This window comes from Paraburkholderia sp. RCC_158, assembly GCF_041355255.1.
Classification (GTDB): Bacteria; Pseudomonadota; Gammaproteobacteria; order Burkholderiales; family Burkholderiaceae; genus Paraburkholderia; species Paraburkholderia graminis.
The window spans coordinates 1-56,523 of the sequence record NZ_JBFUPM010000029.1 but is presented as its reverse complement, the minus strand read 5'-3'; the positions used below and the strand labels follow the sequence as shown (position 1 = coordinate 56,523).

Sequence of the window (56,523 nt, the reverse complement as noted above, 5' to 3'; positions counted from 1 at the left end):
CCGAGCTTGCCCAGCGTGCCGACTTCCCGCGCGACCCGGGTCACTTCCGATGCGAAGGAGCTAAGCTGGTCCACCATCGTATTGATGGTGTTCTTCAGTTCGAGGATTTCGCCCTTGACGTCCACCGTGATCTTTTTCGAAAGGTCGCCCGCCGCCACGGCTTTCGTCACGTCCGCGATGTTGCGGACCTGACTGGTCAGATTGCCGGCCATGAAGTTCACGTTATCGGTCAGGTCCTTCCACGTGCCGGCCACACCTTGCACATCCGCTTGGCCGCCCAGCTTGCCTTCGGTACCGACCTCACGTGCCACCCGCGTGACTTCAGACGCGAAGGAGCGCAACTGGTCCACCATCGTGTTGATGGTGTTCTTCAGTTCCAGAATTTCGCCCTTGACGTCGACGGTAATCTTCTTTGAGAGATCGCCCGCCGCCACCGCAGTCGTCACGTCCGCGATATTGCGGACCTGAACCGTGAGGTTACTGCCCATCGAATTGACCGAATCGGTCAGATCCTTCCAAGTCCCAGCGACACCTTGCACATCCGCCTGACCGCCAAGCTTGCCCTCGGTACCCACTTCGCGCGCAACGCGGGTGACCTCCGATGCGAAAGAACTAAGCTGGTCCACCATTGTATTGATGGTGTTTTTGAGTTCCAGAATCTCGCCCTTTACGTCCACCGTGATCTTCTTCGACAGGTCACCTGCGGCGACCGCCGTCGTTACCTCGGCAATGTTGCGCACCTGGGCGGTCAGGTTACTCCCCATCGAGTTGACCGAATCCGTGAGGTCCTTCCAGGTGCCGGCGACACCCTGCACATCGGCCTGGCCCCCAAGTTTCCCTTCAGTACCGACTTCCCGCGCGACCCGCGTCACTTCGGAAGCGAAGGAGCGCAACTGGTCCACCATCGTGTTGATGGTGTTCTTCAGTTCGAGAATTTCGCCCTTGACGTCGACCGTGATCTTCTTCGAAAGATCGCCTGCCGCCACCGCCGTGGTCACGTCTGCAATGTTGCGCACCTGCGCCGTCAGGTTGCCGCCCATCGAGTTCACGGAGTCGGTCAGATCCTTCCATGTGCCGGCCACGCCTTGCACGTCCGCCTGGCCGCCAAGCTTGCCTTCCGTACCGACTTCCCGCGCGACGCGTGTAACTTCGGATGCGAACGAGCGCAACTGATCCACCATGGTGTTAATGGTGTTCTTCAGTTCGAGGATCTCACCTTTGACGTCTACGGTGATTTTCTTGGAGAGGTCACCAGCCGCGACCGCCTTGGTCACCTCCGCGATGTTGCGCACCTGACTGGTCAGGTTGCCGGCCATGAAGTTGACGTTATCGGTCAGGTCTTTCCATGTGCCCGCCACTCCCTGCACATCAGCCTGGCCGCCAAGCTTGCCCTCTGTGCCGACCTCGCGTGCCACCCGTGTGACTTCAGATGCAAACGAGCGCAACTGGTCCACCATCGTGTTGATGGTGTTCTTCAGTTCAAGAATTTCGCCCTTGACGTCGACCGTGATTTTCTTGGAGAGGTCACCGGCCGCAACCGCTTTGGTCACCTCCGCGATGTTGCGCACCTGGCTGGTCAGATTGCCCGCCATTGAATTAACAGAGTCGGTCAGGTCTTTCCAGGTTCCCGCGACGCCTTGCACGTCGGCCTGCCCGCCGAGCTTCCCTTCAGTGCCGACCTCGCGTGCGACGCGCGTGACTTCCGCGGCAAAGGTGCCGAGTTGCTCGACCATCGTATTGATGGTCTTCGCAGTTCGAAGGAACTCTCCCTGCAGCGCCCTGCCCTCTGCCTCGAGCGCCATGCTCTTCGAAAGATCGCCCTGTGCGACTGCGCCGATCACGCGCGCGACTTCACTCGTCGGGTGGACCAGGTCTGCAATCAGGGAATTGATCGCCTCTATCGAGTCCCCCCAGAATCCGCGGGCGTAGGGAAGTGCCGCACGCTCCTTCAGGCGTCCTTCCTTGCCGACCACCCTGCTAAGGCGGCCGAGTTCTTCCGACATCCTGACGTTCTGCTCAACGACATCGTTGAATACATGAGAGACCTTGCCATGCATGCCGGTCCAGTCGGGCGGCAACGCCGCCACCTCGCCTTTCTGCAATGCGGTCAGCCCGGCCAGGATGGCCTTTGTGCATTCGTGTCCGGTTTTCGCACTCTCGAAAAGCGTGTTGACATGAGTCGCACTGTCAAGCCACGCGCCTGCGAGCGATTCACAGTTGACGGCTGCGCCCTGAGCGTCCGCCCCGAGGCCGGGCAAACGCTGCGCCATCCGCCCGAGGTCCTGCGACATATGTGCCGTCTGTACCGCCAGCGTGTTGAATTCGGACGCGACCTTCCCCTGTTCACCCTGCCAGCTGTCAGGTAGACGAAAGGACGTGTCGCCTCGGCGCAGCGCGCTAAGGGCGCTCGCGATAAGCGTATATTGGTCATGGGATTGTTGCGATGATCCGACCGCGAACGTGTCCATGCATTCCTCAACTGTCGTTATATAAGCAAATTTATTATTGGTACGCCTTGTCGAACTCGCGAGCTTCGACTGCGTTGAGCCTCGCAAGCTCGTCGTAGCTGCTGCGTCAGCGCATCGCTAATCCAACTTCGTTGTCGAGTCTCCGCGAGTGTTTGCATCAATCCGGCGGTTGCCAGGTTGGCCTGTCCGTGCTCGTCAACCATGGTCTAGCGACGGCCCGCTCTCGTACGCGCCGCTTCTCAGAAACATAGCGACGGCAGCTCGGTACCTGCAGGCCTCCGTAGACGCCGAGTGCGAAGGTCTTGGTAAGCGTTATCTGATTGAGATCGATAACGCCGACGCCCTTCGTCTCGCTCGTCACGTTAGCGGTCGGCGCCGCAGCCAGCGCCAGACTCCGCCAAGCGTCGTTACCGATGCGAGCGCCAAATGCGCCGCCGCTCTATCAGCGTGCGGCGTTGGCGTCGTCGGCGAGACGATCGACCAGCGCCTTGACGCCGCGACGCCACGACAAATCCGTGTTACCGCGAATATCCATAGAACGCTGGAACACGGCGATCCCGGTCGTGACATCCTCCACGCGCAGGTTGATGTTGATGATCAGGTTGCTGACCTTTTGCACCCAGCACACGCCGATGCGCTCAACACCCAGTTTGCGGCCGACCTGCAGTTCGCAACCGTTACAGCTGTTCATGTCTTGCGTCGCCGTGAGCTGCGCGATCATGCTGCTCGCCGGCGCGTTGTCTGCCACATGAAACAACTGGCGGTCGCGCAACTGGGCACGCAGATCGTCGCTGATCATGCCGATGCGAGTTTGCTGGGTACGGTTGGTATCGGCGTCGTTGTAGGAAGCGTTATCGTCGATTAGGGTGCAGTCCATGATGGCAATAGATCGCGCCGCGACTACCTGCGAACTGACAGTGGCAACTACCAGACACAGCACAAGATCGAAAAGAAGACGCGATGAGCGCCCCGCCCGGGCGTGAGGCAAAACCCTTCGTAACTGCAGCATGACTGAATATCTCCCATGAGCCGATTGTCCCGCGGTGAATATGGATCTGCAGGGCATGGTGGTCGAACGCAGGCAAGGACCACGCCCGGAATGGGGATAGGCTGAAGGCCGGCTACGCAAGTTCGGGCGCTATTTCACCGCTGCGACGGGTTCAGTCTGGATCGATAGATTTTCCCCTCACGCGCGTCCTGCCGTTCAAGCTGCCGCACGCTCCAGCCACCCCAAAGGGCTTCCGTTTCGTAAAACGCCCGTTCTTCAGCTGAGCGCGTCCGCCGCATGAGCCTCACGTAATGCGTCCACGGCAGCGGAAACCGTTCGGCCAGTTGTCGTAGAGCGAAGCGGGTAAGGACGCGCCGTTACCGGCGCGTCCTCCCCTAAGAACTGTACGTGCGAGTTTCCCCGCATACAGCTCAAGCCCCCGCGAAACTGCACAGGCGTGCAGCCGGTCCGCTCAGCTTCAAACGAACCTACGCTTCGTTCAAAGTCGTTGTTCCGCGCAAAAGCGCAGAGGGCGCAGACACCGTAGCCGGTGCTCTCTCATGCTCTCCCTCAATGGACTCAGATCATGACTCTGCGTCCAGGGACCGAGCGGAAGTCTGCTCGCTTTCGCGCGAGGCAATGTTGCAGCCTCTATCCGTGCCATTACAGTACGGCCTTCGCTTTTTCCGCCTTCTCATACCCGCACGACCAACAGCGTCCCTTGCGGTTCGCCTGCCACGAGGGCAGTCGTTCGGGCTTCCACGTTCCCATTCCATCACACGACCGGTTCAGGGTTCGCCTTTTCGCCGGTGGACACATGCGACGACGTGCTCTGAATTACTAGCAGGGCAACCGTCCACCTACCTTTTGGTCAATGCCTATCAGCAGCTTTGGCATCTCTGACATGACGACGTTTATCAGCGATTCACTACGTTACCCATGCCGGCCAGCCTAGCGTCTCAGCCCCATCGCTGCCCGGAGCGTCTATGCCACGTCTCGCGAAGGGGCACACTTTCGGACTACGTTGTCGGAAGGGCTTCAACCAACGTCGTTACCAACGATGATTGCCTTCCTAGGCTACCGCTGGTCGTACAGCGGGTTCACTGTCATGCAAATCCTCCTGCATGATCGAACAATGATGCAATGATGCAATGAGCATGCACTGCGCTCGGCGACGCCGAGCCTCATGCTTCGTGTCGCACAGTAAAGTTGTCACCGGAAACGAAGTAATGTTGTCAACATCTGCCTTTTTGCGTATTTTCCCACGGGCTCAAGGTTCAGGGCGATCTGGTTTTCGACGATCGCGTGTAGTGCAGCGTGTGCCGTGACGTTGGGAAGCTTGATCCGGGCGACCCGGTGATACGTTTCGACGAGAGCAATTCGCTCCTGTTCGTCGAGTTCGAGCCATGATTCAGGTTCGGGCGCACACCCGGGGTTGTACTCTTCCATGACGCAAGTCCTGTGCTGACTTCTGCCTGTCGTAAAACTCCCATTTCGAGCCACTTTGCGCTTGAGTCCAGTCATCGGCGGCAAAACGGGCGCCCGTCCCACACGACCGGGAGGGACCCGTTGATGACAACACGCCGGGGCTCGGGCCGTGCAAAAACCGTCCATCCCGTAACAGGGATGCATCGAGACGTTATGCGACCCAGTGATGCGCCAGCACCGTGGCGACGAACGAATGCCCCGGAATGGCCGCAAACTGCTCAAGCAGACGCCTGTTGAGCTGGTCACGTTCCATGCCGGAAGCAAGGGCCGCATCCGCCAGCGCGCCGTAGGCATCCAGCACATCGCTCCTCGTGATTTCGTAACCGAAGCCTGCGGCCATCCAGTGCAGCGCTGCCGTGCCACACGCCACCGCGAATTCAGGCTTGCGCTGCGCGAAATCGCGTGCGGCCCGCGTCAGGGTTCGCGGGTCGGTGGGGCCGCGCATCGCAAGCGACGCCGCCAGATCGAGCAGGCCGGCGTCCTTCGCGGCCGCGAACCATTTCCCCTCGGCGCCCGGACTGCTCGCGACGAGATCGTGGAGGATGTTGTCGGAACTCCTGTCCGGGTATTTTTTCGCGATGGCACGGAATGTTGCGAGATGCGTGGTGGCCTGATTGGCCTCGATCGCGTAGCGCCGATAGGCCTCGTCCATCATGCCCGACGACAGGAGGATCGCTTCGCATTTGCGGGCAATGGCGACAGTGGGCGCATTCAGCCCCCTCGACGCTTCCGCGTAACGCAGTGCTTCAGCCGAACGATTTAATGCGATCAGCGCATCCACCCCGTACTGGCGATACCCCCACCAGTTCAGGCGCGCGCCATTCAAGAGAGCGAGCAGTTCCTCATGGCGCCGTGCGGCATTGAGCGCACTCAGGCAGGCGGTGGCACCTGCGAAATGCTCTCCCAGCCCTTCAGCGCCCATCACGCGCGCTGTAATCGGCAACAACCTGTCTGCCCATAAGGACGCGATGTCGGGCGACGTGCACAGGTCACCCCAGCGATCGCCCAGCTGTTCGATATACGGCATCGGGTCATCCTGGAGCGCGTCAAACAGGCGTTCCAGCCAACGCATCCGGACAGAAGCAGGCACGTCCACCCCGGCGATGACCGGCACAAGCGCATCGATTGCGCGATTCACGGCAGTGCCCATCGCGCCGGAAGAACTGTCCACGTGCTCAAGCGCCGGCGAGAGCTTTTCGAGCAAAGCGACCGCGCCGTCCGCGGCGAGAACAGGATCGGCACGGGCGATCTGCCGGATCTCCACCAGCGCTTCTTTCAGACGCTGGATCGGCAACGCGGATTTCCAGCCGAAGGCGCCACGTCGGAACCGTGCGGCGAAAGCCCATCTGTGAGAGGTTGTGCGTGTCATGCTCCGGGGCACCTTCTCAGCGTAAATTGCCTGTCGTGCTCGTCGACTGACCCGACGATTGCGCGCCGACCGCTCGGGTCGGTGCCGCGGTGCGCGCGCGTCATCAGTGGTCGTGTTCCGCCGGATCGGCGAAAGACGGTTCCCAGGCCTGTCCGCCGTAGAACACGCCAACGATTGACACCACCTCGGGATCCACAAGGTAGGCAATGACTGCGCGCTGCCGGTAGTGGGTCACGCGCAGGCCAGGCAACAGATCATCGCGCGGGACGCCGCGCTCAGGGAACGTCTGCAGGCGCAGGCAGAAACTAATGATGGCGTCGACGTATTGGGCCGCCGTGACCGGCGAACCCGCTTCACTGATGAACCGTTCGATGTCCTCCAGCTGGTCCCGCGCTTCCGGGGCAAACTGCACCCGATGGTTCATGCGGCGCTCGAGCGCTTCTTCGCCAGGTGAGCGCGCACCTGCTCGGGCGTGAGCGCGCGCGCGGGCTCCGTGCGCAACGCTTCGGCCGCAGGCACCACCTCGTCACGCAGCCAGGCCTCGATGGCCCTGTCCCGGGCAGCGAGGGTGCGTAGCCCGTCGCGGATCACCTCGCTTTCAGAAGCATATTCGCCGCTGGCGACCTTGGTGCGGATGAGCTCGGCCATCTCGTTGGGCAGGGTAATGCTGAACTGCTGTGTGGTACGCATGGCGCTCTCCAGGCTGACAGGATTTAATCCTACTCCCTCGACGGGGGGCTGGCAAGGCGCGCCAGCCTTGCACCGATGACGATAGCAGCTGCGCGGGACGGGACGGGACGGGACGGGACGGGACGGGACGGGACGGCGCACAGCTTGACGGATCTTCCTGCGGCGAATCATTTCGATGGAAAAGCTGGATGCGTCTGTCAGGGGCGCGCTTAATATCCGCCCGCCGGCGCCAGCATCGAACCGGTACACCGCTTCGCGCCACAGCGGCATGCATAGTCGGCGGCCAGTTCGGGAGTCATCGCCTCACCGGTAGTGAGTCCATAGGTGATGAAAAGCTCATCGCCGGGCTTTAAGTCCCTGACGGTCTCGATAAAAATCCGCCCGCGCTCATCCTCGATCGCCTCACAGTTCGGCTGGCACGAGTGGTTCAGCCAGCGGGCGCTGTTGCCGCCGACGCTTCCGTCGATCACGCGCCCGTCAGCCAGCCCGAAAATAAATGTATGGCCGGGCACGCCGGAGCGCCAGTACCGGGCAGACGCCCGCCGCCACGACGTCACCTCACCGCGGTATTCGAGGATCCGCTGGCCGGCAGGAATCGCCTGCAGCGCGAACACGCCTCGCCCGTGAACCGATGATTTTCTGACCGTGACGCGCCGCACTCCACCACTCCTGATTCGTTAAGGGTGGGAGCATAGCGAGCGGCGCGTTGCGCGGCAACCCGTCCCTTCAGAACAACGGGATCTGTCGGGGATCGCGCGCCGGGGGTCGCGATACATCGGTCCGGCGGGTACGCCGGTTCCCACCCTTCCTGCTTCCAAGCCGCTGTAGCCGCGCCAGCATCAGCCATTCGCCTGCGCCATCGTGGAAGCGCAACTCGAACACGCCGGTTTCACCGGACAGACATGGCGCCGTTGCGCGAAACGACAGGCGCAAACCTCGTAGTTTCCCGCGGCCAATCATCTGCGCGCGGCTCATGCCTGGCCAGCAATCCGACATGAAGCGCGTCACGGTCCCGGGCAGGGATTCATGTGCGACGCCTTGTGGAAGCGTCAGTCCCGTGAGCAGGTAGATATCAGCCATGCAGCCCATTTCCCTGGTCGCAAGTACCTTGACGTTTATACCGCTTTTTTGCAACGCGTTCCTGGTATGGCGGTCGGCTCGGCGCGGGAAGAACGGGTAGAACGCGATGTCTTCCGGACTGCAGCGGGGGCACCCGACTGCCTCGCGTCCCGCGCGCGCGTCGTTGTCGAACTGAAAACGACGCCGTTCAAACCGGAGTACGCAGGCCAGCTGAACTTCTACCTTTCGGCGATCGACGCGCAGGTGAAGGCAAAAGAGGACCAGCCGACCATCGGTCTGCTGCAGTGCAAGGAAAAGAACCGGCTCGTGGCGGAATATGCGTTGCGCGGCGTAGCGAAGCCAATGGGTGTCGCTGAATACCAGTTTATGCGCGAAGTACCGGAATCACTGGAGACCGATCCACCCACCATTGACCAGATAGAGGCGGAATTACGCCCCGATTCCTGACCCAGGCACCTCGGATTTTTCAGCGCCCCCTCCTCTCGATCAACCGCGAGGCGACCGTCCGTTACTTGGCCATAAAGTCGTTCGCGCTCAGCCACAGCGGCTCATCAGGTCGCGCCAGTAATGTTCTTTGTGCAACTGCGACGATGCGCTTGCGACCGTTTTCAAATGCTCTGAGCGTATGCGCCGGGTCGACGCTACGCGGCAACCAGAAATGATCTTCGAGTGCGTCACGCGCAATCGCGCCTTCGACCTCACGGCCGCGATTCGACAGCATGAAAACCACGGCGCGTCCGTTCGGCGAGACGGCGGGCGCCCGATCTAGCACTTCCATGACGTACCTCGACTATATAATTCGCGGTCTTTTCATATGTATGGCGCCGCTCAGCAATCAACCTACCAGAAGTTGAAAGCAGCGCAATCGTCTATTTGGCAACGGTGCAGCCTAACGGTTACCCACCATCAGCTAAGCTGAGTGGCAACGTTCGTTTGGATAACTTTCGAAGCGCCCCGCGCTTCGAAGACGGCGGTGGGTTTGGGATGCGGTAACTGGTGCAGACGGAGTTGCACATTGGAGCCCGACCTTCTTTTCTATAGTGAGCTTTTTCGGGAACGAGCATATACCACAGCGTGACGGGCGTCCCGTTTTTGCAAATCCCTACTTTCGTGGCGTGTGCCTGCGTCGCTTCCGCAACGTAATCTGCGATCCTGAACGCTGTCCGGGACACGCGCCGTAAATGACACGCTGCGGAAACCGGCCCAGACAGGTGACGCACATCAACTCGGTGATGAGTTGTGCGTTAGCGTCAACGCGCCGACACGCAACCGGCGTAAGATGATTCGCGAGGGACTGTTCGCTTGCCGACGCCTGATTCATCGGCAACTGGGGCATCTCGGGAGCCGGCCTGCCGGCGCGGGCGGCGAACGTCGTACCTTGTCCATTGGCGGCACCGGAACATGCTGACAAGATGTGCGGCCCGTGGATGCGGCTCCATACTGGTTCGTCGAAGAACATCTCTCACGTGTCCCCACCAGTTGCAGAGCATGCGGTTTGATTGGCTACGGGGACTCGAAGCGAACTGACCGTTAGTTGCATTTGGAAAAAGGCTTCACCAAAAATTTGCCCTGCTCCACCGGCACGGTAAGCGACACGTGAGTATCATTGTCGGCAGCCTCCTCCGGTTCTCGGTGCGCTGAGTCCCAAGTTGGTCTCTCGCTGAAGCTGTGAACCGTCCAGGCACCTTGGGCATCATCCAAGCCGCCGTCCGGTTGCCGAATGCGTACAGCGCGAATTAGCTCTAGGAACCGGCGCTGCAGCCCCAAATGCTTGATAACGCGGTCGCGCAGTGCCCAAGCCCGAATGTCGCCGCTTTGAACGTAAAAAATACACTAAAAACGTATCAAACATTACAAGGAAGCGGCCGATGAGCTGGAAAAGCTGTAGCGCCGAGTATTTGCGCTAAAACTGCACGTCACCAGCTCCCAGACAGTCGATTTGCCGTGAAACATCGGATGAGCGAAGGTAAATAGTTCTGCCCGAACAGGGACTTGGCACCAAATCCAAGCACTTCCGCGTTGTTTCACGGGCGATTCCATTGTGATTCCCTTCATGACCTTTGATTAGTTGTCCTAGATAACTTCGGACGCGTCCGTTGCCCCTCGGCTTGACGGGCGCTCCAACCTGCCATCATTTCTTCTTGGCAGGGGTCAGCTCCGGCGCCAGCACGCGATCATTGTGGTGGCTGGGGCGCCACCGGCTCCCGTTTCTGACTGCAGCGATGTGACAGACCACCTCGGGACGCAACGAGCAACTGGATTTGATGCATTTCTATCGACGCCGGGCGGACCCCACGTGCCGAAGCCTTCGATGTGTCATCGGTGAGTGGGACGACGCGTCGAGGGTGCCAGCCGGGATGACTGTAGTGCGACCTTACAGCCCGGCAGTCGCCGTGCGGCAATCTGCGGGTGTGACAAACTCGGGAAGGTGCACGGCAGGCTAATCCGCGTCTCCGATGTTCCGCTGCCGCGTCGAATGAGTACGTCTAGTAGATGCTGCGGCGGCAAGCTTGAGGCCGGGCGACATTCGCAACACTGCCGTGGGAGAGCGGTAGGTTGGCGGCCCGTCGTTCGCCACTGCCCGGCGGGCCTCGCGACGGCACCACTGGTCGCTGTCTGCTGTGGCGTCAGCTAACGTGCCCGACGCGCCGCCGACGCCGCTAGCCAGGCGGATCGCTTTGCGGAGAAGACCTCAGTCATATCTTGACTGCGAAGCTTTGTGCCCAAGCCGCCAGCTTGCAGGCCGGTACGGTCCACCCTCCTGTTCTGCGCGGGGAGATCGGCACTGCGGTACTAGGTCCCGGCATATGTTAATTTCGATCGTCGGCGGGGGTAACACTAGCCGTTAGCTGGCGCGCCCACCTAGCGGGTCAGGAAGAGTCAAGCGTCGCACCCAACGCTCCTGCACGTCCAGCACAGACTACTCGCGATGTGTCGGTCGTCGCGACGTGGTTTCCAGCCTCCAGCCTTTCCGGCGCCGACGCGTACAGCAGTTGCAGTGGCCGTTGCGTGGGCCGCACTCCACCGCGTGGGACTGATACTGAACATTTAGGAAGTCAGCGCTATCGTTGCACTCAGGCAGAACGCTCCGGCATCCGACCGCTGCAACCCCAAGGGCGAGGAACCCAGTGTCCCGCTCGCGCGAACGCACTGCGGCTGGCTAGTAACTTCTTGAACACCGCCGCTTTCACGGGCGGTGCCGTCGAGCAGTACCCAGATGGAGGTCCGTTCTTGCTCAGAACCGTCGTACTGTTGCCCACGCCACAAAACCGACCAAGGCTGAGCTGACGCGCAGAAGCGCTGGTGACACTCGCCGTCGGCCAGAGACGGCCGCCTTAACAAAGCCCAGTACGGTTATCCGAGTCGATGCCGCGGCAATTACGCGTGCGCATACCACTGACGCGCTTTCGAGCGCAGTCGGTGGCGGTGGTAGCGGGAGCTTTCCCTCACGGCCAAGACCGTTCAACTCAACTTTAGCGTGGCCCGAACGCCGAGCCACCACGCGCGGACCTTGTCTCGGTGAAGGCACGGATCCGCAGGCGGAAAGCCGCGCGAATGAAAGTTCGTTGCGCGCCGCACTGCGCTGCCAAACGGGCTGCCCAATAGCGCGGTAGACAGAGGCGGAGGAAGGAAGCGGAGAGGGAAGGAGCCGAACTTGCGGTGACGTCGGACCGGTCTGGATAGGTAATACACGACGACCAGGAGCGCGCGAATCGAAAGACGGATCCTGCGCCGGGAGGTCAGTTTCTTTCGCTAAGCGGCGCGCTGCCGCAGCTAGCGGTGCCAACGCTTGCACCGTCCGCACTTTCTGTCGGGGATAAAAACATGTGAAGGCATCTGTTACGAAACAGGCGGCCTGCCTGCGATACGGCGGACGCCGCATTTGTGAGGAGGATTTGCCTGAGCACCAACGGGAACGAGCCGCCTCTGACGCGAGTCCACAGAGATCTTCAAGCCAATCAGCGGCGAAGCCGTGTCCCCACTGGGGACACGAGCGCCTTTCTTTGCGACAACGCCGGCCTGCGTCGCAGGTCATGCAAATGAGGTGCCGCGCGACGGGTCGACAGCAACTGCCCTGCAAAAAGATGTCAACCGATGGCGACAGCCGGGCAAGCTTTCTGGTCGCTAGTTAGCTGGCTTACATCGGGGCGACGTGTCCCCACTGGGGACACGTCTGTGAGCATTAGGCTCCGCGCGGCGCGGCAGACGGAGCCTTCGCGCGCTCAATACCTCTAGCGGACACAGGGAGAGTCACTCAAGACCGCCTTGGGCATTCGAGAAAAGTTCCGAGATAAGCGCTCGGATCCTTTGCTCCTTGTCGGTCGACATCATGCCCGCCTTGATCTTTACGGTAAACCCGAGCGCATCTTTGGTAATGGACCCCGCTTGATTCTTGCCTGAAAAAATCTTTTCGATCGTTCTGTCAGTCACTCCAACGGCCGACCTACTGTCCCCGTCTATTTGTGCTTTGATTGACCGTGCAAGCTTGGTTTGGTCGAGCTCGCCGTTGACAACCTTTTTCCAAAGGGTCCGCGCGATCTCGAATGCCCGTGCGTTTTTGTTACGCAGTGCCGATACGACGCCTTCGGCTGCATGCGCGCCCATCAGCCGCGGCTGAACGTCTAGATCCTGCGTGATGAAATCCGGTAACTCGCCGAACGCAAGGAACCGATACAACTCAGATCGAGACATCCCCAACGCCTCCGCCATACGCTTCCGGTTTGGAAACTCGGTCTCCGCGCGCCGGATCGAACGCGCGACTTCGTAGTCGGACAAATCCTCTCGGGCGACATTCTCGACCAGAGCCAACATCGCCATCTCTTCGTCGGAGAGTTCGATGATGACAACCTTGATCGACTCCTTGCCGATCATTTTGTGCGCCCGCCAGCGCCGCTCGCCAGCCACGATCTGATAGCCGTTCGTAGCCCGTCGGACCACAATGGGCTGGACAAGCCCTGCCTCACGTATGGATTCCGCAAGCTGCGTAAGTTTTGCTTCGTTGAAGACCTGCCTAGGCTGCCAAGGGTTGGGCACAATGTCGCCAACCGGGAGCTCAGAAGCCGCACCTGATTTCTCTAGTTCGACGATGCGCTGCTGTGCGGCGGCTAACGCGCCAGCCATTCCCGGCGCCGTGCGGGGGCTAGACGGCTTGTCCTGTTGCACAATCTTTATGTCTTTCGCTGCTCGGACCTCAGCCGTCTTGCTCATCATGCGGTCGCGTAAGTTACTCATTGCCCAGCCCTCCATTGCGCAACGTATTGGTCGTCGATCCATTTGCAGTACTCCATCAACGGTGACTTAACACGCGCCAAAGTCTTGGCAACCGAATCGGCTCGCGACAAGTCGAACACGGTGGAAAACGCGAGCGCACCGTTACTCATCACCGAACTAGCCGGAACCTCCGTAGTGTGTAGCCAATCGCCGTATGCACGTTGCGCCCACGAGCGCACCACCGGCGCAGAGGACGTCGTTCCATAATCCACACGCGATAGAAGCACCGAAATGAAGTCATATGTCTTGTCGACCTCATGCTCAACAAAGCCGTTTGCGACCTCGGCAAACAGTGACCAAAAAGATACTGACGAAATAAAGTCCAAGCTTTCTGGCACCAAAGGCATCACCATCGAATCCGCCGCCATTAAGCCATTGAGCGTCATGTACGAAAGAGAGGGCGCCGTGTCCAAAATGATGTAGTCGTACTGGGACCGCAGAGGCTCGATACCCTTGCGAAGCACAGACCAGAATTCGAAACCCGGACTAGTCTTTTGTGCCGTGGGAAGATGGAACTCCGCGTCGTGCAAATAGTTATGCGCCGGGATAACGTCGAGTCCGTCCCAATAGGTGCGTTGGACCTTGGCACCGAGCCCGCCTTCGATATTCGGGTCATAGATGTATGGAAGCACAGTGTCTTCCCAAGTCACATCTTTTTCCGCGTATAGACCACACAGCTCTGAAAGCGACGCCTGTGGGTCCAGGTCGATCACCAGTACTTTCCGACCACGCAGACTGAGGCCCTGTCCGATACACATGGTCGTTGTTGTCTTACAGGAACCGCCCTTGAAGTTGGCCGTTATCAAAACCCGTCCTTGGTGCTCACGCGTGCCGGTAACCAAGGGAGTTTGGTAAATGTCAGATACCTGCTGAACCCATTTGCGTACGTCCTTCAGCGAAAATATTCGTGCTCGACCGGTCCCAGGCGTTTCGCCGGGCGGTAGATCGCCACCTTCTTTAGTCGCCAGATAGTTGATTTTTTGGCGATCGATCCCGCACAGTTCCGACAGCTCGCCGATGGTAAATGAGGGGGGTGTCTTTCGCGGACGCGGCGCTAGTATTTGATCGCGCAGTTCGTTCGTCATGACCGACAGGCGTTCAGCGAACTCTCCAAGGTGAGAGAGCTTGACGCTTCGGTCAATGCCAGGCAACTCGCTGAAGTTCATTAGCGTTTCCTTCTAAATTTGACGGTGAGGCGTTTTCTGCACGCTCACCGGATGTTTATACGGTTTGACATTCAAATAGCGCCGAACCGTAGAATACCTGCGGCACCGAAGAATAGCTACAGCAACGCCTTGCTGAGGCGGACCAGATGGGCAACCGCAACACCTTAACTTTCAGGTACTTAGCCCATATACCCGCGACAATCCCGACCATTGTCCGTCGGTGCGTTGCATTTCAGTCCATCAGCTATCACAAAAACCCTCACCTTACGGACGCCAAACCGGGCATAAGCGCGCGTCTTTTCAGCCCTTTGCACAAATCACCTCACCTTTCTTGAGCTGCTCGGGCAGGCTCTGTTGGCGTCTCGCTGTTTTTAAAGGGCCTCTGGGCGACTTTCAATCGTTGAGTAGAGCCACGGCTTGCTGCTAGGAAGTGATCTCGGACGCGACATCTTGATCACGTCGGATGTCGCGGTCATCCACATTCGGTTGTTTGTATTTTTAGGAAAAAGAAAACCAACCGACCACCAACAGGTAGCAGCGAAGGCTTAAGATTCAATGCCTTATCTTTCTGAGGTGAGGTGTTCTGTGCCGAAGGTGCTGTGGATTGAGCCGACAGGTGAGGTTAACTGGCGGGAAAGGTGAGACGGCGTGGGCGCGAAGGTGAGGTTTGCTAGCGCGGCAAGGTGAGGTGTTTTGAGCGCGGATTTTTTTAAGGTGAGGCTAATTGTGATTTCAGACGTCGCAAGGTGAGGTCATCTGTGTTGACACCCCACCTTGGTGTCGGTACGGTACGGTTCCGTGGCAACTAGAGAACAACGACCGGAGGCCGAATGGCGATAGCAGGGCAAGTGGCCACGTCTAGGCAACTAGCACTGGCCTTATTCGACGATGCAAGCGCTGAGGACTTGCCGCTCGACGCCGCCCGCTCAGACATTGGATTTGCTCGAAAGAACGTTCTCATACGCATCATCGATCTGGGGGTGGCTGCTCGGCGTTTAATTGACGCGGCCTACTTCATCGTCGCACAGGAAGAGCAGCCACGGGATCTGTATGACGTTGAATTGGACTACTTTAAGTGGCTTATGCGCTACTCAAGCCGTAACAACGCGCACCTTGAGCAAGTTATCACTGAAGCGCAAAGAGCTTTGATACAAGCCACCACTGCACCAGAAGCCGACGGAAGCAAGCCATTTGGCTCAGTGCAGTTAATCGGTCGAATCTCTTATCAGGGCGGACGCTTCCAGTTCAGAGTCCCGCCGGACCTCATAGGGATAATACGCGGTCCAGGGAAGTCGCACTGGCTAAGCCTACGTATCACATCGCTGTTCACGCTCAGCTACGCCCGAGTGATGTACGATCACCTGTTGCCATACGCGGACGATGGGATAACCGATTGGCTGGAGCTCGAGGAGCTTCGCTCTTGGCAGGGGGCAATGGGCGCCAAGGCGTACGAGTTCAAATATTTCAAGCGGGACTGGTTGGCGCCGGCCGTGGAGCAGATCAACGAAGTTTCGGATCTGAACATTTCCTATGAGACGCGCAATGAGCCCGGCTCCCGAAAGATCGGACGCCTGCGCTTTCGCATTGAGCGGAAGGAGTTGGCGGAGCGGGTCTTGCACACGCATGAACAGGCGCAAGCCCTATATAGGACGTTGAAGCAGGAACTAGGACTGTCGAGCGCCCAGCTGAATCAGATCGCGGCAGATCGGGACAAATACACCGACGAACGCCTGGAGCAGGCGATTGAGCGCACGCGTTTTAGCCTAAAGCTCGGCAACATCTCGAAGAGCCCCGCCGGGTTCTTCATGAAGGCTCTGAAAGAGCAGTGGATTGTTTCCGACGCTGAACGCCAGATGGTGCAAATCCAAGAGAATCTTGCACAGACAGAGAAACGCGAGTTGCAAGAGAAGCAGCAGGTCCAAACACGTATGGCTTTGCGGATCGCTGCGCAAGAAGTGCACGCACAAGACCGAATGGTCGAGGAGGTCCGCCTCGGTTGGGCAGCATACGAAGGCGCGACGATTAAGCAGCAGGAAGATTGGCGACGAACCTATAAAGGGACGCCGGCGGGAAAACTGACGTTGCGGCGGTTAGGCATCGATCCCAGTGCGGACTTGTCGGATGCAATGATAGCGAAATACCCGGATCTCAAGGACGGATTCGCCGGCTATGTATTCAATAGATCGCGGAACGGTAAGGGGCGCTAACCGGATCGTGGACCTGGTCTTGAGCCTGTCAGATTTAATGAGATGGTCACTCCCACCCTACATGCGAGTTACGCTGTAGGGTGCTTTGTTTCTGGAGACCCATCATGCAAAGTGTGACGTTGGTTGGAGTTGATCTGGGCAAACACTCGTTTCACCTCCACGGTCAGGATCAGCTCGGTCGAGCGGTGTCTCGCAAGAAGGTAAGCCGCAAGCAGCTCGTCGAGTTTTTCGCTCTTGCAACGCTGATGCTAACGGCGTTATGCGGAGGACGTCGTCCCGTGTTCAGAAAGGCGAAGATGTCCGCCGTCGTGCTTCCAGGCGGAAGACTTGCGGCGCGCTCCGAGATCAGCTTCTCTCCGACCTGCTGCATGAGAGCGTGGAGTGTGGCCACTTGTGCGGCAGACAACGGCTTGTCGGCGATTGCGTCCAACAGGACTTCGGGCAACCGCGCGACGGCCAACATCCGTGACGTGCGAGCCGTCGAAACGCCGAGTCCCGCGGCCAACTCCTTTTGCCTTACCCAGACCGCGCTCAATCATTGCCGAATAGAACCGACCCATAACCACCACGGGCGCCTTCGCGGCACCGGAGCCGGTTGTGCATTGAGACTGCGGTCAGCTAGTTGGGAATCTGACGCACACTAAAGTCGTACTGCATGTTCGGGGCCTCATCTATTCGTTCGAATCTTTACGTCCAGAGCTTATCGTGCCGATGGTGCTGTCAAGAAGGCAATCGCTTGCGAAGCTCGTTATGCAACGCGCTGAGCGGCTCCGCCGTCAACCGGCCACTCGGTGTCCTTGCGGGGATTTTACGGATACGAGGCAAATATCTAGCGTCAATGGATAACCTTGGTAGCGGCCATTGGCTTGATAACCAAGCGCCAAGCTCGCTTGGGGACGGAAACTGCTCTACTTTACGGCGCTGAACAGGGGGCGCCGACCGTAAAAGCTCCAATTATTTACCGTCATTCCGGGTTAAGGCCGTGAGCCGGCTCGTCCCAATCGCGGGACATCGGCCGTGTCTCCAATGCGGCTGCAAATCACACCTCTTTTGCATGACTAGCTTCCTGCTGGCGCTGATTCAATTGAGTCGGCACAAATGGACCGACCGTCATGCGTTTATTCCGCAGTAAAAAACAGGTAGCGCTCTCCACAGCGCCAGGTGGTTATTCGGAAGAGGACCCAGAAGGGCTCATCTTCGATATGGGTGCGCGTCTGCGCACGGAAGCAAATCACTGGAAGCTTTTCGCCTTCTTCCTGGCGTTCGTTGCGGGTGGGGCGGTGTACACGCGAAATCCACCGCCGTCGGTGGTCAAGGCTTACGGCGTCTCGTCCGACGCTAATGGCCATGCGGTTGTCCGACAGTTGACAGCCTACAAGCCAGACGATCAGGCGATTCGCACCGCACTGAAAGAAACAGTAGAGAGCTGGTTCACGATCGAGCCGGTCCTCACAGACGACATCCAGGCTTCGCGGATGGCGCGCAACATCAACGCCGTCAAGGCGATGATGGTCGGCAACGCACGTAACCAGTTCGCTGACTGGATCAAGGCCGACGCGCCGTTCCAGGCCATTACGCTCAATCCGAAGCTCGTGCGCGAGCCGCGCGTCTTCAACGTCGCATTGCTCGAAGACTCGACGGCTGTCGTTGAGTTCACAACCAGCACCACCCAGTCACCGACCGACAAGCCGGTCGTCCAGAAATACGCCCTGACTTTCCGCTACCAGGTCGTCCCTCCGACTGCCGAAGACGCGCTCGGCCGCAACCCGTTCGGGCTCTTCTATCCGTTGTTCTCCATGCAGAAGACCCAATGATGAATTCGAACCCTACGTTTGCCGCGTTGATGGTCGCCGTGTTGTGCGTCGGCGCGATGTGTCAGCCGGCCAGTGCCGCGAGAAAGCGCGAAGCGCCATCGGGCGCGTCGTTCGATATCGCGAGCGCCATGAGCGATCCAATGAGCCCGGTTAATCCCTACAACGCTGGCACCGATCCCGTCACGATGCCTGGCGACGCGCGGATGGCGGTGTTTCCGTACAGCCGCGACCAGATCTACCGGATCATGACCGCACCGTTGAAGAACACGACAATCGAGCTCGCGCCCGGCGAGCGGCTGACCACGGATCCAGCGATGGGCGACTCGGTGCAATGGATCGTGGACACCGACGGGGCTAACCATGTCTTCGTAAAGCCGATCAAGCCCGGACTCGTCAACACGTTGCATCTGACGACGAACCTGCGCGAATACGACATGACGCTCGTCTCTTCTCCGATGGGCGGACTGTTCTATCAAACCGTGCGCTTCAACTACCCCGGCTCGTTGATGGCAAAGGTGCGTGCACGCGAAGAGGCGGGCTACGATCCGCGCGACGGCCAGAGTTCGCCGAATGACTCGGGCCCCATTGGCGTGTCGCCGGACAAGCTGAACTTCGATTACACGGTTTCCGGCTCCGCGTCGTTCAAGCCTGAAACCGTGTTCGACGACGGCAAGTCCGTCTGGCTGCGGCTGCCGGCCGACGCTCCGTTCGCCGTTCCGATCGTGAAAGATCATGGCGACGTCGTGAGTCCAAACTTCATTCGCCGGGGGCAGTACATCGTCATCCAGGAGATGGCGAAGGAAATCGTCTTGCGTGCGCCGAATGAGGAAGTGACCGTCAGGCGCCGGCGTCCTGGCCTGTTCGGATTCTGAGTCGAACTATGGCTATGCAAAACGGACAACCTGACAGCGACCGGGCGACGATCGTCAAAGGCAAGTCGCCCCGCAATGTGCTGATCAGCGCAGGCGTGGTCGTCGCCGTCATTATTGGCGCGCTGGGCTTTTACTATCAGGTGAAGGAAGGCAACAAGGCCGAAGAAGAGGCGAAGCTCCAGAAGAAGGCGAAGCAGGCGGAGGTTGTCGACAAGTCGAACAATACCCAGGACCTGAACAAGACCATCGACGACCAGATGGCTGCGGCGCGGCGTCAGGCAGCTTCGGAAGCGCGTGCGGCGGCCGCGCCGGGCGCGCAGGCGGCTGCGGGGGCTAGCTCGACGCCTGCTTTGAATGCGGATAATTTTCTTGGGGACCAGCACACGCAGCAGATCAAGTCACAGGCAGATTCGGACGCAGTTTTCGCTTCGCCGATCTTCCGCGCTGGCCTGAAAGTGAAAGACACCGCCCCGCAGCAGGCAGGGCAAATCCCGGGCATTCTCACGCCCGCGCAGGTTGCCGCGCAACAGGCCGCCGCACAGCAGGCAGCAGGCGCGTCGGTGGGTGACCGCGTGGCCGCCGCCTTGTCGGCTGCCGGCGTCGGCGGACAGCAGGGGCCCCGGCCCTATTCAAGCCAGGACCACGATGGCGCCTTCATCAAGAACGTCGCGAATCAGTCTGGGAATGGCCAGGACTTCGCCCGTACGGGTTTTGTCGGGCAGGCGCGCGGCTGCGTCCTGTCGCCCCCGCATCACATTCCGGTGTTGTCGATCGAAGGTCTGAATTCAGACAGGCCAGGTACTGCTGCGCTGGTTGTCGAAAAGGACGTGTACGACAGCATCCGCGGCGACTGCCTGATGATTCCGAAGGGGAGCATGATCACCGCGCCCTACAGTTCGGACATTCAACCCGGTCAGGAAAGCATTCTCGTTGCAGCAACCGAGATGCGTCTGCCAAACGGCAAACACGTACCGCTATTCGGTGCGCAGGGCGCCGATGCCGATGGGAAGGCCGGGTTCTCCGGGGATGTCAACAATCACTTCCTGAAGATCTTCGGTACATCGTTTCTCGTTGCGGTTCTGCTTCGAAAGTTCGACGGTGGTGACACCTCGACAACGACCGGACCGCTTGGTGTCACGCAGGTCGGGAGTACGGCTGGACAGGTCGCGGCAACTACCGCGCAGTCCGTGCTCGACCGGTACAAAAACATTCCGCCGACTATCACGGACGAACCGGGCGAGCGTCGCTTCATGCTGAAAGTGAATCGCGACATCTACATGGAGCCGTACCGTGATCAGTAAGCGATTGCTCCCCGCCTTGCTGGTCGCTATGTTTGTGCCGGTGGCGCATGCCGCAACGATTGAAGAGGTCATCAGTCCGACAAGCGTCGTGCTAGCGCAAGGCACCGCGCGCACGATCGCAAAGATCGATGGAAAACCCGTGTTCTATTGCGGGCTTTCTGCCTTTGGATCGTGGGCCGCGCATCTGGTCGGCCAACCGGTAGGCAGCAACCCCGAGAGCGGGATCACCGTGGCTGTGGATGGGCGCGATGTTGCGCTGGCCGGGTTGCTCGTCAGTAAGGGCTGGCTCCAGCCCCCGATGCTTGACGACGAAGCACAGGCAGCTATCACGGAGAGACGCGGAGGCTGGGCTTGCGCGAGCGCGGTCACCCCTTTCGAGCTCATGCATAGCAGTGTCGATCCGAAGGTTCTGGCGGGCATTGCGCTGAACGAGTCAGGGCTCAATGGGCATGCGTGGCCATGGACGCTGAATATCGCGGGACAGGGCTATTTCTTCAAATCGCGCGAGGACGCCTATCGCGTTGTGCAGTCACTGATCGCGCGTGGTCGCAGCGACTTCGATGTCGGCATCATGCAGATCAACTGGGGGTACCACGCCCGCCGTTTTGCGTCGCCCTGGGATGCGCTCGCGCCCGCGACGAGCATCCGCGTTGCTGAAGACATTCTCAACGAGAACTACAGCAAGACCCATTCGGTTACAAAGGCGATCGCCTATTACCACAGCGCCAATCCGGTCCCGGGCCAGGCGTATCTCGCGCGCTTTGCGCGGCTCCTCAACCAGATCCAGGCCGGACTATGAAGCACACTGTTTCCCGCATCGCCGTCGCGTGCGCCATGCTCTTCGTGGCGATGGCGTCGCATGCTGCGAACACCGACCCGTTCGACTTCGATTACGAGATCGCGGGTGGGATCGCCGAGCGCCCGGCGCTCATCTTCAATGACGGCTCCAAAACATACATCCAGCCGCGCGCGGGGCAGGTCATCACAGCCGCTGGCGGTCATCAGGAAGGGCCCTACGTCGTTGTGGACGGCACGCCCGAGACGATCACCTACACGGTGGCCGGTCGCTCGGCCAGCGCGCGCTGGACGAGGGCCAATGCCTTTATAGGAGCCGGCGCGCGCGGTCCGCTCGCGTCGTTGCGCGACGACCAGCCGGCTGCATTCGACGGCTTCACGAACCGACTGGTGCTGATCGGCGCCCACGGGTCGCTCGAGCCCGTTCGTGTACTGAGCGGTTCAATGCCGGTGGCCGCCGTCGTGAAGGCGCTCGTCCCCCAAGGCTGGACGGGGTCCGCCCAGAAGGATGTGGACCTGACTGAAAACACCGGCTTCGCCACCCGCGCGGGCGAGAACTGGATGCAGGCGCTTGATCGCCTGATGACGCAAAGCGGTCTATACGCTGACGTGGATTTCACGTCACGTCACATCAGGGTGCATCGTGACGCGCCCAAGTCCGGCGCACTGAACTACGCTGCTGGCCAGAAGTCGCCCACCGATGCGATCACGCAGACGGTCGCAATGAAGGAGGGCGCAGCAGGCGGATCCGCCCCCGTGACGCCGCAAGCGTCGCTACTCGCGCAGTACTTTGGCGCTCAGGCGATCCGCGATGGCGACGACACACACACGCAGATCCGCTTCGCATCAAAGCCCGCAACGGAGCTGACGTTCAGGACGCCGGACGGTCGATCGCTGCACCCGAAGTGGGATAACGACACCGCTGTCATGACGGTTGAGCGTGCCGAACGCATGCTGGTTTCGGACGGAACGCGCACCGTTGAGCTGGGCCGCTCGGCAGGCACGGTGTACGACTTCGACGCGGGCAGCGCCGCGCATCTTGAGGCGGTGTTCGATCGGGATGGCCAGACCTTCTTCAAGTTCGCAGACTCTGTCGTGCAGGTCCATGTGAGCGACGTGAAACACCTGGGCTCCGGCGAGCAGAAGGGTCGCTACTACATGTTCAACGGCACGGCGGACCAGTTCATTGCGACAGCCGATGGCGCAACCGTGAATGTCACGCGCCGTCACGACGTGAAGTATTTCGAACGTCCTGCAGTGGCCACACCGGCTACGGCATCGACTGCATCCGGAGCGGCGAAATCATGAGGCGCGTGATTCCTGCTCTCATCGCTACGGTGCCTGCACTGTGCGGGCCGCTCGCGCACGCGGACTGTCTTGACGACGCTGCGGCGTTCCAGCACGTGAGTACGCAGCTTGTGCATGCGATAGCGCAACACGAATCCGGGATGCGTGCGAACGCCGTGAACCTGAACAGCAACGGCACCGAAGACATCGGTCTGATGCAGATCAATTCGTCGTGGCTGCCAAAGCTCGCGCGCTACGGCATCCGGCGTCAGGATCTTTTCAACCCATGTGTGAACGGCTACGTCGGCACATGGATTCTTGCGTCGAACATCCGGCAGTTCGGCCCGACGTGGAAGGCGGTCGGCGCCTATAACGCGGTCTCGACGCAGAAGCAGCTGATTTACGCAAACGCCATTTATCGCCGCCTGCAGCGGCTGGGGCAACAACAATGAATGTGACCATCGAACGTAACGACCGGGCGCGCGTGGTGGCGCGTGTTCTCGCCGTAATCCTGCTCATCGCCGGCCCCGCATGGACGCGCGCAGCGACCGATCCGGGCCCGTCGCGCATCGCCGCGCCGGCAGGCGACGGCTGGCAGGTTCTTTCAGGCGCGCCGGCCGGCAATGTGCCCGTCGAGCCGCCCGTTGCGGCTGTGAGTGGTCCGGCGTTGCCTCTCTCCACCGCCCCCGTTTCGATGACTGTGGCTCCGGTTGTTCTCCCAGCGACAACGGCACCTACTGCGGCTGCTGGCGGTGTACTCACGTTTTCGGTATCGCCATCGGACCGCAATCTGCGCAACGCACTCGACCGCTGGTTGCAGACCCAAGGGTGGCAACTCGCGTGGAAGGTCGACGATGACCTCCCACTTGAATTTAACGCGACCTTCACCGGCGACTTCACGTCCGTCCTTGTTCAGGTCATGAAAGCGACCAACCACATGCGCGTTCCAACCCGCGTCTGCCGCCATTCGAACAACGTCATCCGCGTGGTGGCACGCGCGGCCAACTGCCAGGAGTAACGATGCGCCACGCCCAGATTCTGAGGACTTCAATTGCTGCTGCGTGCCTGCTCGTCATCGCTGGCTGTGCCGTCACGCAAGGCGACGTGAATTCGGCCTACGACGCGGCCAATAGCAGCGCGAGCGCTGCCATGAACAATCTGCCGGGCTCAATGGCGCTCGTTGAAGATGTACCGACAGCGTTCCTCGGCGATCGCCTCGTGCCGGTCGCCTATGAGGCAACGCTGCCTGCGACGTTTCGCGAGAAGCGCATCACGATGCCGGCGAATCTCGATATCAACCAGATCGCGAACCTGGTGTCCGGCGCGACCGGCTACGCCGTTCATCTCAGCCCTGACGTGTTTGTGCCGCGCAGTTCGCTGGTGCCGCGCGAGGGCGCGTCGTCCGACGGCAAGTCGTCTGGAGCATCTGGCGGCGGCAACGCGAACAATTACGAAAAACCTCGCTATGCGCAGGTCTTTGACGGAACGGCGGGCGAGTACCTGACGCGCATGACGGAGGATCTGGGGCTCGACTGGTCTTTCGATGGTTCGACCATCAACATCACGCGCTTCGTGACCCGCATGTATCAGATCGCCGCCATCCCGGGCAAGGTCTCCATCAAGTCGACGATGTCCAAGGGTATGGACACGTCCACGGGCAATCAGGCGAACGGCAGCGGCGGGGGCAGCGGAGATACGGGTTCTTTCTCTGCGCAAACCTCGACCGGTCGTCAGGGCGAGTTCGACCAGATCCAGTCGATCACGGACGCACTGAACAAGCTTCGCTCGCCGATGGGGCGCGTTAATGTGAATCCCCAGAGCCGCCTTGTCATGGTCCATGACACGCGCGAGGCCGCCGATGCGATGGGCAAGCTGCTCGCCCAGGAAAACGCGGTATCGACGCGTCAGGTGGCAATCCGTGTACGCACGTTGCAGATTGCGTTGAACCGCGGCAGCCAGGCCGGCGTGAACGGGGATGTCGTGTTCAACGCGATTCAGGGCGGTCTCGCAAAGTACGCGATCAGCTTCGTGTCGCCCACGTCGCTGTCGTCCGGGGGCGGTACGCTCGGCCTGTCCGTGTTGCGCCCGAACACGCCTTTCTCGGGCACGAATGCGGTCATCAATGCGCTGAACCAGTTCGGTCGCACGGTGCAGGACAACACGCAGACCAAACTGACGCTCAACGGCCTGCCGGTGTCGATCGCTTCGTTCCAGAGCGACGATTACCTTAGATCGACGACTTCCTCGGCCGGCAGCCTCACGGCAACGTCAGGTGGTGTACCTGGGCTGAACCCGGGCACCGTGACGACCGGCGACTTCGTCAACATCCTGCCGTCGGTGAACGATCACAACCAGATCGTGCTGGCCTACTGGAGTGACAGTTCGAAGCTGAACGGCCCCTTCACCGAAAAGTCGGTCGGCTCCGGGCAGACGCAGCAGACGATCCAGCTGGCGCACACGGTCGGCAGCAAGGACGACCAGATCGTCGCGCTGTCCGACGGCCAGACGGTGGTGCTCTACGGCGAGATGACCGATCACGCTGACAGCACGACCAACGGCGGCATCGCCGGTATCACGGGCCTGTGGAACAAGGCGAGAACCTTCCAGGTCATCATGCTGACGGCTTCTGTCGTCCCGTCGATGTGAGCACGGCTATGCACATTACCGATCCGCTGCCGCGCGAGAAAAACGCGCGCCTTGTTTTCGGACTCGAGTGGCGCGCCTATCCGTCAAAGCAGATGCGGGCAGAGCGCCGTCGCTATGCCGACGATTTCGGCGCGACCCATTATGTCGAGTACAGGACCGGCAAGGATGTCATCGGTGGCTTCTGCGCGCCTGAAGTGGCCGAACTCAAGGGCTCAAAGCTTTACTCGGGAGCGGCTCGCATCGCCCAGCACGCCCGGGTCAAGGGCAAGGCGGCCGCGGTGATTCTCCTGCAGGACGATCAGCGCGTACACGTGGTCTTTGTTGTGCGCGGTGTTGTGCGCAGCGATGAGGTTCTCACGGTACCGCAGGCCCACGAGCGGAAGCTTGCGATCGAGCAGGAATGTCTGAAGCTGAACCTGCGGCTGACGACGCTTGGCTCCGGGCCGGCCGTCAGGGACGTAGACGAGAGCTTTGGCCCGGATGCACTGCTCGACGCGCGCAAGAGCGCCCGCGTGGCCAAGGTGCCCGCCGCTGTTCCATCCATCGTGCCCATCGTCGTGATAGGTGCCGCGCTGGTATTTGGCGGCATTGAACTGGCCGATATCCTTAATCCGCCGCCGCCCCCGGCGCCGCGCGAGCCATCGTTCGAACAGAAATACGCGCTGCAGGTGCGTCAGACGTTTGCCGCGAAGATGCCGCGGGCGAATCTGCTTGCGCCGGCACTGCTGGAACGCCTTGGCGACAGTGAAACCGTCGTTGCAGGTTTCGTCTTCGAGAAAGCGGTGTGTGGCACGCAGGGGTATTGCGCTGAGACTCTTCGCCGCCACGGCGGCAGCTTCGATGATCTTCGCCAGTTGGCCCCCGAGTCGATGCGACCGCTGCATTTCGATGCCGACGGTCTGCATGCGGGTGCGCGCGGACCGCAGGTACCCACGGTCGCCTTCGTGGCAGCGCGGGATCAGAAAGCCTGGCCCACGGAGCAGGGCCTGATCGACGCCTTGCAGACGCCGCCACAGAAGCTTTCGTCGAAGCCTTTTGATCTCGACAGCTACGGCTACACGGTCCATCTCGATCCCCCAAAGCCACTTCTCGCGATTCCAGTGGGCACCAACGATTCGCGACCCGCGCAGATGATCCGTGTGGGCGAGTGGACGATCAACGGCTATCGGTGGCAGTCGCCATTACTGGCGCGACTGCCGTCGAACATGACCCTGGACACGATCACCGTCGAACTGAAGCTGGGAGACCCCGGCGCCAGCAAAACGCAGGACGGTGGCGTGCAGGTCCAGAACGGTATCCATTTCACTGCGAGGGGCAAATACTATGTGCTCAACTAAAGTCCTGTCGGCGCTCGCGTGCGCGTTGATGATTGCTTCTGTCGCCGTCCACGCCCAGCCAAAGCCGCGAGCGTCGCATCCGCAAGCAGCCGGTTCACAGGTGCCATCGGCAGACCTCGACCTGACCACAGAATCGACGGCGGCCAGTGCGGCCGCCCATACAAGCGCGGCCTCACAGCCTGCTGTTGCCCAGTCCGCAGCCGCAACACCCGTGTCCATTGCGCCCGCGTCTGCACCCGTGCCGTCAGAGTCGCGCCTGTCCATCGAGGACGTGGACCGGATCGCCCGCTCGTCTATTGCGCGGCAACTGGCGGGCAATGGGAGCGGGTTGCCTACCGGTGTGGCTCTCAATGGAGTGGTTCCCGCGGCGCCCACCAACGCGCCTGCACCTCCCCCCAGCATCAAACCGGCGTCTGTCCGTTATCGCGCGGAGCCTGTGCGCTTCGTCGGTGCCTTCAGTGACGTGAGCGGACAGTCGGTCCTCTACGAATACCGCAATGCTTCGTACCCCGCGCATGTAGGCGCAAAACTGCTCAACGGATGGACCGTTAAGCGTGTCGACGGTTTCGTTGTCACCGTTGCAGAAGGGACGGGTAAGGGTGCGCGGACCTGGACAGAGACGATCAGCGGCGGCACGCCCGCGCAGGATAACCAGCAAACGGCAGCAACAAACCTGGCGGCTCGTGGTGTGCCGGATCTGTCCGGGCCGCTACCCCCTAACTTGCCTCTTTCCGCTGTCGGTCGGTAATAGTAAGGACGCTAACCATGAGCATGTTTTCTGGCATTGAGAAGAATGAGCCGTCCACTGGCGGCATCTTTGGGCGCCTGCGCGCGTTGCGCGCAGGCTTCTCGGAAGACTCACCTGCGTCGATGCCCATCGCCGGAACGGCCACGGGCAGTACCGAAGACCGCGAACCGCGCTTCAGGAAGAAAAGTACCAAGGTCAAAGCCGAGCCAGTTGAGGCGAAGCCCGGTCAGCCCATGACGTTGGGTATGCGACTGCGGATGGCCGACATCAGCGACGCAGACGTGCACGATGAGAGTGATTTTGATTTTCCGCGCTCCGCGGACTCACCGCCGTTCCTGCAGCATGTCGATGTGGCGCCGGAGGCACGAGGCGAGCCAGCAGCATATGACGGCAGCGCGCTGTTCCCGCCGACTGCGGCTGAACCCGCGACGGCAAGATCCACAGAGGGCAGCAAGGCCGCGGCCGAAGTCGTGGACGGGCAGACGCATGCTCCGGGGTATCCAGAGGCCGACAGCAATGCGAAGCGGGAACTACCGGCGACAAGCGATCACGATACGACGGCGCCCGTGCCGGACAACGTGCATGAAGTTCATGCGCATGCTGGGCCGGTTGTGCAGCCGGAGCCGGAACTGATCGCGGTCGGACTGCCACAACTTCCGTCGGCTGACGCGCTTTCATTCAAACGCATCCTGAGCGAGCGCGGTGCCGATGCAACGTTGCGCATCACTGATGCGGCTCGTCGTGAGTTCGTGGCGGTGGAGGTCCAGGCGGGCATGGCGATCGTCGTCACCACCCAATCGTTTCATGAATCTGCACTTTATCCGACGTACCTGAAGGATCTCGAACGCGCCGATATCAAGGTACATGAAGAGATGATTGCGGGCGAGGCGGTCATCGACGCGATCTACGCTCGTGAGCGTAACCGCTCTGCGGCAATCGTCCCGGAAACGTCGCGCGCGATTGGAACGTTTCGCGACGTGGCTGAAGCCGCTCACGAATACGGCGCCGGCGACGTCCATTACGAGTACCGCGACTTCAACGATGATGTCGAAGTGCGTTTCCGGGTAAACGGCGACCTTTACACCTATCGCAAGCTGTCCAAGTCGCTGGTGCGTCGCGCACTGTCCGCGTCCTATCAGGACCTGGTCGCACGCAACACAAACTCAGGCGAGACGTTCCAGCCGAGCGCGCCGCAGTCGGCCATGATCCCGCTCGTTGTGCACACGGACATTCTCAACATCCGCTGGCAGAGTTCGCCGCTCGTCGGCGGGTTCGATGTCGCGCTGCGTCTGCTCGACGGCAACTTCCGGAATCTGAAGTTACTGATGCCGGACCAGATGGGCCTCACACGCAGCCAGCTGAAAACACTCGGTTCACTGTGCAACGTCAGTGGCGGTGTTTCCATCTTTACGGGGGAAACCGGATCTGCCAAATCGACATTGCTGCGGGCGCTCTCCTACATGCTCTCTTCGCGCGACCTGCGCAAACAGTATGTGGTCAGCGAGCCGTCGGAGTTTCCGCATCCCTGGTTGTCGGAGATATCGATTCCCCGCCGTCCGGATGAGTCCGACGACGATGCGAGCCGCAAAGGCGCTGAGGTGATTCGCACACTGATGCGGATGGACCCGGATGATCTGACGGTCAACGAGATCCGCGACCGCGTGATGGCAGCCCTCGTTGCGGAACTGGCGCTGACCGGTCACCCGGTCAGAACAACCCTGCACGCGGACAGCGCGATTGGCGCGTTCATGCGGCTCGCAGGTGGCCGTCTGCAGTTGCCGATGGATGAGGTCTCGTCGGAGAAGTTTGTCAACGCTGTTGCCAACCAGAAGCTGATTCCGCTGCTGTGCCCGCATTGCAAGGTGCCGGCGCGCGACATTCTGAGCGCGGCACAGGTCCACACGCTGGAAAAGAAGTTCGGGCTCGATACGTCGACGATGGCATGCCGTGACGAAGCCGGTTGTGAGCACTGCCGTTTGAAGGGCCTCTTCACCCGCGCAGGCAAAGTAGCCGCCGGCACCAAGGGGCAGACGCTAGCGATGGAGATTTTCCGGCCGACGCTGGAATTTCTTGACTTCGTGGCGGTACGCGACTGGCGCAACGCGGAGAAGGTGTGGCGTTCGACACGCGTGTCCGGTTTTGACGATGACGATATGACGGGCAAAACGATCTACGAGCACGCCCTTTACAAGGCCTCGCAGGGCATCATCGACCCGCGCTTCATCGACACGGCGATGCGCCCCTTCGACGAGTACCGGATTTTTGCGGACCGTGACGGGAGGATGCCGTCGTGATCAGGGGACTCGTCTATGCGGTCTTCATGATGCTCCCGCAGAAAGAACGCATGCGCGTGGCGACGTGGCGCTTCAGCAAGCTGCGCGAGAACTTCTACCGTGAGACGCGGCTCGATGTCGCTGCGAAGGGCCTGCGCAACCGCGAGACGCTTCTTGAGCAGCTGACCACGCTCGAGAAGCGCCACCGCAGTCGAAAGGGACTGGCATGGCCCGTCTTCCAGGCTATCGCCAAACGAATGGTGGCGGGCGATAACTTTGCCAATGCGATCCGGCCGTACATCTCGAACGACGAGTACGCGCTTCTTGAGATCGCCGGCGCATCGACGCAACAGGACGCGGCGGTTCGCGGCCTCGAGCTCGCGGAGATGGCAGCGAATGCAAAAGGGATCCTCGCGACGACAACATCGTTGCAGATGGCGTATCCGGCTCTACTCATTGTCTATATGTACCTGTACGCGATGCTGTTCGGCGGCACGATCTTTCCCGCTGTCGCTGATACGAAGCCGGTCTCGGAATGGTCGCCATTCGCCCAGGCGCTGTATGCGTTCGACAGCTTCGCGTACCACTACTGGTGGATCAGCGGTTCCGTCGTCGGAGGTGTCGTCTTCGGGTACTTTCACACGCTCAAGCGCTGGAATGGTCATCTGCGCAACAAGGTCGATTCAATGCCACTGATGTGGCGCAACCGTCGTGATTTGCGCGCCGCTTTGCTCATCGTGTCGCTGGCGGGGCTCTTCGATTCGAATCTCACACTGCGCGCGTCGCTCGACCGGCTCACGAAGACAGCGGATCCGTGGCTCAAATGGCACTTGCAAAGGATGGGTCGCAGGCTCACCCAGCATCCGGACCAGACAATGCGCGCTCTGGACACCGGGATCTTTTCTGAAACGGTGATGGACACGATTGCGGATGCGGCTGGTCGCGACCAGTTCGTACAGGCCATCAAGTCGCTCGGGCGCAATTCGCTGGATCGCGTCGTGGCGACCGTCCGTCGGAATGCGCGAATCACGCACTACGTGCTGCTCGGATTCGCCGTCGCCCTATTTTTCGTTTTCGGCATCGGTTCGTACGTCGCGACCGGTGCTGTCAGCTTCGACTCGTCATCGACGGCTGGCGCCAATTACTGAGGACCAGAAATGACCAACAATACCTCGAACCTGAAGACCAATTCGCCGACGCCTGTAGCCGTGCCCGCACCGGCGGACCGTAAAACGTCGCTTCTCAGGATGGCACGGCGACGCAGGCAGTCGGGCGAGCTGTCACTCATCGAAGGAGCGGCGGTCATGGCCGGTGCAGCGCTGCTCGCACTCGTCGTGTATCAGGGCCGCAGCTTCGTCATGGATCGCATTCACGCGCACCAGTTCAAGAGCGAGGCGCAACTGTTTCGTAGCGGCATTCAGGACGCCACCTCGAGCGACGTCGACTTCTCCACCGAGACGCAGCAGACTCTCGCGAAGAACCACGCGTTTGATTCGGCGAATTCCCGCGTGAATACCTCCACCGGGGCGCTTACCGGCATTTTTGGCGGTGCGGTGACCGCGGTGCCGGGCACGATCGCGTCGACTGACGACGCCATGATCGTGACCTATCCGGTGCCGAGCACGGTTTGCTCCCTGTCGATCGGCGCGGTCGCCGGGGCTTATGCGAAGGTCACCGTCAACGGCACAACTGTGTACGACCCGAACACGCCGTTCAGCGGTGCAACCGCAGGTACGGCTTGCGCTTCGGCAGGTGCGACGGCCAGCATCGGCATGTACGCCACGCACAACAACTGAGGAAGCCGGGGCATGTTCAGCATCGTTGAGATGGTGGTTGTGCTGGTCGCTGCGGCATTGATGACGGTCGTCGGTATCAAGGAGGATGCAGCGAAGCGGCGCAACCAGGTGCTGACGGCTGAAGGACAGAACGAGGCCGTCATCAACGCCGCGCTCGGCAACTGGGTAACCAAGCATTACTCGACCCTCACACAGAACGGGCCGGTGGCTGTTCTGCCCGCGACTGACCTGCCCACGCTCAACGATCTGTTCACCGAGGGCAACCTGCAGCAGCCCCATGCAAATGGTCCGTTCTGGGGCGGGGCATACGTGATCAGCATGAGCGTCGGACCGTCGACATGTTCCGCGAGTGCAGGGGACTGTCACGTCACCTACGTGCTGTACCCGTCAAAGCCCGTAATGCGTGCTGGCAATCCGGATGTGATCGGCGCTTCCATCATCGCGCAGGCAGGCGGTAACGCGTTCGGTTTTTCGAAGACGCAGAACTCCGGGAGTATTACCGGCATCAACGGTGCCTGGAATGCGACGAATCCGTTATCAGGCAACCCGGCCGCGGCGGTTCTCGCCACGAACGGGCCGACGTCGGATGGTAACTCGGTGTACATCCGGCGAGACGGGGCACTGACGTGGACCGGTGACCAGAACGTCAATCACGTCAGCCTTCACAACGTGCATAACCTCGATGCTGAAGGTACGGTCAGTGCGGCCAACATAGGCGCAACTGGCGCGGTAGCTGCGAGCGGCGCGGTGTCCGCTGGCACGACCGTCTCTACGGGCAGTATCGGTTGGCCGCGAGTGGCGTGCACGAAGATCAACCAGATGACAGGTGCGAGCGACAACTCGGGCCTGATGCTCTCATGCCAGAAGGTGTCGGGTGTCCTGCAGTGGATGCCGATCGGCGGTCCGAAGCTCTGGTACGGCTACACAAACGTACCAAACGGCAACGGCACGTTCGTGCCGAATCCGAACTGTCCTGCGGGCGGCACCCCCCTACTGGTAGTGACGGGCCAGAGCATGTACACCGACCCGACTGCCGTCGTCAGTTACCCAACGGCCGGAACCGGGCCGTGGACGGTCTATATCACGGATGGCAGCGGAAACATCATACCCGGTAGTGCCGTCGCGACGAGCTTCTGTACATATTGAAAAGGATGGGAAATGAGTTTCACCAGGATTCTTACGCGGATAGCTGTGCTTACGGGGATGGTGACGGCCAGCAGCGCAACAATGGCAGGACCGGTTCGATGCTCCGTGAGCAACCAGGACTCCACTTGCGTCGGGCATCTGACGACTGCATGGCAGACGCCGCCAACGTGTCCTAATCAACCTGGATGGACGACGGCCGCACCGGCGCAGTGGATCGGGTCGCGATACTCCGCGCCGCAGTGCAACTATCAGGCGCCGCCGACCTGCCCGAATGGTTTCAACCAGACCTCTGCCCCGTCATGGAATGGCTCCAGCTGGGTCGGGCTGGGCTGCGCCGCATCGCCTCCTGCTCTACCCGGGACGGCACAGCTCGCATCGGTTTGTGAGTCAGCGATAGCAGCAGAGATGGCAAGAGCTGGGTTCAACGGAACAAATGGCACGTATCGCGGCGTCTGGGGGACTTTGCAGGGGCCATACACACTCGGAGGCGGCCAGGTATATCCGCCTGGAATGTTCGCTGGCATGGGAGGCAGCATGCGAGGTGGCCAAGGTCCGGGGGACTTTTACTATGTTCGTGACCTCGGTAACCCGTCCGCAGGCGGTGCCACCGGAGGCAACGGCATCGGGGTGTGCTGGTTTCAAAATGGCACTGCCAATCTTACCGGCTATGACTACTTAGAGGACTCGAGCTATGACGGTGGCTGATCCGCCTGTGACCTGAACAAAAAAAGCGCCCGCAGGGCGCTTTTATTATTCCGCGGATATGGCGTTACGCTCCAGTCGTATAAGCCCACGTCTTGCTGACCGGCTTCCCGTCACGCTGACCCGAGAAGGAAGCCGTGTAAGTGGTGTTAGCCGCGAGTGGAGAGAGGGGAAGGAACGCCACGACGCCGTTGTAAAGCGCATTATTCACATCGGCTATTGCACCCGTCGATCCTGTCATTGCCGCCGAGGGAACGATGATGCGGCCAGGCACCGACGATCCATCCGGGGCTTTCAGCGTAAAGCTCGAAACCGTAACCACATCGCCAGCACTAGAAACTGTCATGCGGGCAAATACCGGGCGGCCGGGCGACGCAAGATCAGGCGCGGGGTTCGGAGTTTCCGCAACCATCGCGCGTGCGACGTTCGTTTCGTTCGGGTATGGCGATACTGCAATCGCATCCGTTGCCATCTGCTGACCACCACCGGGATAGAACCCGTTGCCGATCGGCGTGCCCGTCACATTGGTCGTTTCACCGAAGTCCAGCACGCAACCATAGGTTCCTTGACCAGCGTTCGTCTCGAAGCCGACGCCGATTGTTTCCTGAATCAAGGTCGCGGCCACTGCGTGATAGAGAGTGTTGAGGTACTGACCGACGCAGCTTGCCGCGTTTGCGTCACCCGTCGCGAGGCTAAGACCGACCGCCGCGTTTTCGCCAACCCATTCCGTCGCCGGAGCGCCAGCCTTGCGGGCGCGGCTCAGTGGCGTTGCTTCGTAGTAGTTCGCAAACGTCGAGACTTCATTGTGCGTAACGCTTGTGATGTTGCTGTTCGCGAAATTGTTGACAAGATACAGCGCGTGAGCCGACGCCGAGGTATCGAGCACCGAATCCTGTTTCAGCGGACCGACGCCCATTGCCGAACGGTAGGCATTCAGCTGCGAAAAGATTGCGGCTTGAGCGGTGCTGCCCGCGTAGGTCGGTGCCGGTACCGACGTTTGCAGGTTGCCGGCGCCAGACGGTGTCGTCGCTGGTCCAGCCGCTCCCGAGCCACTACTTCCGCTACCGCCGCCGCATGCCGACAGCGCTACTGCCGCGGCGAACGAAAAGGCGGTGAGTGCCGAGATCTTCTTGTGATTCATTGTTCTGCTTCCTCGATTGTCATATGGCCGTGCCCCTTGCGCGACCTTGATTTCATCTTATGGAGCGGCAACGAAAGTCAAGTCGCCGCCGGTTGCGGTACCCAGTGGGCGGGTTAGCGCCGACGCCAAATTTCGGCCGTCATCCTTTGGGTTAACGGAAATTTTCTGCCAAGGTTGAGCCCAATGCGCCCAAACGAAAAAAAGCGCCTGCGGCGGGTTCTCAGTGACGCTTGCGCCGTCGGTGGAATATGCGAAGACCGACGAAGGCGACCACCAAGGCCAGGCCCGTAGCTTCGGGCATTGCCTTGGCGAACCCGGGTACCAGGCGGCAGCCCATGCACAAGCTGAACAGAGCGATGGCGACGCGACCGAACCATGGTGCGCTCAAAGCAGAGAGGAGTCGCGACGGCCGGGCTGCTGACCAATCGAGATACGCCTCATTGACCTTCTCGAGATCGAATTGGTCTGCCGTCTGATCCCACTCACTCCGATAGAACTGCTCGTAGCGGTCAAACCGACCGTCTCCGCGTCCATCAAGCCATGCCGCGTTACTTTCCCGCGCAAGGTAGTCAAAGTCTTGCATTTTCATTGGGCCCATCCTCTTCGCCTTAGTGCGAGATCACGGCATGCCACGCAACGGCGCCGACAGCGTTCACGATTACGTGTCCATCGTCTTCGGCGTGGAAAACTCCGGTCTCAGAATTTTGCCAACCGAACTGAGCCTTGCCGTCGGTACTGAAAATAACGAGCCCCGCAGGCAAATCGTTTAGAGCGGTGTCAGGCGTCATGGGCTTTGCGCCGCGCGGCGCGCCGTTTCATACCAAGCTGTTGCTGGCACGAGGGGCAACTGAACCGGTTATGCATTTCGATCTTCACGTCGTTATTCGAGACGACATAGTGTGTGCTGCACGTCCGGCAAGGCGCGATCGTGAGGCGCGTGTCGGCCGCCATTGACCGGATAAGGTTCCAGCCGCGATCCGCAGAGATCACGCGGTTACCATTAAACAGGCGATCGTAGACGTCATTAGTCGCGATCAAGGCTTCGGGCGGCAAGGCACCCATTGCAATCGCTGAACGATAGAGCCATGCATAGACCGTGGCATGCAGTCGGTGTTGCGGAGTTTCGACGAACCAAGGCAGGGAATTGGCTGTGTTGCCACAGGGTGAGCTTTTGCCATGGATCTTGAAATACAGCCCGCGCGTATGATTCTGCGTGAGGTTGAAGAGAGCGGTGGCCGTCGATGCGCGCAGTCCATGAGCGAGCAGGGCTCCCGCGAAAGCTTCGTTCTTTGCGCGGCCCAGTCGAAGCTCGCCCCATCGCGCGTCGCTTGGAAGTTCACCCACCCGCTCGGGCGAGGTGAACATGAGCTGATGCGCGATCATCTCGTCGGTCAACGTGCTTCCCACGAACTCATACCAGAACGACTGGCTATTAAAGCGCCAGCGGAACAAAGGCAGGCCGTTCATTCGCTGCAAGGCCAGATTCAGCCGATATGGCGGGACGTTGAGCAGATACTTCGCCACCTCACTCGTAATGCCGAGCATTGGCGCGGCCACGATGCTCATATTGAGAATCTGCGTCGCAAGCGAAAGGAACGCCACGTTCTGGTGCCCGACAGCATACGATGCCAAAGCATCAAGTTCCGGCGTCTTCCGTCGCAGAATGTCTACCGCCACAGTCGTCGCGGTATCGTCGACAAAGCAGCGCCAGTCCTCGACCGTTTGAAGAGTCGGTTCGACCATCAGGAACGGTGCACGCAACAAATTGCGCAGCGACAACTGATTCAACTGGAGCTGATCAAGGTCTTTTTGTTCGACGTTGAAGACTTCGCAGAAGCGGCTGTCCTGTTGCAGCAGCCACTTAATGTGATCAACCATGTTGAAGTTCGCCACCTGGATCTGTTCGGTGAGCCAATCCGGGACGTAAAGGCGGCCGATGGCACGATAATTTTCTTTATTTTCCATATCTACAACCTGTATCTCTCGTTGTTGGGCGGGCGGGGAATCACACGGCGTTGGCGGCGGTAAGTAACTCCTGGTGGAAGCTGCCGACATGATCTGCAAAGGCTGCGAAAAGATTGGCGAAGGGTGCGACCGAACCGCCGGCCGTGACGAGCAACTGGGCCGTCTTGTATTTCTGCATGAACGAACCAAACTCGTTCATGAGTTCCCGGATGTGTCGCTCGATAGCCTCTTTCGATTCGATCTCGGCCAGTTGCTGCTTGCGCCGTTCTTCCAGCAAAGCGACCTCGGCCTGTAGGTTTTCCATCTGCGAAGTTGCTTCCTTCACCTGTGCCATGAGGCCGTCCGCCGCTTCCTGCAGGTGCTTGATGTTCTCGGACGGTCCACTGACAATGACTTCCTTCGTCTGAACTCGGTTGACCGCCTCGGCAAGTTGACGGAGCAAGGTGTCGCGCTCCCGCTCAAGCCTGGATATCTCGGTGTGCATCGTGCTGACGGAACGATTCGCGCCGTCGAGATCGACCATCGTTTTTTTGTTCTTTTCCTTGTCCTGCTCGATCTGCAGACGCAGGTGCCTTGTTTCTTCGGTGAGGTACTGGTTTTCATTGCGAACGTCGTCGAGTTGGCCGACGATCTCGGACAATTGGCTTTTCACCACATCAAGGCTCGCGTCTTTCTCGGCGAGTTTGGCCCTGTAGCTCTCGATGATTTTCTTGACTTCGCGCTTAGACAGGTCAGGGTTCTCTTTCTTTGCCGCCAGCACCGCGTCGATTACTTCATCATCTTGGCTTACAAGCATCTGCATGTCAGTGATCGTCAGCATTTCGACGGCGCCGGCGTTAGTGCTGAAGCGTAGGTAGGAACGGATGTAGACCTTGACGGTGTCCTGTTTTTTCCGGAATGCCTTCTCTACGTAGCGGTAGAACAGTTGTGCTGCCTTGTTGCGTACGTGCCGCGTGTCGCCCTGCGATGCAGCGAAGTGGCTCTCGATCCGGCTGCGCAAATTGAAGAGGATGCCCCCAATGCGCATATGTTCTTCGAGAATCTTTCTGGTTGAGTGCGCGATTTCATTGCTTTCGGACGCGATGATCGCCCGCAGCGACTCCGGGATCTCGTTGCCGAAAAACTGGCGTACCGTATGCGAAATTTCGGACTCGTCCGGTACGTGAGCGAACGCCAGCGGTGTGGACTCATCGGCCGACAGGTCGGCGCCATTTTCGTCCCCCTCAGGCACGGTCGGGTCGAACTCTGGCTCATTGGTGTTTTGCAGTGGTTGGGGATGGCTCATGTTCATTTCCCGCAATATGTTTTCGATGCTGCATGACGCCGTGCGCGGTGGACGCAATTGGACGTAATGACCGGAGAAGATGCCCTTTCGGCCAGAAATCGTTCGGTCTGGGGAGGGCGAAGGTATTTCTCATTTCTCATTGCGGAAGCCTTTAGTTGATCGTTCTTTGGACGCGAATCCGATCGGGCGTTCGACTCTTAACGTGCGAGTCTCTTGGAGTTCCCGGAACTCCAGCCAGATTACGCTTCGTTTCCTGCCGGTCATTCCGGAAAGCGGCAGAAAAACAGCCGTCTTTGACGGATACATCAGACAAATATGCCGAAGCAAACGGTTAGATTCGGCAAAACCGACTGAAACTTTAGGAAAGATTCGAATATTTTTTAGGGTTAACCCTCAGTTTCTCGCGGTGCTTTCCAACGGCCGCATTGTCTGCGGTGGCAATTCGCTGGATGGCATGCCATGCGGCCGCTACGTTTATCGGAATCGCTGTGCTCGCAGCATGCCGCGCACGCTTGTCCCTTAGCCACTGGCGCAAGTCGGCGCGGCGTACGATGTTGACGGGCAGTTCCGGCGATAGGACACAACTGTCGCTGGCGAATACGCCCGCGCCTTCTATGGACCACACCGGCGGCAATATCCCGCGCAGGAACGCAAGTTTCGAGCGGTTCTGACTGAGCGGGGACTTGCGCGCCTGCGGCTCACCATCGGCGCCGATACGTATCAACACATCTGCACTCGGTCCTGGCTTGATCGGACCCGTCCAGTTCTTCGTCTCGAAGACGAAAATCCCGAAGGGCGTGATTGCAAGATGATCGATCTCGGCGGTGGGAAACGCTGTGCCGGGCGCATGGTTGAGCAGGAGAGGGCCGCAGTGCAGGTAGAAATTCCGGCCGCAAAGCCAGGTGAGGATCTCCACCAACTCGGCCTGAACGCGCGCCTCGCCTTCGTCGCCACTGCGGTCGTTGCGCATTTTCGGGAGGGGCGACTCCTTGCTGGCGCGTTGGTTGCGTGCACGTAAGGTCCGCCATGCAAGAAAGGCAACCGCGGCCAGAATCCACAGGCTTGTACTCATGAGTCACTCCAAATATCAGACGATGAGTCAAGCTTGCCAGGAGAATGACAAAGTCAAGCGTCCGCTTCCGAGGGGCGGAGCTTCCCACGCCTTCACACTGCAGCCCAGAAAGCTCCAGTTTTTCTGGAGCTTTCCGGGTTAAGACCGTGAGCCGGCTCGTCCCTAGGTCCGACGATGGTGGGCGGCGAAAAGGCGTAAGCCGCATGAAGTTCGTGAGCATTCCGGGCTCCCAGTAACGCCGGGACCGGTAACCTCGGTCTATCTCCCGCGTCGGCTCGACGCATCGAAAGTAGCGTGCAGGTTCTCGCGCGCCTATCCCTTACCTTCTCCGCCCGACGTGACAACACGCCAGCCCTTCCGTGCGCGCCCTCCACAAGACCGGGCGCGGACGAAAGCGCATGGCGCCGAGTTTCCTTGCTCGTTGAGCATCGAAACCCCCGGACGTTGTCCGGACATTCCCTTGTGAATTTTTCTGGAGAGAAAAATGCTGAAAGTTCTGTTTAGAAACGCTATCACCTCGCCTGGCAAGCTGGTCGCCCTGTGCTTCGTCGTGTATTTCGCGACGATCTCTTTTGTCGTCGCGGGATTCCTTCTTCTGCTCAGCGCACGCTGGGTGATCGTGGAGATGAAGAAAAAGGCGAAGGCAATCGAAGCAGCGGAAGCCGAAGCTGAGGCTGCACGTGCAGAAGCGCAAAAGCTTGCATCCCGTCAGATGGCAGCAAGCGGAAGCGTCGAGAACGTAACCGCTCCGGCCGCAGCGAATGACAGCGTTGCGGCACCTGCGCCGGCAAAGCAATACGCCAAGTCGGCCGTCGTCATTCCTTTCAAGACCGGTACCCAGTAAGTCGGGTCACCGCAAGAACCTACCGTCACCTCGGCCTTCCGCCCTGGTGACGGCACCTTACCCCGCCGGGAATCCCATTCCCGGTCATGGGACATGAGATTGCCGGCATCACCGGAGCAATCTCATGGAAATGCATGTGGCTGCCTGGCAGCTCGACATGTTCGGCGAGTCATCGCCGGTTGTCGTTATCCCTCCCAAGCCTGAGCCTTTGCCTGACCCCCATCTGTGGGCCGACGCGGTCCGCGAAAAGATGATCGATGCGCTGATCTCTCTCGCGAGCGACAGCCGCCGCGGCGACAGCATGCCGGAGTCGCTGATGGATTGCGCGGCGCTGCTTTCCGAGCGGCTTCGCAATCGCAAGATCGACATCGACGACTATCACGCAACCCTCGGATGGATCATGGGTTACTGGCAGGGCGCCTTGCCCTATGTCTATGTGTGCAAGGTCAACGGCGTTGACCCCGAGACAATGCAGGACGTGATCCTGACCACGCCGCTGCTCGAGCGTGATCTTCGCGAACTGCGCCGCATGTGCTTCGGCACCCTGCTATAGGAGGCATCGTGCGAAACACTGCGACACTCTTCACCCGCGTCCTCGCGGACCTCTTCCCCGGCAAATCTGCCACTCACCCTCCGCACCAGCAGTCATCAGCAGACTCATCCGCGTCGCCAATGACTTCGACGGCATCCGTTGCTCCCGCTCCCGAAAACAGTTCAGCGCCAAAAGTCGTGGGGCAGGGCGCCGAGAATGAAACGGTAGTAACGATCGGTGACACGCCGCATCTGTTCGTCGACGAAGGAGATCACATCGTCCAGTTCGTGCCGGCCTTTGACGACCACACGGAAGAGACCGAGTTCGGCCTGAAGATCGTGCCTGACCTCGAGCCTCACTGGTCGAAGTTGACCATCCATCGTTGCCCGCTCAAGGCTGCGATCGCTTCCGCCATACGCGAAGGAAACAACGCTGTCATGGCCGCCTCTCCGGCTGCAGCGCCTGATGCGTCCCGCAAGGAAGCGCAACCGCCGCAGCAGGAAGAAGCAGAACGTTTCGATGCCGGCGATGTTGGTACGGTCCGCCAGCGTCGCGAACAGCCGGTTGACGCATCAACGGTGATTGGCCGGATCGCGTCCTGGGGCGAAGAGAAGTTTCCCGACCGGAAGAAGCCCGGGCGGTTCTACAAGTCGTTTGCTATCCATATCGACACTTCGTCCGGCGAGCGGACGCTGCAGGGCGAGGGCCTGAAGGAGGCCATAGCTGAATGCAGGTGTGTCGTCGGTGATGTTGTGTCTGTCAGGCGCCTACGCAAGATCAAGGTTCCGGCAATCAGGGCTGATGGCTCCGCAATGGTCAAGGATGGCAAGCCGGTCATGTGGGACAAATGGCTTTGGTCAATTACTAAATAGAGGTAAATGAAATGGCATCTGTAAACAAGGTGATCCTCGTCGGCAACCTCGGCGCTGATCCTGAAGTGCGCTATCTGCCCAGCGGGGACGCTGTGGCTAATATCCGACTCGCGACCACTGACCGCTACAAGGACAAGGCGTCGGGCGAAATGAAGGAAGCAACGGAATGGCATCGTGTTTCCTTCTTTGGACGGCTCGCCGAGATCGTTTCGGAATATCTGAAAAAGGGCTCGGCGGTTTATCTCGAAGGCCGTATTCGCACGCGCAAATGGCAGGCGCAGGACGGCACTGACCGTTACTCGACAGAGATCGTGGCCGAGCAGATGCAGATGCTTGGCGGTCGTCGCAGCGATGACGATGGCGATGGCGGCTTCGAGCAGCGAGCCAGCGGTCGCTCTCAACGAGCCGCGCCGGCGTCCCGGTCGAACGGATCGGCCGCAGCTGACAACGTCGGCTCCCGTGCTCATCCGCCCCAGCCTTCTCATGGTGGCGGAGGCGGTATGCGGGCACCGGCCGGAGGTGGTTTCGAGGACATGTCCGACGACATCCCCTTCGGCCCCGCCTACGCACGTGCGGCGTGGTCTGTCATCTGATCCCGTAAAGGCTCACCAGTCTTTCATTCGCTCCCGTATCTCCTCACCTTCGCAACGGCACACCCTCGGGTGTGTCGTGCGACGGATCTTCCGCCTGGCTGTTTGCGCCAACTCCCTTTGTCAGATAGCACGTCTGCTGAAAAAAGCCGCCCGCTCCCGCGCGGACCGCTTTTTTGAGCACGCGTTTTTACGCCTGTCTCAGGCACCGACCCAACCCACTCACTTCAAGGAGAGTGACTCATGACTGTAAGAGGCAAAGAGCTGTCGCCCGAGCAGTACGCGTGGCTTCAGCGGAAGCTCGCTGGCTTCGAGCGTTCCCCGGAGCAATGGATTTCGCTCCTTGTGAGCTATGGCGTGCCTGCAGACCGTCTCACCGGCGACGCATGCGCTTGCCCTGTATGTGGCGGAGACGATCGCTTCACCTACGACAACAAGCGTGGGCGTGGCGATTGGGTATGCCGTAAATGCGATAACGGAAGGGCCATGGCAGGTGATGGCCTCCAGTTGATCACCCGCCTGAACAGCATCGGGCTATATCGGCTGATGCGTCAACTGGACGGGGGACCTGCACCGCGTGCGCTCACCGGCGCTCCAGTGGCCAAGGCACCCCGGCCGAAACGCAAGCCGGACGCGACCTTTATCGCAAACCGCCTCAGTTCGATGTGGGATTCAGCAAAGCCCGTGTCGAGTGGCGATCTCGCGATGCGTTACCTCGGCGCACGTGTACCGGGATTGCGGATGGCATCATCGCCGGCATTGCGGCTTGGCATGCTCGAGTACCGGCATGAGAAGAAGCCTATCGGCAGCTGGCCGGGCATCCTCGCCCGCTTCGAATTGCCCGATGGCCGGCTTGGTACGTTGCACCGAACCTTTCTGGAGCGGTCTACACCAGCTAAAGCGCGGATCGTGTCGGCCGACGGCGAGATTCTCGACAACAAGCTGAACGACATGACGCTCAATCCGCTCCGGGGTGGCGCCGTGCGACTGATGGAGCCTGTAGACGGCGAAATCGGGGTGGCTGAGGGACTGGAGACGGCCTGTGCTGCATATATGGAGTCCGGTGTCCCAATGTGGTACTGCCTGAATATCGGACTGCTACGTCAGTTTGTGGTGCCGGACGGATTGGGTATCCGCGTTGTCCATATTTTCGTCGACTTTGACGACATCGACCCGAAGACGGGAAAGTCGATAGGTGTTGCAGGTGGGCTCGAACTCGCGAAGCGCCTCAAGACAGAGGGTTTTACTGTCTTTGTGCATCGTCCTCGCGTTCGAGGAACCGATTTCACCGACCAATGGTGTGCGCGTCTCGCCAATGTTGTTCTGGCGGACATATCTCGCGCGTCGAGATCCGATACACAACGCCTCGCTGCCGTCTGACGAGCATCGATCTTCAATCGCGGCTTCGGCCGTATTTCTTCAGTTCCGCCCGGTGGGGATATTCTCCCCATCGGGGAGTGTCTCGTCGGGCCAATTTCTTTGGAGTGGAAAATGGCTTCGTTCCAGGTTCTCGTGGGTGGGTTTGCAATCGTCGCAACGAACGGCGCAGAAGGTGGCCGCCAGCGCGTGGGCAAGTCGGAGGCGGTCGCGTTTGATGTGATCGACCGCAAGAATCGCGGCAACGTGCAATACGCATGTCGTGATCAGTCTTTTTTCGATGCGTGGGACTTTTGCGCACGCCGTCTTCTTGTTACCGCGGCCCCCGGGTCGCACTGATCATGTAAAGCAAAGCGGCTCCACCAGGTATGGTGGAGCCGCTTTTTTTTCTTCATCGCAAGCATTCATTTCATGATCGCGATGCACACAACTACAAGATAAAAGAAGGGTTTCCAGAGCCGCCAGAGCTCGGTTGACCACAAGGCGCCCACACCGCCCGCGATAAGAATCAGGGCGCAGAAGTCGGTGTTGACATGCAGGTTCACCAGCCCCGCGCCAACGATCCAGACGAAGACCGAGAGTGCGAAGATGATCGCGCGGCGCGCCAGAAAAGAAAGAGCGGTGAACTTCCTGTAGTACGGTACCAGCAGGTCGATAGCATCCATCACTTACCGTCCTTGTTCCGGTTTGCATACCACGCTGCGACGTCGCCGCTGTACCAGCCCGCGACACACGCTGCAGCGACCGTGGCGATCAGCAGCCATGAGCGTGGCTCGCTCAGTGGCAGACCGTTGTGCAGAATTTCCATCAGTTCAAGCATAACTCCTCCTCATCACTGTGTTGCACCGGTGCGCGGCGCGGCGCGCCGCGTGTCCCGATGTCATGACCTATCTTCGCATCCCGGCAGAGAAGTCAAGGCGCGCTCAGCCGAATGCACCGAACGCCTCGCCGATTCCGTGGACGTCGTAAGCATGAGCTTCGCTACTTTCGTCGGGCACCGACGGAGGCGTGGACTCTGAGCTCAAAGCTGTGCCTGTCTCAACGCTGGGCCGCGTGTCCCGTTGACGTTGCGGCTCCGCTGGAATTCCGTCGCGGGACGAAATGGCCGCTGACGTCGCCACCGGATAGGTCGATTTGCCCATCGAAGCGACGCTTTCCCGCAAGGCGGCTTCCGCGAGAGACCGAAGAAGCGCCGCGCGCTCCCGGTATGAGCTGGCCTGACTCAACCGGGCGTGCAGGAGAGGCGTAGTCACCGCGTCGATGACCAGCTTCATGTCGAACTTGCCGTTCATGCTTTCGCGGCTGCGCGCTCGCGGGCGAGGCCTGCTTCGCCAACAATGAGGAAGCCCTTCGCGTTGGCGGTGCAAGGCCCATCGACCATCTCAATTGGCACGCGCGGGAAGCCCTTTCGTATTGCGGGCGCGTACAGCGAAGCGCCCCCGCCTGACAGCACGATCGAACGCGCACTGGACAACGAGCCAACCTTGCTCTTGATTTCTTCGACCACACCGTTGATGAGGGGCTGCGACTTTTGAAGATACGGGTCGAGATCAATGGGCTGGCCGAAAAGGTAATACGGCGTTTTCTCGCGCAGTGCCTTGTCGATAAGCTCGATCTCCTCCACCTTGTCGTCCTGATCCTTGCCGATGAGATCTGCGATGCGTTGATAGACGTGCGAAGCGCCGCCTGGCATACCATTGCTGCGCTTATCGTCCATAGTGAAGCCGGTGGCGTAGACCCAGTCCGTCGTGAAATAGCCAACGTCGACGACCAGGTGCGCATGGTCGCGGCCGAACTCGCTTTGACGGTTCGCTGATGCCGCTACGAGAGAGCCGAGCGGCTGCGGGATTACCACGACCTTGTCGATCGTCACCTCACCGGGGCCGTAATCGAAGGTCCCGGTGAACTGGTCACGCAACGCGCCAGAATATTTACTCATAGTGTGCACAGGCAACCCTAGCAGCAGCCGTTCGACATGAGTTACGCCCGCGAATTTGATTGCGCCAAAGAGCAGGGCGTCATAGTTATTCGAAGCGACGAAATCGTTCGAAAGCGTGCGGCCCGTGTTGCCATAGGCGGCTGAGAGAGATACGTCGGGGCCGACCTCGTATTCGATCTCATCGATCACGATCGTAGCAACGTTGCGCGCGGTGAGCATGCGATCGTCTTGTCGCGAAAGCGCGTGGCTTGCGGCGAGCGGTGCGAGTGAGGGAAACATACCGGTAGCGATGGTGCCGCTTGCAGCGCGGTAAGCGTATTTGGTGTTGCCGTAGCCGACGTCGATTGCGAAGACGGAAGTTTTCAAAATGACTCCATTCAGTAGGTGGTCCACGCGTCGAAGTGATAGATAGCTGACAGATCAGTGCCAGCGGGTTCGCCTTCGGCGCAAGGGGCCGGCGATCTATCAGATAACTGATACTTAAGTGTCAGTTCGCAGCGATGCGCCGGGACTATCGATAGAACCGACACTTTTCTATCAGTTCTGCCTGGTTTCCAGTCTATCCAGAGGCTGGCGAAGTCAAGTCGGCGAAAGCCGACTGGTTCCGCCCAGCTTTTGACGGAGAAGTTGCGACGTTCCGGGTCTATGCTAGGCACACCTACCGCGTCCCTGACGCATCGAAAAAGAGTGCGAGGCACTCGCTCGTCCATACACCCAGGCCCGCAACGGGCCATAAAACACCAGACTGACCGGGTCGCACACTGATGCGGCCTTTTTCTGAATCAGATCAAGTCCATAGTGGTCCACGTTGAGGACCCCTGGACAGTGCGATATCCATACGATTGGCGGCGGTTTGCCGCGTTGTGACGCGTTGAGGACATGTGGAGAGACCGGACACCGGACACTTCCACGTCTCAGCGACGTCTGAACACGCCCTTACAGCTACGGCTGGGTGCGCTCACGAAACCCGATACACCGCGGTGGAGATGAGTGACTTGGGGGCGGGGGAAGCCTTGCGGACCGGCAAAGACCGGATCACCGCGATTCCCTGACGGAAGAAGAAACGGCGTACCGCGGCCGTACAAGAACGCGTAACGGGATTTGCCCGGCAGGAGCACAAGGCTGAACACGCCCCGGTGCTGGCCAAGGGTAGCCACGAAGCTGCACACCGCGGAGCGATCCGCAAAGCGCAAGCGCCGACAGGCGCCGCGCGAAACGTCAGAGGTGGATTGCGCGAAGCGCTATTCATGCTGGCAGGCAGCAGGTTGGACGGTCGGACGCATGCTCTTCCCATGTGTCTGGTCGATCGGATGGAATCGCTAAAGGATTGGAAGGCAGGACCCCGCGCCGGGGATACGGCGCAGCCGCCGAGAGGGCGGGAAAAGAAGAGCAAGCCCGTGCGGGCGGATGACAGCATCAGGTAGGGATGCTGCGACCATCGGGTCACCTAACTTTACGAAGATGCAGCGCGGCAGCGTTGCAAAGGATTTCGGATGGCGGCAATTCTCAACGTAAGGGCAATCGTCAACAGCTATGGTTTTGGTCCCGAACTCCGGGATGCGTTGCTCAAGCTTTTTGATGAGAACGTGGCACGCGTTCATAGCACCACGCGCATAAGCGGCCGCGCGTTGTCGATCAAGACGCAGGAATATCGCGTCGCCAAACTCTGCAAGGCTTTCAGGGAACTACTGGACGGCGGCTTTTTCCTGCGGACGCCCTGGTCTCTCAAACACAAGCATGTAGCGTTTCTTGTGAGTTCGTGGGTCGCGGCCGGACAGACTGGCGGCACCATTGAAAACAAGCTGACCTATCTTCGCGCGCTAGCGCAATGGATGGGCAAGACGAATCTGGTCGGCTCGCTTGACGACTATGCGGACCGCGATGCTCTCGGTCTCAAGCGAAGTTATGTGGCCACGGAGGACAAGTCATGGATAGCACATGGCGTCGACGCTGCGGCGAAGATCGAGCAGATTGCGCAAACGTGCCCGCATACGGCTGTCCAGCTTAAGTTGCAGGCGGCATTTGGCTTGCGCATCGAGGAGAGTTTCATGCTTAGGCCAGCTGAGGCTGCGCGCAATCCACGGTTGCTTGCTGTGACGCGCGGCACGAAGGGCGGCCGGCCGCGCGAGGTGCCGATAGAGACGAAAATCGGAATCCTGGAAGAAGCGGCGACGCTCAGCAACGGGCTGACGGGCTCGACAGTGCCGGCCGACAGGACCCTACGCCAATGGCGAGACTGGTATTACTACGTTCTCGAGAAACATGGCATCACCAAGCGGGGGATGGGGATAACGAGTCACGGCTTGCGCCATGAGTATCTGCAGACGCTTTATAAAGAGACCACTGGTGTGCCGGCGGCGATTAAAGGCTTGGATGCGAGACCAGATCCGAAACTGCACGAGGAGGCGATGCGGAGGGTTGTCGAAGCCGCGGGGCATAGCCGCGTAACAAAAGCGAACGCGTACCTGTCCACTTTCGCGAAGCAGGACCGGCTGCAGAAGAAGCTGCCATCAGTGGACGAGGTGCGCTCGGCGCTGGTGAAAACCGACGGAAACAAGAGTCATGCGGCGGCCGCTTTGGGCATCTCCAGGCAAGCGCTGTATCGCATTCTGGGGGCGCATGCTGCTCTCGCGGTGGCCGATTCCCAACGCCACGAATGACACCCGAAAGAGGGCTTCATACGCCCTCCGGGTGCGGCGGTGGAACAGGCACAATAAATCATCTCTCTGGTTCTGGTAGCGGGCCCCCCCGGGAACGCCAGAACCATTTTCAAAGCCGGCTCTTGCAGCCGGCTCTTTTTTTGCCGTCCACGGAGTTCGCGTGCTATCAAGCGATCAGTAACGGGAGAGAGATTGCGCGGGCCCGACACCGCTGCCGCTTGATGCTAAAGAATCGGCGCCGATTTGCCGTAATCCGGGGCACCAGGTAGCTGATCCCTACCCGGTGTGTGTTTAAAGGTCTTGGGCCAACGCCTGTTACTGGGCGTTGGCTTTTTTTTTATGGCTCGCCTTGAAATAGTCGCCCTTGACCAGAGCCGCGGCATCCGGGCATATGCGCTACCAGCGGTCGCGGTCTGGCATGCCGTCAACCGCAAGTGCGATCCGGTCTTCAAACAGGCAATCGTCGTGTTCCGGTGGCGTTGGGATCTTCGGGAACTGGACGTAGCGCTCGCCGTCGATATCAAGCCATTTCGCAAGCTGGACAAGCTTGCGGTATCGGGCGGCGTCCTGCAAAACCGGGTCTATGGGCCAGCTCTCGATCGTTGAAACGCTGGCGTCGACCAGCCGTTGTGCGAGCATCGCGAAGATGGGGCCGCGCGTCTCCCAGTCTTCAGTATTGCGGGCAAGCATGTCGATGACCATCTGCATGTCGCACGCACCCAGTTCCTTCTCAATCAGATCGCGCAGGTCGCCTTCCGTGACTTTCGGTCGCGCGAGGCGCCTGTTCCAGATCCGCGCTGCCTCGTCCAGGGCAGCGGATTCGTCCGAGCCTATCGGTATCCAGGGCGTCGACATTCCGCAATCGGCGCAGTGAATGCACGCGAGCTTCTCGGTTTGGGGGGCGAATGGGGGCCGCGGTGTGACGTCTCCGATTTTGGGCGGTCCGGCCTCGCGGCCAAACTGTCCATAGTGGAAGCCGGGCTGGCCAATCTCGGCGACGACACGTTGGGAGAATCCAATCGTGCCGCGGCCACCGCAGTGGTCGCAGGGGTAGAGCTGTTCGTACATTTTGGGGGCGCGTCGGTGTTTGGCTTGAATTATCGTTGTACACCGCGCGCGAGAGAAGCCGAATTTACATTTGGAAAGGACCTTTCCCGGCGGCGGCGCTGATATCTGGGAAGTCGTCGTGCAGGCGGCCGTCGAGATGACGACCGGCGGCCTTTTTTCCGATCCTGTCCATCGTCTGACGAAATGCGTTCGGCCCCAATAAATTCCAGCCGCCGTTGTAATCGAAGAATCCGCTGGCAATATTGCGCCGGTCCCGATCGATCAGGTCGTTGCCCGCGCAACTATTTCCCGGTGCCCACTCGCCCCATTGTTTGAAGTGAAAGGCGACGCCGGCGTTGTCACACTGATCACGCAGGGAGCGTGCCCAGGACGGATGCATCGGGCGCGCTCCGCGGCCGCTCTCTCCGCCAACGAAAACGCCGTCAATCATCGGTGGCGCCTGCAATTGCCCCGGCTTACCCCACGGCCCTATCCAGTCGTAGAGGCTTACTTCTCCGAGCAGCGGCTCCATCGATAGAAACCGGACGCTGGCAGGCGCGTCTATGAGTTTGGGAATGTCGCGGTCTGCTTCGTCCTGGTTGACAATCGTCGCGCCGAGCCACACGTTCTCAGGCGTCCCATCGGGAAACATCGCTTTCAGCATAGGCCCTGCGTTGCCGATACGCTTGGTCAGCAGTAACCATATGAGATGGGGAGTACTCCGGATGAGTTCGGCGAAACGTTGACGTTCGCCTTCCGGTGCGGCATTGTCAAACGGGTCGCAAACGCTCGGGAAAACCTTCCTGTGACGGCCGGTTCTGGCGGCGTCGGCGTTCCATCGAAGCGGTTTTTTCCAGTGCGTCTCGCTGTAAGTCCGTCGCGGTGCGCCGGGGCCCCAGTTGCTTCCGCTACGCAGCCATCGGTTCATCGACTCGGCGTAGCAGTGATCGCAGCCCGGGCCTACCTTCTGGCAGCCCTCCCATGGACTCCACGTGCTGTCGGTCCATTCAATCGCGGTGCTGGTTCCCATATCCGGTTATCCTCAGGCCGTTTCGAATTCCAGACGTGAAGCTGCGAGCGTGCCGCAGCGCCGGGCGCGTGCTTCGAGACCATCAAGCCATCTCAGATAAGCCTCGTCGTTCGCAGCGTCGTGAAGGGAGGGAGCGATCATATGGTCCAGTGCGCCCGCGGTGACGTTTATTCTGGCAAGCGTCCGTTCGTCAGGAACAATCCAGAAATACCAGCGCTGGACGAAATACCACCACGTCTTTGCCCGTTCAAGTTCGGCCCATGTGGCCGAGAAATCGAGCACCGATCCGACGGCGCTGAAGAAGACGCAGCGTACGCCATCCCCGTGCAGAGAGGCCACGACCACCTGCCGACCACTGGAAATGGATTGCGGATCATGCGATGCACAACCAAGCGCCGGAAATCGCGCGACCCAGTCCAGTGAGCGCGAGGTTGCGCGGTCCAGAAAAAACGACTTGCCTTGCATACGAACTCCGATGTTATGTCGCCCGCTCAGGGGCGGGTATGAAGTGAGTGTGCGCGCTTCATTGGGAAGTCAAGTGAGCGGGGCACGCTGTTGCCGCTACCGGTCTTTGCTTGCCGGCGGGAGCCTGACGGCTTCCAGCACCTCGCGATCGACGTTCCATTCGACGACCGGGATCTGCCGTGCCGATCGCAGTGCGCGTTTCTGTTCCTTGCGAGCTTCGTATTGCTCGACACCGTTCATTCCGTAAACCTCGACGTGAGTGTCGGTGGGCGTGTCACGCAACACGAAATCGGGCAGCATGTCGTCGCCGTCGTTCAGACGAACCGGTTTCTGAAAATCCCGGCCCTCCGCGACCAACCGGTTTGCCATGGCAACTTCGGGCATGGAGTCGCATGGCAGGAAAGCGCGGGAGCACAGCATGGCCGCCAGATCGACGAGCTTCAGGTGCCCCTTTGGTGTGCGCTCAACGAGAAGGAGGGCAATGACCCGCGCAGCGCGATCGCCGAGCGCACGCCATGTGTGCGGATACGTCCGCGCCGCGTGATCGATCAGGGTTGTGCTGGCGTAGTACTTACGTGCGCTTTGTCGGAGGCTCGATGAGTGCCCATACTGAGTGCGCGAAACTTCGTTGATCTCGCCGATGACCAGTCCTCGTTTCGTCCTCCCATTGTTGGCGTCCAAGCGACTGATAAAGGCGTCGAATTCAGCGTTGATTGCCGCCCGATCGGCTTCGTCATACCGGCGCATGATGTGCAGAACGTCCTGCGCGTTGGCGCCATTGATGAGCGCGGTGCCGATCTCGGCGAGGAGCTGAGCATTGCATTGCCCCCAATGGCGGGACGTCGCGGTCCCTGACCACTGGTTGAGGCCAGCTTCAGCCCATAGCGTCTGCAGGAATGCGAGCAGGCTGGCCGAGCGACGGTTCGTGCGGTTGGACGGCGTCGCCGGCGAGCCGCGTGACCCGGTCGTCGATTCACGCAGGGTAAGCGAGGCGTCGAGTTTGACATTCAGGCCGGTGGGCGTCGTGAGTATTGCTGCCTTCGCGTCCGAGCCACTCACCGGCCTGGGGACGTCGGGATCCTTGAAAAAAGAGCAGTCTCGCTGATGACGGTGGCCGTCGTCCGGCCACCCAGCCAGATGCAGCAGAGAGCCATAGCGTCTGATCACGAGCTGAAGCGGCGGGGAACAAGTCACGCATTCACAGGTAGCGTAGCCGGGTGTGACCTTGGCGCGTTCAAGACGCCTCACGTAGCGCGCCGGGTTTTCCTGGACGTCGGTCAGCGGGAATGTGCCGCCGTCGAAACTCACGTTGAACATAATGGACCGCCATAGAAAATGGCCGCAACCGCGGCCATGGCTTTGAAGGAATATGTGACCGGTCTACGTCACCGGTTGGAGCGGCTCTCATCGGAGGCGCGCAGATCTTCGGAGACAAGCTCCAGCCATCTGCTCGAGCCGTCGCGCGTGCTGCCCAATGTGAACGAGTGGTGGGCTTCTTCGGGCGGCTGGTACTCGCGGCCCGTAGATCTGTCCGTCAGAAACCACTTGCCGCTCGGCAGTCGGATCACGTGGCAGCCGGGGTAGCGCTGCTCCATTGCGAACTGTTCCCTGCGTTCGCGACGCGTGCGAACCTCTTCCTGAAGCGAGCGCAGTAGCCCGAGTCCCAGCAGGGTTGCTGCGACAACCGCGATAGCAGCCGATATAACAGCCGCCGGCATCCACGATGACCAGTGCAGGGCATCCCCCAGAGCGCTCAACGCGCGCCACGCGGCGGTCAGGAGCAGGATGCAACCGGCGATTGGCACGATGACGAATTCAATGAACATGGACGCCTCACGCTGGCTGGATACGACCGGCAGTGCGGGTCGCAGGAACGAAATGCAGCGTGCCGTCGCTGGGGCAATTGATCTTGCGTCGGATGCGGCGGTGAACGGCGTTGCGAAAGACGTTGGCCAGCCCGAGGTCAATGCCGAAGCTGAGGCTGCTTCCGATCACGAGCATGAACACAATCTGCGCGATATAGAGAATCTGAAGGGCCACTCGCGCGAGGTCTGCCGGTTGTAGACGGGCGATCATCGATGTCGCCGCCTGCAGGCTTGCGGGGGAAATCCAGGCCGAGACCACATACGCCCAGAAAAGCATCAGCGGCACCAATATGAGTGCGGCAAGCGTGCCGCGACCTGCGACCCCGACGATGTTCACGAACTGGGCCGCGTAGTTTCGCGGATCACGGAGTGCGTCGAGCTTCAGCGAAATGACGTCGATCGACGCGATCGTGCCGACCTGCGCACCGTTGATATAAACATCAAGAAACGCGTGGGCGTCTGTCGCGTTAAGGCTCGCGACGAGCTTGCGAATCGCGTGGCGCCGCGACATCTCAGCTAAGATGCCGGCGAGGACGGCAACAACAGCCGGTTCAATGACGCCATCTGCGCTGCAGATCGGCACAAGAAATGCAAAAACAAATGCTGAAACGGTCGCGGCGAATGCAGCGCTGCCGACTGGGTTCACAGGGTAGTTAGCGTTTGACATAGGGTATCCAGTGGTCTGTATCTGATTGGGCTTCAGTAAGGAACCGCACGCTCACACGATGACTTCAACGTCAGCGTCCGGCCCGCGCCAGAACGTGCCGTTGAGATCGTCTAGCACGACCACCATCCGGGTGATCGGGTCATGTCCGGTGACACAGCCTTCCCGGAGCCGCGCGTTCCCAGCCGGGTAACGCACGCGTTGCTTCGAGAGCCACGTGATCACCTTCGACTTGAATAAGGCCTGCTGCATCAGGTCGGGGCTTCACAATCACTTCGGCGTGCCAGGGTGCAGGTCATTCTCCCGCCGCATACGTCGGTTCTCATTGAGTCGTGCGCAGCGGATGCAGCGTCAGCTTGTACTGGTCCCGCAGAGCAATGGTGATGGAGTCTCCGGTCGTGACCTTTACCGTTTTACTGTCGCTCCAGCCGTGCCAAAGCGGACGCTGTGTAGCGAAGCCGACGTGCTGGATCGTCTGCATGCCGTCCAGCGTCTCGCGGTTGACCCATGCGGTCAGCGAGACTGTCTCGGGCGTTGCATCGTCCAGAGCAAGCTGAAGGGTGTTTCCGATATCGACCGTGTCGAGGTCGCACTTTGGCTCGTTAGTGACGAGAGCCGAGTCCGGGCGGCAGGACGCGACGTAGCTCACGCGCACATAGCTGGTCATCATCTGGACGGGATTGTGTCGTGACAGCGTTGTACGCCCCGTTTCTACTACCTGGCCGGTCGGGTCAGCCAGCCGGTACTCGAGCGTGTAGGTGTTCGACGCTGCGTCGGCGGCGACGGCGGCGCTTGCACCAGAAAAGAGGGCCGCGGTCATCGAACAGGCGAGCAATGTTTTGAGCATCTGGGGTTCTCCAATAAGTAAGCGTCGGGGCAATCGCGCCCATACCGATTCTGTTGCGGTGGCAGGGAAGTCAAGCGCCTGAAAGCGATAGGGATTTACGCGTCTTTGCGGCGCACGGCCGTCGCTTGCCGGTTTCCGTCTCCGGCTGAAAGCTATATGGTTTTCTGGAGCTTTTGCAGTTAAGACCGTGAGCCGGCTCACGGGGGCGGCGCTCCTGCCCGCGTTAGCCTTGGACTGTTAGCATCGCCCTATGGGCGGGACGAGAAGGGGTCGCAGGGCCATGTAATCCACAGGGTTATCAAACGAATCTGTGGATATCTTCGCCCCGATCCGTGCGCGAGTGCGGGCGAAAGCCACCCTAAAGTCGTGCTCATTCGAGCGTGCATGGCAGGCTCGCCCCGATACCATCGTTGCATCTCTCGCGTCTCTGACGCATCGACCACCCGCCAGCGACAAGCCGGCGGTCTTCATTTATCCCGACGGGCTCCACACCCGTTGCGGGCGTGCTCCCGTCCAATCGTTGGAGCTCGCATGAATCGTCAACGTCTCTTCTCTTTCGGACTGATGGTCTGGCAGACGCATGGTCTTTCTCATGACCAGCTGCTGCGGATCGTTAGCGCGAAAAAGCGCTACTCGCCACAGTTCCGCGCGGCAGCGCTTCGCCATCTGGTGGCTGCGGCTCCGGTGTCGATAACCGGCGGCCGTCCTTTCGCGGAGCGGCGCCGTCGCGTGCGCGCTCACTACCGCGTCTAGCCAGCAGTATTCACTCACCCAACGGGGCCGCCCCGTTGGGGATGCGCCCCGGATCACCTATGGAATCCGGCATGTACAACCACTTTATCCAGACCTTTATCGACGCCCAGACTGCTGCATGGCGTCATTACAGTGCGGTCGCAGCGACAGAAAAGCGCCTGTTTCGCGAAGGCCAAGACCCCGCCGTGCGCGTGCCGACTACCGCACAGGTGGTCGACGAGCTACGGCGTACGTATGAGACGCTGGCCACGCGAATTATCTGGAAAGCGCGCGAGCAATTTGCCTGCGACGGAAAGCGACCGTTAGTCGATCGCGCCGCGATTTTCAAGGCGGCCGGTTTCGATGTCGAGCGCTCGCTCGCGCTGGGCGAAGTTCCTGACTTCGACCTGCTGTGGACGGTGCTCGAAGCACAATTGGGCACTATCGGCGCGCCGGCAGGGGAACGCTGATGGGCCGCCAGCAGAGGAAGGAGCGTGCCGCTAGCAGTGGCGATCCGCACAAGGCTGCGATTATCAAGCTGATGCGCGAGTTCACACATTCGCACGATCCGTACACCGTGTTCGCGGATTTCGTTGAAGTAAGTGCGATCGCCATTAGCAGCAAGGTTGATCAGTCGCAGTTCGAAGCACGCGAGAAGCGTTACCTCGAAATCGTCGGTAAGTACAAGCGGGAAGAAGTCAACCGGTTCGCCGCGATGTTTGCGGAACTGCAAATGTGCTACAGGACCCGCATCGACGCCATTGGCGACCCGGGCTCAGGCCATGAGCCCGCCGGTGGGCTTGGAGACGTGCTCGGCGAGATTTTCATGGCGCTGGAACTCGGAAACGCTCGCGCGGGGCAGTTCTTCACCCCGTACAGCGTGTCATTGCTGATGGCGATGATGACGGTGGGCGATGGTGCATCGATCCGTGAGCGGGGCTTCGTTACCTTGCAGGAGCCAGCCTGCGGGTCGGCCGGCATGGTGGTGGCAACGGCACAGGCGATGCATCAGGCGGGCCTGAATTATCCCGAGACCCTCCATGCGACCTGCGTCGACATCGATCAACGGTGCGTGCACATGGCGTACGTCCAGCTGTCGTTGATGGGCATTCCCGCCGTGGTCGTGCACGGCAATGCGCTGTCGCTTGAGGTCTGGTCGGTGTGGTACACGCCAGCCCATATTTTCGTGGGCTGGGACAGGAAACTCAGGCGTGGCAGGCAGCAGTTGCCGGTTGAGCCCGGCGCGTCCCCCGCAAAGGATGCGGGATTGCAGGAATCCTGTATGGAGTCACCTGAGGCGGCGACGACAGGTGATGTCGAAACAGACCCAGGCTCTTGCCGGCAGCACGGTGGCCATCCCATCGCTTGTGAAGAGAGAGAAGCCGATCTCGCATTCGCGGTAGAGGAGGTAGCCGACAGTGGCGAGCCCTTGACGGTGGCGACGTCGCTGGCGGACCTCTTTGAGGAGGTGGCTCAGGAGCCGGAGGCAAAGCGCGCTGGGTTCACGATCTTCGACCGTATCGACCAGATGACATTGTTTTGATGGATCACTATTCTTTCACGGCGATCCGGGTGGCATCACCGGTTATGCGATGCATGCAGAAAGCCCGGTCTAGCGACCGGGCTTTTTTTTGTCCGTTGGAGGCCTAAGGCGATACGATTTCTGCACCTTTTCAGTCCAGTGACGCGCGTCACTGGCGGTATCGTTCAAATACTTACCGCGTCTCTGACGCATCGACCTGGCCGGCTTTACGCGGCTTCTCATCTTTGACCCCATCGGGAACCACTCCCGACCGGGGGCAGGTTCCCTCTCTGGAGAACCTGCAATGCAACAGCAACTTACTGCTCCCCTCAAGCGCATCAGAATCGGTCGTAACCCGCGCATATACTTCGATCCGAAGGCGCTCGCGGAACTGACTGAGTCGATCCGTCAGCACGGCGTGGACACACCGATCATCGTGCGTCCGGTCGTTGACGACAATTTCGACTATGAAGTGATCGCGGGCGGCCGCCGTTACCGCGGCGCCATGGAAGCCCACGGAGAAGACTTCGCGATGCCCATCGTTGTAAAGGACTGACCTTGCCCCCGAAAAACGAATCCCTTGCTGAGTGTGTAAACTCAAGCAAGGAGAAGAAACGATGACGGTCAAGG

At 60.2% G+C, this 56,523-nt stretch carries 55 protein-coding genes and 1 pseudogene (1 of these 56 only partly in view); 27 read left to right on the top strand and 29 right to left on the bottom strand.

Going from position 1 to position 56,523, the window contains the following annotated elements:
* The 9 genes from AB6809_RS32760 to AB6809_RS32720 form a co-directional block, all read right to left on the bottom strand.
* Positions 1-2,468, bottom strand: the start of a protein-coding gene (locus AB6809_RS32760) for a HAMP domain-containing protein (protein ID WP_371028115.1). 3,589 nt of this gene lie to the left of the window's left edge; the window shows 2,468 of its 6,057 coding nt (coding positions 1-2,468); the start codon lies at positions 2,466-2,468; its stop codon lies beyond the left edge, outside the window.
* A gap of 442 nt (positions 2,469-2,910) precedes the next feature.
* A complete protein-coding gene (locus AB6809_RS32755) occupies positions 2,911-3,477 on the bottom strand; it encodes a DUF3280 domain-containing protein (protein ID WP_371028114.1) in 567 nt (188 codons plus the stop codon).
* A 134-nt stretch (positions 3,478-3,611) separates the two neighbouring features.
* Positions 3,612-3,800, bottom strand: a complete 189-nt coding sequence (locus AB6809_RS32750; protein WP_371028127.1) for a DUF1016 N-terminal domain-containing protein — start codon at positions 3,798-3,800, stop codon at positions 3,612-3,614.
* A gap of 868 nt (positions 3,801-4,668) precedes the next feature.
* On the bottom strand, positions 4,669-4,905 hold the full coding sequence (locus tag AB6809_RS32745) for a hypothetical protein (RefSeq protein WP_371028113.1): 237 nt from the start codon (positions 4,903-4,905) through the stop codon (positions 4,669-4,671).
* A 190-nt stretch (positions 4,906-5,095) separates the two neighbouring features.
* Positions 5,096-6,313: a hypothetical protein gene (locus AB6809_RS32740; RefSeq protein ID WP_371028112.1), complete on the bottom strand. Its 1,218-nt coding sequence runs from the start codon at positions 6,311-6,313 to the stop codon at positions 5,096-5,098.
* A gap of 103 nt (positions 6,314-6,416) precedes the next feature.
* The gene (locus AB6809_RS32735) at positions 6,417-6,737 is read right to left on the bottom strand and encodes a type II toxin-antitoxin system RelE/ParE family toxin (RefSeq protein WP_371028111.1); all 321 of its coding nucleotides are present in this window, start codon (positions 6,735-6,737) and stop codon (positions 6,417-6,419) included.
* Complete coding sequence (locus tag AB6809_RS32730; protein ID WP_371028110.1) at positions 6,734-7,003, bottom strand: type II toxin-antitoxin system ParD family antitoxin; 270 nt, start codon at positions 7,001-7,003, stop codon at positions 6,734-6,736. The genes AB6809_RS32735 and AB6809_RS32730 overlap by 4 nt, the downstream gene beginning before the upstream one ends.
* Before the next feature lie 209 nt (positions 7,004-7,212).
* Complete coding sequence (locus AB6809_RS32725; protein WP_371028109.1) at positions 7,213-7,662, bottom strand: SET domain-containing protein; 450 nt, start codon at positions 7,660-7,662, stop codon at positions 7,213-7,215.
* Positions 7,663-7,729: 67 nt separating this feature from the next.
* Positions 7,730-8,083 (bottom strand): hypothetical protein, encoded by a 354-nt coding sequence (locus AB6809_RS32720; protein ID WP_371028108.1) that lies wholly within the window; start codon positions 8,081-8,083, stop codon positions 7,730-7,732.
* A gap of 66 nt (positions 8,084-8,149) precedes the next feature.
* Between AB6809_RS32720 and AB6809_RS32715 the strand changes: the two genes are divergently transcribed.
* Positions 8,150-8,530 carry a PDDEXK nuclease domain-containing protein gene (locus AB6809_RS32715; protein WP_371028107.1) on the top strand — a complete coding sequence of 127 codons (381 nt, stop codon included), beginning with the start codon at positions 8,150-8,152 and terminating at the stop codon, positions 8,528-8,530.
* 61 nt (positions 8,531-8,591) lie between these two features.
* Here the strand turns inward: AB6809_RS32715 and AB6809_RS32710 are convergent, their stop codons facing one another.
* From AB6809_RS32710 to AB6809_RS32700, 3 genes are all read right to left on the bottom strand, one after another.
* Positions 8,592-8,861 (bottom strand): DUF1488 family protein, encoded by a 270-nt coding sequence (locus AB6809_RS32710; protein ID WP_371028106.1) that lies wholly within the window; start codon positions 8,859-8,861, stop codon positions 8,592-8,594.
* 3,473 nt (positions 8,862-12,334) lie between these two features.
* The gene (locus tag AB6809_RS32705; protein ID WP_371028105.1) at positions 12,335-13,315 is read right to left on the bottom strand and encodes a ParB/RepB/Spo0J family partition protein; all 981 of its coding nucleotides are present in this window, start codon (positions 13,313-13,315) and stop codon (positions 12,335-12,337) included.
* On the bottom strand, positions 13,312-14,520 hold the full coding sequence (locus AB6809_RS32700) for an AAA family ATPase (RefSeq protein WP_371028104.1): 1,209 nt from the start codon (positions 14,518-14,520) through the stop codon (positions 13,312-13,314). The genes AB6809_RS32705 and AB6809_RS32700 overlap by 4 nt, the downstream gene beginning before the upstream one ends.
* A gap of 830 nt (positions 14,521-15,350) precedes the next feature.
* Between AB6809_RS32700 and AB6809_RS32695 the strand changes: the two genes are divergently transcribed.
* The 16 genes and pseudogenes from AB6809_RS32695 to AB6809_RS32620 all read left to right on the top strand — a co-directional run bounded on the left by AB6809_RS32695 (position 15,351) and on the right by AB6809_RS32620 (position 32,742).
* Positions 15,351-16,727 carry a replication initiation protein gene (locus AB6809_RS32695; protein ID WP_371028103.1) on the top strand — a complete coding sequence of 459 codons (1,377 nt, stop codon included), beginning with the start codon at positions 15,351-15,353 and terminating at the stop codon, positions 16,725-16,727.
* A 104-nt stretch (positions 16,728-16,831) separates the two neighbouring features.
* Positions 16,832-16,993, top strand: a pseudogene (locus AB6809_RS32690) (IS110 family transposase); the annotation flags it as partial.
* 846 nt (positions 16,994-17,839) lie between these two features.
* Positions 17,840-18,541 carry a type IV secretion system protein gene (locus tag AB6809_RS32685; RefSeq protein WP_371028102.1) on the top strand — a complete coding sequence of 234 codons (702 nt, stop codon included), beginning with the start codon at positions 17,840-17,842 and terminating at the stop codon, positions 18,539-18,541.
* Positions 18,538-19,413, top strand: a complete 876-nt coding sequence (locus AB6809_RS32680; RefSeq protein WP_371028101.1) for a TrbG/VirB9 family P-type conjugative transfer protein — start codon at positions 18,538-18,540, stop codon at positions 19,411-19,413. The genes AB6809_RS32685 and AB6809_RS32680 overlap by 4 nt, the downstream gene beginning before the upstream one ends.
* A gap of 8 nt (positions 19,414-19,421) precedes the next feature.
* Positions 19,422-20,714: a TrbI/VirB10 family protein gene (locus tag AB6809_RS32675; protein ID WP_371028100.1), complete on the top strand. Its 1,293-nt coding sequence runs from the start codon at positions 19,422-19,424 to the stop codon at positions 20,712-20,714.
* Entirely contained in the window at positions 20,707-21,513 is an 807-nt protein-coding gene (locus tag AB6809_RS32670; RefSeq protein ID WP_371028126.1) for a transglycosylase SLT domain-containing protein, read from the top strand. Before AB6809_RS32675 ends, AB6809_RS32670 begins: the two co-directional genes overlap by 8 nt.
* Complete coding sequence (locus tag AB6809_RS32665; protein ID WP_371028099.1) at positions 21,510-22,817, top strand: TrbG/VirB9 family P-type conjugative transfer protein; 1,308 nt, start codon at positions 21,510-21,512, stop codon at positions 22,815-22,817. Before AB6809_RS32670 ends, AB6809_RS32665 begins: the two co-directional genes overlap by 4 nt.
* Positions 22,814-23,248 (top strand): lytic transglycosylase domain-containing protein, encoded by a 435-nt coding sequence (locus AB6809_RS32660; protein ID WP_371028098.1) that lies wholly within the window; start codon positions 22,814-22,816, stop codon positions 23,246-23,248. Before AB6809_RS32665 ends, AB6809_RS32660 begins: the two co-directional genes overlap by 4 nt.
* Positions 23,245-23,814, top strand: a complete 570-nt coding sequence (locus AB6809_RS32655) for a toxin co-regulated pilus biosynthesis Q family protein (RefSeq protein WP_371028097.1) — start codon at positions 23,245-23,247, stop codon at positions 23,812-23,814. Before AB6809_RS32660 ends, AB6809_RS32655 begins: the two co-directional genes overlap by 4 nt.
* A gap of 2 nt (positions 23,815-23,816) precedes the next feature.
* Positions 23,817-25,442 (top strand): type II secretory pathway protein, encoded by a 1,626-nt coding sequence (locus AB6809_RS32650; RefSeq protein WP_371028096.1) that lies wholly within the window; start codon positions 23,817-23,819, stop codon positions 25,440-25,442.
* Positions 25,443-25,450: 8 nt separating this feature from the next.
* A complete protein-coding gene (locus AB6809_RS32645) occupies positions 25,451-26,779 on the top strand; it encodes a hypothetical protein (RefSeq protein WP_371028095.1) in 1,329 nt (442 codons plus the stop codon).
* Positions 26,780-26,807: 28 nt separating this feature from the next.
* Positions 26,808-27,527, top strand: a complete 720-nt coding sequence (locus tag AB6809_RS32640) for a hypothetical protein (RefSeq protein ID WP_371028125.1) — start codon at positions 26,808-26,810, stop codon at positions 27,525-27,527.
* Between the two features lie 17 nt (positions 27,528-27,544).
* On the top strand, positions 27,545-29,821 hold the full coding sequence (locus AB6809_RS32635) for an ATPase, T2SS/T4P/T4SS family (RefSeq protein WP_371028094.1): 2,277 nt from the start codon (positions 27,545-27,547) through the stop codon (positions 29,819-29,821).
* Complete coding sequence (locus AB6809_RS32630) at positions 29,818-30,948, top strand: type II secretion system protein (protein ID WP_371028093.1); 1,131 nt, start codon at positions 29,818-29,820, stop codon at positions 30,946-30,948. The genes AB6809_RS32635 and AB6809_RS32630 overlap by 4 nt, the downstream gene beginning before the upstream one ends.
* A 99-nt stretch (positions 30,949-31,047) precedes the next feature.
* Entirely contained in the window at positions 31,048-31,596 is a 549-nt protein-coding gene (locus AB6809_RS32625; RefSeq protein ID WP_371028124.1) for a type 4 pilus major pilin, read from the top strand.
* Positions 31,597-31,608: 12 nt separating this feature from the next.
* On the top strand, positions 31,609-32,742 hold the full coding sequence (locus AB6809_RS32620; protein ID WP_371028092.1) for a hypothetical protein: 1,134 nt from the start codon (positions 31,609-31,611) through the stop codon (positions 32,740-32,742).
* A 769-nt stretch (positions 32,743-33,511) separates the two neighbouring features.
* On the opposite strand, the gene AB6809_RS32615 is transcribed toward AB6809_RS32620, so the two are convergent.
* The 5 genes from AB6809_RS32615 to AB6809_RS32595 form a co-directional block, all read right to left on the bottom strand.
* The gene (locus tag AB6809_RS32615; protein WP_371028091.1) at positions 33,512-34,585 is read right to left on the bottom strand and encodes a CAP domain-containing protein; all 1,074 of its coding nucleotides are present in this window, start codon (positions 34,583-34,585) and stop codon (positions 33,512-33,514) included.
* A 220-nt stretch (positions 34,586-34,805) separates the two neighbouring features.
* Positions 34,806-35,174, bottom strand: a complete 369-nt coding sequence (locus AB6809_RS32610; RefSeq protein WP_371028090.1) for a hypothetical protein — start codon at positions 35,172-35,174, stop codon at positions 34,806-34,808.
* Positions 35,175-35,362: 188 nt separating this feature from the next.
* On the bottom strand, positions 35,363-36,550 hold the full coding sequence (locus tag AB6809_RS32605; protein ID WP_371028089.1) for a FlhC family transcriptional regulator: 1,188 nt from the start codon (positions 36,548-36,550) through the stop codon (positions 35,363-35,365).
* 40 nt (positions 36,551-36,590) lie between these two features.
* Positions 36,591-37,835 carry a hypothetical protein gene (locus AB6809_RS32600; protein ID WP_371028088.1) on the bottom strand — a complete coding sequence of 415 codons (1,245 nt, stop codon included), beginning with the start codon at positions 37,833-37,835 and terminating at the stop codon, positions 36,591-36,593.
* A gap of 358 nt (positions 37,836-38,193) precedes the next feature.
* Entirely contained in the window at positions 38,194-38,907 is a 714-nt protein-coding gene (locus AB6809_RS32595) for a nuclease-related domain-containing protein (protein ID WP_371028087.1), read from the bottom strand.
* 484 nt (positions 38,908-39,391) lie between these two features.
* Here AB6809_RS32595 and AB6809_RS32590 point away from each other — a divergent pair, with 484 nt between their 5' ends.
* The 5 genes from AB6809_RS32590 to AB6809_RS32570 all read left to right on the top strand — a co-directional run bounded on the left by AB6809_RS32590 (position 39,392) and on the right by AB6809_RS32570 (position 43,125).
* The gene (locus AB6809_RS32590; RefSeq protein WP_371028086.1) at positions 39,392-39,751 is read left to right on the top strand and encodes a hypothetical protein; all 360 of its coding nucleotides are present in this window, start codon (positions 39,392-39,394) and stop codon (positions 39,749-39,751) included.
* 124 nt (positions 39,752-39,875) lie between these two features.
* Positions 39,876-40,304 carry a hypothetical protein gene (locus AB6809_RS32585; RefSeq protein ID WP_114158325.1) on the top strand — a complete coding sequence of 143 codons (429 nt, stop codon included), beginning with the start codon at positions 39,876-39,878 and terminating at the stop codon, positions 40,302-40,304.
* Positions 40,305-40,423: 119 nt separating this feature from the next.
* Positions 40,424-41,155 (top strand): hypothetical protein, encoded by a 732-nt coding sequence (locus AB6809_RS32580; RefSeq protein ID WP_371028085.1) that lies wholly within the window; start codon positions 40,424-40,426, stop codon positions 41,153-41,155.
* A gap of 11 nt (positions 41,156-41,166) precedes the next feature.
* Entirely contained in the window at positions 41,167-41,748 is a 582-nt protein-coding gene (locus AB6809_RS32575; protein WP_371028084.1) for a single-stranded DNA-binding protein, read from the top strand.
* 240 nt (positions 41,749-41,988) lie between these two features.
* Complete coding sequence (locus tag AB6809_RS32570) at positions 41,989-43,125, top strand: primase-helicase zinc-binding domain-containing protein (RefSeq protein WP_371028083.1); 1,137 nt, start codon at positions 41,989-41,991, stop codon at positions 43,123-43,125.
* Positions 43,126-43,526: 401 nt separating this feature from the next.
* Here AB6809_RS32570 and AB6809_RS32565 read toward each other — a convergent pair whose 3' ends face one another.
* From AB6809_RS32565 to AB6809_RS32550, 4 genes are all read right to left on the bottom strand, one after another.
* Complete coding sequence (locus tag AB6809_RS32565) at positions 43,527-43,787, bottom strand: hypothetical protein (protein ID WP_371028082.1); 261 nt, start codon at positions 43,785-43,787, stop codon at positions 43,527-43,529.
* Positions 43,787-43,942 (bottom strand): hypothetical protein, encoded by a 156-nt coding sequence (locus AB6809_RS32560; protein WP_371028081.1) that lies wholly within the window; start codon positions 43,940-43,942, stop codon positions 43,787-43,789. The genes AB6809_RS32565 and AB6809_RS32560 overlap by 1 nt, the downstream gene beginning before the upstream one ends.
* Before the next feature lie 103 nt (positions 43,943-44,045).
* On the bottom strand, positions 44,046-44,414 hold the full coding sequence (locus AB6809_RS32555) for a hypothetical protein (protein WP_371028080.1): 369 nt from the start codon (positions 44,412-44,414) through the stop codon (positions 44,046-44,048).
* Positions 44,411-45,427: a PRTRC system protein D gene (locus tag AB6809_RS32550; RefSeq protein WP_371028079.1), complete on the bottom strand. Its 1,017-nt coding sequence runs from the start codon at positions 45,425-45,427 to the stop codon at positions 44,411-44,413. The genes AB6809_RS32555 and AB6809_RS32550 overlap by 4 nt, the downstream gene beginning before the upstream one ends.
* A 1,127-nt stretch (positions 45,428-46,554) precedes the next feature.
* Here AB6809_RS32550 and AB6809_RS32545 point away from each other — a divergent pair.
* The gene (locus AB6809_RS32545) at positions 46,555-47,721 is read left to right on the top strand and encodes an integrase domain-containing protein (protein WP_371028078.1); all 1,167 of its coding nucleotides are present in this window, start codon (positions 46,555-46,557) and stop codon (positions 47,719-47,721) included.
* 396 nt (positions 47,722-48,117) lie between these two features.
* Here AB6809_RS32545 and AB6809_RS32540 read toward each other — a convergent pair whose 3' ends face one another.
* The 8 genes from AB6809_RS32540 to AB6809_RS32505 form a co-directional block, all read right to left on the bottom strand.
* Entirely contained in the window at positions 48,118-48,789 is a 672-nt protein-coding gene (locus AB6809_RS32540; protein WP_371028077.1) for a Lar family restriction alleviation protein, read from the bottom strand.
* A 64-nt stretch (positions 48,790-48,853) separates the two neighbouring features.
* Positions 48,854-49,798 (bottom strand): phage Gp37/Gp68 family protein, encoded by a 945-nt coding sequence (locus tag AB6809_RS32535; RefSeq protein WP_371028076.1) that lies wholly within the window; start codon positions 49,796-49,798, stop codon positions 48,854-48,856.
* A 12-nt stretch (positions 49,799-49,810) separates the two neighbouring features.
* A complete protein-coding gene (locus AB6809_RS32530) occupies positions 49,811-50,263 on the bottom strand; it encodes a hypothetical protein (RefSeq protein ID WP_371028075.1) in 453 nt (150 codons plus the stop codon).
* 96 nt (positions 50,264-50,359) lie between these two features.
* The gene (locus tag AB6809_RS32525) at positions 50,360-51,580 is read right to left on the bottom strand and encodes a DUF1173 family protein (protein WP_371028074.1); all 1,221 of its coding nucleotides are present in this window, start codon (positions 51,578-51,580) and stop codon (positions 50,360-50,362) included.
* A gap of 68 nt (positions 51,581-51,648) precedes the next feature.
* Complete coding sequence (locus AB6809_RS32520) at positions 51,649-52,089, bottom strand: hypothetical protein (protein WP_371028073.1); 441 nt, start codon at positions 52,087-52,089, stop codon at positions 51,649-51,651.
* A gap of 7 nt (positions 52,090-52,096) precedes the next feature.
* Positions 52,097-52,795 (bottom strand): hypothetical protein, encoded by a 699-nt coding sequence (locus AB6809_RS32515; RefSeq protein ID WP_371028072.1) that lies wholly within the window; start codon positions 52,793-52,795, stop codon positions 52,097-52,099.
* Positions 52,796-52,846: 51 nt separating this feature from the next.
* Complete coding sequence (locus AB6809_RS32510) at positions 52,847-53,044, bottom strand: hypothetical protein (protein ID WP_371028071.1); 198 nt, start codon at positions 53,042-53,044, stop codon at positions 52,847-52,849.
* Positions 53,045-53,114: 70 nt separating this feature from the next.
* Positions 53,115-53,639, bottom strand: coding sequence for a hypothetical protein (locus AB6809_RS32505; RefSeq protein WP_371028070.1), 525 nt, complete (start codon positions 53,637-53,639; stop codon positions 53,115-53,117).
* Positions 53,640-54,170: 531 nt separating this feature from the next.
* Between AB6809_RS32505 and AB6809_RS32500 the strand changes: the two genes are divergently transcribed.
* The 4 genes from AB6809_RS32500 (at position 54,171) to AB6809_RS32485 (ending at position 56,449) form a co-directional block, all read left to right on the top strand.
* Complete coding sequence (locus AB6809_RS32500) at positions 54,171-54,392, top strand: hypothetical protein (protein ID WP_027800296.1); 222 nt, start codon at positions 54,171-54,173, stop codon at positions 54,390-54,392.
* 59 nt (positions 54,393-54,451) lie between these two features.
* Positions 54,452-54,841: a hypothetical protein gene (locus AB6809_RS32495; RefSeq protein WP_371028069.1), complete on the top strand. Its 390-nt coding sequence runs from the start codon at positions 54,452-54,454 to the stop codon at positions 54,839-54,841.
* Positions 54,841-55,914: an N-6 DNA methylase gene (locus tag AB6809_RS32490; RefSeq protein ID WP_371028068.1), complete on the top strand. Its 1,074-nt coding sequence runs from the start codon at positions 54,841-54,843 to the stop codon at positions 55,912-55,914. The genes AB6809_RS32495 and AB6809_RS32490 overlap by 1 nt, the downstream gene beginning before the upstream one ends.
* A 283-nt stretch (positions 55,915-56,197) precedes the next feature.
* Complete coding sequence (locus tag AB6809_RS32485) at positions 56,198-56,449, top strand: ParB/RepB/Spo0J family partition protein (protein ID WP_371028067.1); 252 nt, start codon at positions 56,198-56,200, stop codon at positions 56,447-56,449.
* The last annotated feature ends 74 nt before the right edge of the window (positions 56,450-56,523 follow it).

What these genes read in the sequence shown, in the direction of transcription:
- AB6809_RS32605 (WP_371028089.1), bottom strand. Translation starts at nt 36,550, where the DNA reads ATGGAAAATAAAGAAAATTATCGTGCCATCGGCCGCCTTTACGTCCCG.
- AB6809_RS32520 (WP_371028073.1), bottom strand. Translation starts at nt 52,089, where the DNA reads ATGTTCATTGAATTCGTCATCGTGCCAATCGCCGGTTGCATCCTGCTC.
- AB6809_RS32595 (WP_371028087.1), bottom strand. Translation starts at nt 38,907, where the DNA reads ATGAGTACAAGCCTGTGGATTCTGGCCGCGGTTGCCTTTCTTGCATGG.
- AB6809_RS32745 (WP_371028113.1), bottom strand. Translation starts at nt 4,905, where the DNA reads ATGGAAGAGTACAACCCCGGGTGTGCGCCCGAACCTGAATCATGGCTC.
- AB6809_RS32730 (WP_371028110.1), bottom strand. Translation starts at nt 7,003, where the DNA reads ATGCGTACCACACAGCAGTTCAGCATTACCCTGCCCAACGAGATGGCC.
- AB6809_RS32610 (WP_371028090.1), bottom strand. Translation starts at nt 35,174, where the DNA reads ATGAAAATGCAAGACTTTGACTACCTTGCGCGGGAAAGTAACGCGGCA.
- AB6809_RS32490 (WP_371028068.1), top strand. Translation starts at nt 54,841, where the DNA reads ATGGGCCGCCAGCAGAGGAAGGAGCGTGCCGCTAGCAGTGGCGATCCG.
- AB6809_RS32665 (WP_371028099.1), top strand. Translation starts at nt 21,510, where the DNA reads ATGAAGCACACTGTTTCCCGCATCGCCGTCGCGTGCGCCATGCTCTTC.
- AB6809_RS32735 (WP_371028111.1), bottom strand. Translation starts at nt 6,737, where the DNA reads ATGAACCATCGGGTGCAGTTTGCCCCGGAAGCGCGGGACCAGCTGGAG.
- AB6809_RS32555 (WP_371028080.1), bottom strand. Translation starts at nt 44,414, where the DNA reads ATGAACGGCAAGTTCGACATGAAGCTGGTCATCGACGCGGTGACTACG.
- AB6809_RS32585 (WP_114158325.1), top strand. Translation starts at nt 39,876, where the DNA reads ATGGAAATGCATGTGGCTGCCTGGCAGCTCGACATGTTCGGCGAGTCA.
- AB6809_RS32720 (WP_371028108.1), bottom strand. Translation starts at nt 8,083, where the DNA reads ATGGCTGATATCTACCTGCTCACGGGACTGACGCTTCCACAAGGCGTC.
- AB6809_RS32695 (WP_371028103.1), top strand. Translation starts at nt 15,351, where the DNA reads ATGGCGATAGCAGGGCAAGTGGCCACGTCTAGGCAACTAGCACTGGCC.
- AB6809_RS32485 (WP_371028067.1), top strand. Translation starts at nt 56,198, where the DNA reads ATGCAACAGCAACTTACTGCTCCCCTCAAGCGCATCAGAATCGGTCGT.
- AB6809_RS32710 (WP_371028106.1), bottom strand. Translation starts at nt 8,861, where the DNA reads ATGGAAGTGCTAGATCGGGCGCCCGCCGTCTCGCCGAACGGACGCGCC.
- AB6809_RS32560 (WP_371028081.1), bottom strand. Translation starts at nt 43,942, where the DNA reads ATGCTTGAACTGATGGAAATTCTGCACAACGGTCTGCCACTGAGCGAG.
- AB6809_RS32575 (WP_371028084.1), top strand. Translation starts at nt 41,167, where the DNA reads ATGGCATCTGTAAACAAGGTGATCCTCGTCGGCAACCTCGGCGCTGAT.
- AB6809_RS32510 (WP_371028071.1), bottom strand. Translation starts at nt 53,044, where the DNA reads ATGCAGCAGGCCTTATTCAAGTCGAAGGTGATCACGTGGCTCTCGAAG.
- AB6809_RS32650 (WP_371028096.1), top strand. Translation starts at nt 23,817, where the DNA reads ATGCGCCACGCCCAGATTCTGAGGACTTCAATTGCTGCTGCGTGCCTG.
- AB6809_RS32535 (WP_371028076.1), bottom strand. Translation starts at nt 49,798, where the DNA reads ATGGGAACCAGCACCGCGATTGAATGGACCGACAGCACGTGGAGTCCA.
- AB6809_RS32715 (WP_371028107.1), top strand. Translation starts at nt 8,150, where the DNA reads ATGGCGGTCGGCTCGGCGCGGGAAGAACGGGTAGAACGCGATGTCTTC.
- AB6809_RS32530 (WP_371028075.1), bottom strand. Translation starts at nt 50,263, where the DNA reads ATGCAAGGCAAGTCGTTTTTTCTGGACCGCGCAACCTCGCGCTCACTG.
- AB6809_RS32525 (WP_371028074.1), bottom strand. Translation starts at nt 51,580, where the DNA reads ATGTTCAACGTGAGTTTCGACGGCGGCACATTCCCGCTGACCGACGTC.
- AB6809_RS32655 (WP_371028097.1), top strand. Translation starts at nt 23,245, where the DNA reads ATGAATGTGACCATCGAACGTAACGACCGGGCGCGCGTGGTGGCGCGT.
- AB6809_RS32705 (WP_371028105.1), bottom strand. Translation starts at nt 13,315, where the DNA reads ATGAGTAACTTACGCGACCGCATGATGAGCAAGACGGCTGAGGTCCGA.
- AB6809_RS32540 (WP_371028077.1), bottom strand. Translation starts at nt 48,789, where the DNA reads ATGTACGAACAGCTCTACCCCTGCGACCACTGCGGTGGCCGCGGCACG.
- AB6809_RS32685 (WP_371028102.1), top strand. Translation starts at nt 17,840, where the DNA reads ATGCGTTTATTCCGCAGTAAAAAACAGGTAGCGCTCTCCACAGCGCCA.
- AB6809_RS32570 (WP_371028083.1), top strand. Translation starts at nt 41,989, where the DNA reads ATGACTGTAAGAGGCAAAGAGCTGTCGCCCGAGCAGTACGCGTGGCTT.
- AB6809_RS32625 (WP_371028124.1), top strand. Translation starts at nt 31,048, where the DNA reads ATGGCACGGCGACGCAGGCAGTCGGGCGAGCTGTCACTCATCGAAGGA.
- AB6809_RS32635 (WP_371028094.1), top strand. Translation starts at nt 27,545, where the DNA reads ATGAGCATGTTTTCTGGCATTGAGAAGAATGAGCCGTCCACTGGCGGC.
- AB6809_RS32545 (WP_371028078.1), top strand. Translation starts at nt 46,555, where the DNA reads ATGGCGGCAATTCTCAACGTAAGGGCAATCGTCAACAGCTATGGTTTT.
- AB6809_RS32620 (WP_371028092.1), top strand. Translation starts at nt 31,609, where the DNA reads ATGTTCAGCATCGTTGAGATGGTGGTTGTGCTGGTCGCTGCGGCATTG.
- AB6809_RS32500 (WP_027800296.1), top strand. Translation starts at nt 54,171, where the DNA reads ATGAATCGTCAACGTCTCTTCTCTTTCGGACTGATGGTCTGGCAGACG.
- AB6809_RS32640 (WP_371028125.1), top strand. Translation starts at nt 26,808, where the DNA reads ATGATTGCTTCTGTCGCCGTCCACGCCCAGCCAAAGCCGCGAGCGTCG.
- AB6809_RS32600 (WP_371028088.1), bottom strand. Translation starts at nt 37,835, where the DNA reads ATGAGCCATCCCCAACCACTGCAAAACACCAATGAGCCAGAGTTCGAC.
- AB6809_RS32615 (WP_371028091.1), bottom strand. Translation starts at nt 34,585, where the DNA reads ATGAATCACAAGAAGATCTCGGCACTCACCGCCTTTTCGTTCGCCGCG.
- AB6809_RS32645 (WP_371028095.1), top strand. Translation starts at nt 25,451, where the DNA reads ATGCACATTACCGATCCGCTGCCGCGCGAGAAAAACGCGCGCCTTGTT.
- AB6809_RS32495 (WP_371028069.1), top strand. Translation starts at nt 54,452, where the DNA reads ATGGAATCCGGCATGTACAACCACTTTATCCAGACCTTTATCGACGCC.
- AB6809_RS32755 (WP_371028114.1), bottom strand. Translation starts at nt 3,477, where the DNA reads ATGCTGCAGTTACGAAGGGTTTTGCCTCACGCCCGGGCGGGGCGCTCA.
- AB6809_RS32680 (WP_371028101.1), top strand. Translation starts at nt 18,538, where the DNA reads ATGATGAATTCGAACCCTACGTTTGCCGCGTTGATGGTCGCCGTGTTG.
- AB6809_RS32515 (WP_371028072.1), bottom strand. Translation starts at nt 52,795, where the DNA reads ATGTCAAACGCTAACTACCCTGTGAACCCAGTCGGCAGCGCTGCATTC.
- AB6809_RS32580 (WP_371028085.1), top strand. Translation starts at nt 40,424, where the DNA reads ATGACTTCGACGGCATCCGTTGCTCCCGCTCCCGAAAACAGTTCAGCG.
- AB6809_RS32565 (WP_371028082.1), bottom strand. Translation starts at nt 43,787, where the DNA reads ATGGATGCTATCGACCTGCTGGTACCGTACTACAGGAAGTTCACCGCT.
- AB6809_RS32700 (WP_371028104.1), bottom strand. Translation starts at nt 14,520, where the DNA reads ATGAACTTCAGCGAGTTGCCTGGCATTGACCGAAGCGTCAAGCTCTCT.
- AB6809_RS32675 (WP_371028100.1), top strand. Translation starts at nt 19,422, where the DNA reads ATGGCTATGCAAAACGGACAACCTGACAGCGACCGGGCGACGATCGTC.
- AB6809_RS32505 (WP_371028070.1), bottom strand. Translation starts at nt 53,639, where the DNA reads ATGCTCAAAACATTGCTCGCCTGTTCGATGACCGCGGCCCTCTTTTCT.
- AB6809_RS32740 (WP_371028112.1), bottom strand. Translation starts at nt 6,313, where the DNA reads ATGACACGCACAACCTCTCACAGATGGGCTTTCGCCGCACGGTTCCGA.
- AB6809_RS32660 (WP_371028098.1), top strand. Translation starts at nt 22,814, where the DNA reads ATGAGGCGCGTGATTCCTGCTCTCATCGCTACGGTGCCTGCACTGTGC.
- AB6809_RS32590 (WP_371028086.1), top strand. Translation starts at nt 39,392, where the DNA reads ATGCTGAAAGTTCTGTTTAGAAACGCTATCACCTCGCCTGGCAAGCTG.